The sequence below is a fragment of the Embleya sp. NPDC050154 genome (genome assembly GCF_044460165.1).
Classification (GTDB): domain Bacteria; phylum Actinomycetota; class Actinomycetes; order Streptomycetales; family Streptomycetaceae; genus Embleya.
Genome location: NZ_JBITJP010000003.1, coordinates 302,902 through 360,572, shown reverse-complemented (window position 1 = coordinate 360,572; position 57,671 = coordinate 302,902). Strand labels below are relative to the sequence as shown.

The 57,671-nt window shown below is 71.1% G+C and carries 44 protein-coding genes and 1 pseudogene (2 of these 45 only partly in view); 25 read left to right on the top strand and 20 right to left on the bottom strand.

Translation table 11 applies throughout. From position 1 onward, the window contains the following. From ACIBSV_RS08265 to ACIBSV_RS08245, 5 genes are all read left to right on the top strand, one after another. A protein-coding gene (locus ACIBSV_RS08265) for a thioester reductase domain-containing protein (protein WP_395860506.1) crosses the window boundary here: on the top strand, positions 1-651 show its 3' portion. 594 nt of this gene lie to the left of the window's left edge; the window shows 651 of its 1,245 coding nt (coding positions 595-1,245); the start codon falls outside the window, past its left edge; its stop codon occupies positions 649-651. 182 nt (positions 652-833) lie between these two features. Next, a complete protein-coding gene (locus ACIBSV_RS08260) occupies positions 834-1,829 on the top strand; it encodes a helix-turn-helix domain-containing protein (protein ID WP_395860504.1) in 996 nt (331 codons plus the stop codon). Then, complete coding sequence (locus ACIBSV_RS08255) at positions 1,826-3,880, top strand: aldehyde dehydrogenase family protein (protein ID WP_395860502.1); 2,055 nt, start codon at positions 1,826-1,828, stop codon at positions 3,878-3,880. Before ACIBSV_RS08260 ends, ACIBSV_RS08255 begins: the two co-directional genes overlap by 4 nt. Beyond that, positions 3,849-4,892 (top strand): zinc-dependent alcohol dehydrogenase family protein, encoded by a 1,044-nt coding sequence (locus tag ACIBSV_RS08250; RefSeq protein WP_395860500.1) that lies wholly within the window; start codon positions 3,849-3,851, stop codon positions 4,890-4,892. The genes ACIBSV_RS08255 and ACIBSV_RS08250 overlap by 32 nt, the downstream gene beginning before the upstream one ends. 82 nt (positions 4,893-4,974) lie before the next feature. Beyond that, entirely contained in the window at positions 4,975-6,024 is a 1,050-nt protein-coding gene (locus ACIBSV_RS08245) for a hypothetical protein (protein WP_395860499.1), read from the top strand. 177 nt (positions 6,025-6,201) lie between these two features. On the opposite strand, the gene ACIBSV_RS08240 is transcribed toward ACIBSV_RS08245, so the two are convergent. From ACIBSV_RS08240 to ACIBSV_RS08220, 5 genes are all read right to left on the bottom strand, one after another. Then, positions 6,202-7,365, bottom strand: coding sequence for a cytochrome P450 (locus tag ACIBSV_RS08240; protein ID WP_395860497.1), 1,164 nt, complete (start codon positions 7,363-7,365; stop codon positions 6,202-6,204). A gap of 170 nt (positions 7,366-7,535) precedes the next feature. Beyond that, positions 7,536-8,600 (bottom strand): WxL protein peptidoglycan domain-containing protein, encoded by a 1,065-nt coding sequence (locus ACIBSV_RS08235; protein ID WP_395860495.1) that lies wholly within the window; start codon positions 8,598-8,600, stop codon positions 7,536-7,538. Positions 8,601-8,787: 187 nt separating this feature from the next. Beyond that, positions 8,788-10,836, bottom strand: a complete 2,049-nt coding sequence (locus ACIBSV_RS08230; protein ID WP_395860494.1) for an alkaline phosphatase family protein — start codon at positions 10,834-10,836, stop codon at positions 8,788-8,790. Positions 10,837-11,180: 344 nt separating this feature from the next. Then, positions 11,181-11,621: a hypothetical protein gene (locus ACIBSV_RS08225; protein ID WP_395860492.1), complete on the bottom strand. Its 441-nt coding sequence runs from the start codon at positions 11,619-11,621 to the stop codon at positions 11,181-11,183. Between the two features lie 158 nt (positions 11,622-11,779). Further along, positions 11,780-12,718 (bottom strand): LysR family transcriptional regulator, encoded by a 939-nt coding sequence (locus tag ACIBSV_RS08220; RefSeq protein WP_395860491.1) that lies wholly within the window; start codon positions 12,716-12,718, stop codon positions 11,780-11,782. A 99-nt stretch (positions 12,719-12,817) separates the two neighbouring features. Here ACIBSV_RS08220 and ACIBSV_RS08215 point away from each other — a divergent pair, with 99 nt between their 5' ends. Beyond that, positions 12,818-14,146 carry an aspartate aminotransferase family protein gene (locus tag ACIBSV_RS08215; protein ID WP_395860489.1) on the top strand — a complete coding sequence of 443 codons (1,329 nt, stop codon included), beginning with the start codon at positions 12,818-12,820 and terminating at the stop codon, positions 14,144-14,146. An 84-nt stretch (positions 14,147-14,230) separates the two neighbouring features. Here the strand turns inward: ACIBSV_RS08215 and ACIBSV_RS08210 are convergent, their stop codons facing one another. Together ACIBSV_RS08210 and ACIBSV_RS08205 are read right to left on the bottom strand one after the other, a co-directional pair. Next, complete coding sequence (locus ACIBSV_RS08210) at positions 14,231-15,406, bottom strand: GDSL-type esterase/lipase family protein (protein ID WP_395860973.1); 1,176 nt, start codon at positions 15,404-15,406, stop codon at positions 14,231-14,233. A gap of 107 nt (positions 15,407-15,513) precedes the next feature. Then, positions 15,514-16,086, bottom strand: a complete 573-nt coding sequence (locus ACIBSV_RS08205) for a TetR/AcrR family transcriptional regulator (RefSeq protein ID WP_395860487.1) — start codon at positions 16,084-16,086, stop codon at positions 15,514-15,516. A 297-nt stretch (positions 16,087-16,383) separates the two neighbouring features. On the opposite strand from ACIBSV_RS08205, the gene ACIBSV_RS08200 reads away from it, so the two are divergent. Further along, positions 16,384-16,680 (top strand): hypothetical protein, encoded by a 297-nt coding sequence (locus tag ACIBSV_RS08200; protein WP_395860486.1) that lies wholly within the window; start codon positions 16,384-16,386, stop codon positions 16,678-16,680. A 292-nt stretch (positions 16,681-16,972) separates the two neighbouring features. Here ACIBSV_RS08200 and ACIBSV_RS08195 read toward each other — a convergent pair whose 3' ends face one another. Next, the gene (locus ACIBSV_RS08195; protein WP_395860484.1) at positions 16,973-18,172 is read right to left on the bottom strand and encodes a trypsin-like serine peptidase; all 1,200 of its coding nucleotides are present in this window, start codon (positions 18,170-18,172) and stop codon (positions 16,973-16,975) included. A gap of 185 nt (positions 18,173-18,357) precedes the next feature. On the opposite strand from ACIBSV_RS08195, the gene ACIBSV_RS08190 reads away from it, so the two are divergent. Continuing rightward, complete coding sequence (locus ACIBSV_RS08190) at positions 18,358-18,894, top strand: TetR/AcrR family transcriptional regulator (protein WP_395860482.1); 537 nt, start codon at positions 18,358-18,360, stop codon at positions 18,892-18,894. A gap of 210 nt (positions 18,895-19,104) precedes the next feature. Here the strand turns inward: ACIBSV_RS08190 and ACIBSV_RS08185 are convergent, their stop codons facing one another. From ACIBSV_RS08185 to ACIBSV_RS08160, 6 genes are all read right to left on the bottom strand, one after another. Then, positions 19,105-19,488 carry a hypothetical protein gene (locus ACIBSV_RS08185; protein ID WP_395860480.1) on the bottom strand — a complete coding sequence of 128 codons (384 nt, stop codon included), beginning with the start codon at positions 19,486-19,488 and terminating at the stop codon, positions 19,105-19,107. A gap of 85 nt (positions 19,489-19,573) precedes the next feature. After that, positions 19,574-21,160 (bottom strand): nickel/cobalt transporter, encoded by a 1,587-nt coding sequence (locus ACIBSV_RS08180; RefSeq protein ID WP_395860477.1) that lies wholly within the window; start codon positions 21,158-21,160, stop codon positions 19,574-19,576. Next, entirely contained in the window at positions 21,157-22,455 is a 1,299-nt protein-coding gene (locus tag ACIBSV_RS08175) for a tetratricopeptide repeat protein (protein ID WP_395860475.1), read from the bottom strand. Before ACIBSV_RS08175 ends, ACIBSV_RS08180 begins: the two co-directional genes overlap by 4 nt. Before the next feature lie 3 nt (positions 22,456-22,458). Continuing rightward, positions 22,459-23,910: a DUF4331 domain-containing protein gene (locus tag ACIBSV_RS08170; protein ID WP_395860473.1), complete on the bottom strand. Its 1,452-nt coding sequence runs from the start codon at positions 23,908-23,910 to the stop codon at positions 22,459-22,461. A gap of 290 nt (positions 23,911-24,200) precedes the next feature. Further along, positions 24,201-24,650, bottom strand: coding sequence for a MarR family winged helix-turn-helix transcriptional regulator (locus ACIBSV_RS08165; RefSeq protein ID WP_395860471.1), 450 nt, complete (start codon positions 24,648-24,650; stop codon positions 24,201-24,203). Positions 24,651-24,715: 65 nt separating this feature from the next. Further along, on the bottom strand, positions 24,716-25,972 hold the full coding sequence (locus ACIBSV_RS08160; protein WP_395860469.1) for an MFS transporter: 1,257 nt from the start codon (positions 25,970-25,972) through the stop codon (positions 24,716-24,718). A 301-nt stretch (positions 25,973-26,273) separates the two neighbouring features. On the opposite strand from ACIBSV_RS08160, the gene ACIBSV_RS08155 reads away from it, so the two are divergent. Together ACIBSV_RS08155 and ACIBSV_RS08150 are read left to right on the top strand one after the other, a co-directional pair. Next, positions 26,274-27,200, top strand: coding sequence for a LysR family transcriptional regulator (locus tag ACIBSV_RS08155; protein WP_395860467.1), 927 nt, complete (start codon positions 26,274-26,276; stop codon positions 27,198-27,200). Positions 27,201-27,289: 89 nt separating this feature from the next. Continuing rightward, positions 27,290-29,788, top strand: a complete 2,499-nt coding sequence (locus ACIBSV_RS08150) for a hypothetical protein (RefSeq protein WP_395860465.1) — start codon at positions 27,290-27,292, stop codon at positions 29,786-29,788. A gap of 49 nt (positions 29,789-29,837) precedes the next feature. Here the strand turns inward: ACIBSV_RS08150 and ACIBSV_RS08145 are convergent, their stop codons facing one another. Beyond that, complete coding sequence (locus tag ACIBSV_RS08145) at positions 29,838-30,419, bottom strand: TIGR03086 family metal-binding protein (protein WP_395860463.1); 582 nt, start codon at positions 30,417-30,419, stop codon at positions 29,838-29,840. A 258-nt stretch (positions 30,420-30,677) separates the two neighbouring features. Between ACIBSV_RS08145 and ACIBSV_RS08140 the strand changes: the two genes are divergently transcribed. From ACIBSV_RS08140 to ACIBSV_RS08120, 5 genes are all read left to right on the top strand, one after another. After that, positions 30,678-31,847, top strand: a complete 1,170-nt coding sequence (locus tag ACIBSV_RS08140) for an alkaline phosphatase PhoX (RefSeq protein ID WP_395860462.1) — start codon at positions 30,678-30,680, stop codon at positions 31,845-31,847. Positions 31,848-32,596: 749 nt separating this feature from the next. Next, complete coding sequence (locus ACIBSV_RS08135; protein ID WP_395860460.1) at positions 32,597-34,840, top strand: MMPL family transporter; 2,244 nt, start codon at positions 32,597-32,599, stop codon at positions 34,838-34,840. A gap of 309 nt (positions 34,841-35,149) precedes the next feature. Next, the gene (locus ACIBSV_RS08130; RefSeq protein ID WP_395860458.1) at positions 35,150-35,368 is read left to right on the top strand and encodes a hypothetical protein; all 219 of its coding nucleotides are present in this window, start codon (positions 35,150-35,152) and stop codon (positions 35,366-35,368) included. Between the two features lie 98 nt (positions 35,369-35,466). Further along, entirely contained in the window at positions 35,467-36,312 is an 846-nt protein-coding gene (locus ACIBSV_RS08125; protein ID WP_395860456.1) for a hypothetical protein, read from the top strand. A 623-nt stretch (positions 36,313-36,935) separates the two neighbouring features. Beyond that, positions 36,936-37,931 (top strand): phosphatidylglycerol lysyltransferase domain-containing protein, encoded by a 996-nt coding sequence (locus ACIBSV_RS08120; protein WP_395860454.1) that lies wholly within the window; start codon positions 36,936-36,938, stop codon positions 37,929-37,931. Between the two features lie 349 nt (positions 37,932-38,280). Here ACIBSV_RS08120 and ACIBSV_RS08115 read toward each other — a convergent pair whose 3' ends face one another. The 5 genes from ACIBSV_RS08115 to ACIBSV_RS08095 form a co-directional block, all read right to left on the bottom strand. Then, complete coding sequence (locus ACIBSV_RS08115; protein WP_395860452.1) at positions 38,281-39,300, bottom strand: LacI family DNA-binding transcriptional regulator; 1,020 nt, start codon at positions 39,298-39,300, stop codon at positions 38,281-38,283. A gap of 285 nt (positions 39,301-39,585) precedes the next feature. After that, complete coding sequence (locus ACIBSV_RS08110) at positions 39,586-41,220, bottom strand: glycoside hydrolase family 13 protein (protein WP_395860449.1); 1,635 nt, start codon at positions 41,218-41,220, stop codon at positions 39,586-39,588. 139 nt (positions 41,221-41,359) lie between these two features. Further along, positions 41,360-42,271, bottom strand: a complete 912-nt coding sequence (locus tag ACIBSV_RS08105; RefSeq protein ID WP_395860446.1) for a sugar ABC transporter permease — start codon at positions 42,269-42,271, stop codon at positions 41,360-41,362. Continuing rightward, a complete protein-coding gene (locus ACIBSV_RS08100; RefSeq protein WP_395860444.1) occupies positions 42,268-43,296 on the bottom strand; it encodes a carbohydrate ABC transporter permease in 1,029 nt (342 codons plus the stop codon). The genes ACIBSV_RS08105 and ACIBSV_RS08100 overlap by 4 nt, the downstream gene beginning before the upstream one ends. A gap of 284 nt (positions 43,297-43,580) precedes the next feature. Further along, on the bottom strand, positions 43,581-44,876 hold the full coding sequence (locus tag ACIBSV_RS08095; RefSeq protein ID WP_395860442.1) for an extracellular solute-binding protein: 1,296 nt from the start codon (positions 44,874-44,876) through the stop codon (positions 43,581-43,583). 575 nt (positions 44,877-45,451) lie between these two features. Between ACIBSV_RS08095 and ACIBSV_RS08090 the strand changes: the two genes are divergently transcribed. From ACIBSV_RS08090 to ACIBSV_RS08045, 10 genes and pseudogenes are all read left to right on the top strand, one after another. After that, on the top strand, positions 45,452-46,969 hold the full coding sequence (locus tag ACIBSV_RS08090) for a carboxylesterase/lipase family protein (RefSeq protein ID WP_395860440.1): 1,518 nt from the start codon (positions 45,452-45,454) through the stop codon (positions 46,967-46,969). A gap of 634 nt (positions 46,970-47,603) precedes the next feature. After that, entirely contained in the window at positions 47,604-48,674 is a 1,071-nt protein-coding gene (locus tag ACIBSV_RS08085; RefSeq protein ID WP_395860438.1) for a FecCD family ABC transporter permease, read from the top strand. Then, a complete protein-coding gene (locus ACIBSV_RS08080; protein ID WP_395860436.1) occupies positions 48,671-49,732 on the top strand; it encodes a FecCD family ABC transporter permease in 1,062 nt (353 codons plus the stop codon). Before ACIBSV_RS08085 ends, ACIBSV_RS08080 begins: the two co-directional genes overlap by 4 nt. A gap of 105 nt (positions 49,733-49,837) precedes the next feature. Next, positions 49,838-50,707, top strand: a complete 870-nt coding sequence (locus ACIBSV_RS08075; protein ID WP_395860434.1) for an ABC transporter ATP-binding protein — start codon at positions 49,838-49,840, stop codon at positions 50,705-50,707. Between the two features lie 106 nt (positions 50,708-50,813). Next, complete coding sequence (locus ACIBSV_RS08070; protein WP_395860432.1) at positions 50,814-51,884, top strand: iron-siderophore ABC transporter substrate-binding protein; 1,071 nt, start codon at positions 50,814-50,816, stop codon at positions 51,882-51,884. A gap of 46 nt (positions 51,885-51,930) precedes the next feature. Further along, entirely contained in the window at positions 51,931-53,808 is a 1,878-nt protein-coding gene (locus tag ACIBSV_RS08065; protein WP_395860430.1) for an ABC transporter ATP-binding protein, read from the top strand. A gap of 114 nt (positions 53,809-53,922) precedes the next feature. Beyond that, entirely contained in the window at positions 53,923-55,623 is a 1,701-nt protein-coding gene (locus ACIBSV_RS08060; protein ID WP_395860428.1) for an ABC transporter ATP-binding protein, read from the top strand. Between the two features lie 120 nt (positions 55,624-55,743). Beyond that, positions 55,744-56,067, top strand: a complete 324-nt coding sequence (locus tag ACIBSV_RS08055; RefSeq protein WP_395860426.1) for a YciI family protein — start codon at positions 55,744-55,746, stop codon at positions 56,065-56,067. 12 nt (positions 56,068-56,079) lie between these two features. Continuing rightward, positions 56,080-56,229: pseudogene (locus ACIBSV_RS08050) on the top strand (transcriptional regulator); the annotation flags it as partial. 60 nt (positions 56,230-56,289) lie between these two features. After that, a protein-coding gene (locus tag ACIBSV_RS08045; RefSeq protein ID WP_395860424.1) for an immunity 49 family protein crosses the window boundary here: on the top strand, positions 56,290-57,671 show its 5' portion. It continues 400 nt past the right edge of the window; 1,382 of the gene's 1,782 nt are visible here — the first part of the coding sequence; its start codon is at positions 56,290-56,292; the stop codon falls past the right edge of the window.

Below are 57,671 nucleotides of genomic sequence, written 5' to 3'. Positions count from 1 at the left end.
CCGCCGCCCGGGACGCCGGCAGTCGGTTATGTGACGAGCAAGTGGGTCGCGGAGCGGCTGGTGCTCCAGGCCGGCGAGCGGGGTGTGCCGGTCGCTCTCTACCGCCCCGGGCGGATCAGCGGCCACTCGATCACGGGCGCCTGCCAACTCGACGACGCCATCTGGAACCTGGTGCGCGCGGTCGTACTCCTGGGAGCGGCTCCCGACGTCACCGTTTCCCGGGTGTCCTTCACGCCCGTGGACCATGTGGCCCGCGCCATCGTGCACGGGCACGCCGCGGACCGGCCCGTGCCGCCCGTGCGTTACCTGCTGAATTCCTCCGGGATGCCGCTGCGCGAACTGTTCGGGCACGTGGCGAAGCGGTTTCCGATCGACACGGTGCCGCCCGACGTGTGGCTCACCCGCCTGTGGGACGCGCGGCACGGGTACGACGGCGCCCTCACCAGGGCGAGCCTGCTGCTGGCCTCCTACCGGGCCCTGCTCGGCGGAACCGCCCGCCCGCCCGTCGGTGACGCCGGGGTCGTCCCGGACGGTGCGGGCGACGCCGACATCGCGTGCCCGCCGATCGACGGCGGGCTGATCAACGCCCATCTCGACTACTTCGAGTCCGTGGGTTTCCTGCCGTCCGCCGCCACACAATCCCCTGCATAATGGGCAACCGAATTTTCGGAAACAGTCGGGACGCCGGTCCTTTCCGACGGCGCCGGCCCGGTCGATACTCGAATCCTATCGTCGGCATAAAGAAACACCGATGCCGGAGCGAACAACCCTCACACGGCCTTGACGCGCGCCTCCCTAGTCTTATCGAGACACGATCCACGGGGAGCTCGACCATGGTCCAACCGTTCGCGTTAACGATTCCTCCTGCCATTCTCATCGTCAGTGACACCCCGGAGTATTCCTCCGACGGAACGCAACTCTTTCCCGGTCTGCGCACCACGATCGGCACGGTCGCCGGCCGCCGACCGGAATGGCTTCGGGTCGGGCCGGCCGGCCGCGACGCCGTGCCCCGCGAACTGCTTCGCGCCTCGGCCGCACGCGCCCACGCGTTGGTGCTGCTGACCGCCGTGCGCAACAACTCCTGCTCCGGCGAGATCAAACTCGCCCTGGACCATCTCGACGGCGGCCCGGTACGGCGCAAACCGGTGGGCCTGGTCTCGGTGAGCGCCGCCCGCGACACCCACGCGGTGGATCATCTCCGGATCGTGCTGGCCGCGTTGGACGCGGTGGTCATCCCCAGCGCGCTGACCGTGCCGGGCTACCCGGCCGCCGCCTCGCCCGAGACGCGGGCCCAGACGCCGCACGGCACGCTGAGCGGTTTCGTCGAGGAACTCCTGTGGTTCACCGGCCGATTGCGCGCGGACGCGCCCAGCGCACCCACGCCTGTCGAGCGCCCCGGGGACGACCCGGTGGCCGACCAGGTCGACACCGCCGTGGCCTTCATCCGGGAGAGATTCGCCGACAACGAACTGACACTCGGACTCGCCGCCCGAGCCGCGCACATGAGCAAATACCACTTCTCGCGGACCTTCAAAAAGCGGACCGGTCACAGATTCATAGATTTCGTCACGGAGCTGCGTATGGAACTCGCACGTGCACTGCTGATGGAAAGCAGCCTGCCGGTGGCCGATATCTGCGTCAAGGTCGGTTATCGGGACCTCAGCCATTTCCAGCGCACTTTCAAGGCCACCTACTCGCTGTCGCCTTCCGTGTTCCGCTCGGCGGCACAGGCCGGATTCACGCCGAGCGGCACCGGAGCAGTCGAAACGACGGATATCGCGGCACGCCAACCCGTCCTGTGCGCGCCGGGTGAAGGGAGCCGACATTGACCGGCCCGGTGCCGCACTACCTGTGCGGCCGATGGCACACACCCGCCGACTCCGGGACCACGCGCCGACACGCGGTGCACGGACACGAGGTCTTCCGGGTCACCACGACCGCGATCGACGCCGCCCCGGCGTTCGGGTACGCCCGCTCGGTGGGCATCCCCGCGCTGCGCGGCACCGAATTCGCCGAGCGGGCCCGGCGGACCAACCGGCTGGCACGTCATCTCGCGGGCCACCGCGATGAGTTCGTCCGCCTCCTCGCCCACCTGGGCAGCTCGCCGACCGACGCCGCACAGGACATCGACAGCGGGCTGGCAACGATGCGGCACTGCGCCGCGGCGCTCACCCGCCGTCTGGCCGACGCCGGCGCGACGGCGGACGGCCGGCTCCTGGCGGGAGACGGAGTGGACCCGCCCTTCGGGGTACGGGGTTCGGCGACCCGGTCCGTGCTCGACCGGCCGCCCGGTGTCGCGGTGCAGATCAGCGGCTTCAGCCTGCCCGCGACCACCATGCTCGGCGCCTTCGCCCACGCCTTCCTCGCGGGCACGCCCGTCATCGTCCGGCCGTCGCACCGCACCGCCCAGGTGGCGGCGCACCTGGTGCGACGGATCACCGAGTGCGACGGAATCCCGGACGGAGCACTCCAGTTCGTGTCCGGACCCACCTGCCTGGCCGACCACCTCACCGCCCACGACCTGCTCTCCTTCACCGGGACCTCGGCCACCGCCCGACGACTGCGCGGTCGGATCGCGACGCTTGCCGCCGCACCGCACGAGGACTACGCCACGGACGCCCTGGACTGCGCGGTACTGGGTGCCGACGCCGCACCGGGCACGGCGGCCTTCGCGCTGTTCGTCGACCGACTGGTCGCCGCCATGACGGCGCACGCGGGTCAGACGCGGGCGGCGGTACGCCGCGCCTTCGTACCGGCGCAGCTTTTGGACGCGGTGGCGGACGCGGCCGCCGCTGCCCTGGACGAGATCCGACCGGGTGACCCCTACACCACCGGAGCGGGCATGGGGCCGCTGATCGACTCGCCCCATCGACACCGCGTCCTGGCGGGTGTCGCCCGACTGCGCGGGGTCACCCGCACGATCCGCGGGACGCCGGGCCGGATCGCCGCGATGGCCGACGAGCGGCGGTTCGGCGCGTTCATGCCGCCGGTGCTGCTGGCCGCCGCCGACCCGGGACGCCGCGAGGTGCACGAGGTGGAGGCGTTCGGCCCGGTCGCCACGCTCGTTCCGTACCGCTCGTCGGCCGACATCCGCGACGCGCTCGCCCTCGGCGGCCGTGACCTGCACGGCTGGGTGGTCACCGACGACCCCGCGAGGGCCCGAGACCTGGTCCGCGGGCTGATCCCCACGCACAGCCGCGTCGAGATCGTCGACCCGAGGGATCCGTGCGCCGGCCGAAGCGCTCCGGACGACACCGAACACCTTCGTCCGCTCCACCGCCACCTGAGCACCACGAACGTTCGGGCCTCGCCCGGGCATCTGGCGGCGGTCACCGATCGATGGGAACCGGGCGCCGCACGCGCGCACGGCCCGACACATCCCCTGCGCCGATACCTGAGCGACCTGCGCGCCGGCGACGCCGTGACGGTCGGCCCCCGCACGGTCACCCGGGCCGACATCGACCGCTTCGCCGAACTCACCGGCGATCACTACTACTTGCACACCGACGAGGCCACCGCGACCAGACACCCGCTCTATCGCGGGATCGTCGCCCACGGCTACCTGGTGCTGTCGCTCGCGGCAGGCATGTTCGTGCCGCCCGAACCCGGGCCCGTACTGGCAAACCGCGCGCTGGAGAACCTGCGCTTCCTGGCCCCGGTACGGCCGGACGACGCCCTGACCGTCACCCTGACCGCCCGGCGGATCACCGCACGCCCCGGTGCCCGTCACGGCGAAGTGCGCTGGCACGTCGAGGTCGTCAACCAGGACGCCCGGCCCGTCGCGGACTTCGACCTGATCACCCTGACCGCAGACCGGCCCGCCGACGCCGGGGACAAGGACGTGACGCATGCGCGCCACCACCATTCACGGCCCCTATGACATCCGCGTCGAGGACGTCCCCGACCCCCGCGTACAGCGGCCCGGCGACGCGGTGGTCCAAGTCCTGCGCGCCTGCGTGTGCGGCAGCGACCTGTGGGCCTACCGGGGCGAGTCCGCCCGTACGCCCGGACAGCGCATCGGGCACGAATTCCTGGGCACCGTGGTGGAAACCGGCTCCCACGTGCGCGCGGTGCGCCCCGGCGACCTGGTCATCGCCCCGTTCACCTGGTCCGACGGGGCCTGCGTCTTCTGCACGGAGCGCCTGCCCACCTCCTGCACCAACGGCGGAATGTGGGGCGCGGTCGGGTCCGACGGCGGCCAGGGCGAGGGCGTCCGGGTCCCGTACGCCGACGGCACCCTGGTCAAGGTCCCCACCGAGGCCGCCTCGGACGAGCGGCTGCTCGGCGCGCTGCTCGCACTGACGGACGTCATGGGCACCGGCTACCACGCGGCGGTGAGCGCCGGCGCACGGCCGGGTGCGACCGTCGCCGTGGTGGGCGACGGCGCGGTCGGGCTGTGCGCCGTCCTGGCCGCCCGCATGCTGGGCGCGGAGCACGTCATCGCGCTGGGCCGACACGCGGCCCGCCTGCGCCTCGCCCGCGAGTTCGGCGCCGCCACCACGATCACCGAACGCGGCGAGGCGGCCGTGACGGCGGTACGCGAGGCGACGGGCGGCCACGGCGTGCACGCCGCGATCGAGGCCGTGGGCAGCGAGGAGGCGATGCGTACCGCCATCGGCGTCACCCGCCCCGGCGGCGCCATCGGCTGGGTCGGCGCCCCGCACGGAAGCGACCGCGGACTGGACGTCGGCGCCCTGTTCATGAACAACCTCACCCTGCGCGGCGGCATTGCCCCCGTCCGGTCCTACCTCCCCGACCTGTTGCCGCGCGTGCTCGACGGCACCCTCGACCCCTCACCGGTGTTCGACAGCACGATCCCCCTCGCATCGATCGCCGACGGATACCGCGCCATGCACGACCGCAGCGCCCTGAAGGTCCTGATCATCCCCTGAAGATCCTGATCACCCCCTGAAGGCCCGGGATGCGTTGGCCTGTTCCCGTACCGCCGGTGCCCCACGCACCACCCACACGACCGTGAGCAAACGAAAGGCCGTGAGCCGCATGCAGATCATCCACCGGGACGACCTCGAGGCGATCACCTCCGTGGTCGTCGACGAATCCGTCCATGACATCGGACTGTTGAAGGACTTCCATCGTCATCCCGCCCTCAAGGAGTTCATCCCCGACCTCGCGCGGATCTCGATGAGTTGGGTACGGCTGCTCCCCGACCAGGCGCAGGCCGTGCACCGGCATCCCGTCAAGAGCATGGTCGTCGCGGCGGTCGGATCCGGGCGAACGCTCGGCGAAGTCCGGCAGGAGATCGGGCCGGGCGACATCGTGCTGCTCCCGCCGGGCGACGACCACGGCTTCGTGGGCACCGGACCGACCGGGTTCTGGGCCCTGTCGATCCAGTTCGAGGGCGCCGGACTGTACGAGAACACCGAGTCGCCGCGCGTGAGTTACCTCGCCGATCGGCACGAGGTGGCGGCCGTGCGCGCGGCGAACGAACGGTACATGGCCGGGTACCGGGACAGCGCCCTGATCCGCCTCGTCGCACATCCCGACGCCACCACCGGGGAATCGCGCCAACGCGCGCTGGACCACCTGCAACAGTGGTCCGACGGCTTCCAGCGGGTGATCGCCGCCCGCGTCGCGGGGGAGATCGACACGCCCTCGCGTCGGCTCGCCGAGGAACACCTGGCCGAGGAACTCGGCCACAACACGCTGCTGGGCGGCACGCGGGCCGGCCGCCCGGCCCGCCGTGATCCGGTCGTCGCCGCGGCATCCTCGTGGTTCGTGGACCGCATGACCTCCTCGAGCACCGTCGACCGCATCGTGCTGGCGCATCTGGTGCTGGAAGGCAGCGGTCTGGTGTTCCACAACGCCGGGTTGACCAGCTTCGCGGGCAGCCGCTACTTCGAACTCCACGACGGCGCCGACGTGGAACACCTGGAGGTGGGATATCGGGCGCTGGCCGACCGCGACGACTGGTCCGTGGAGCGGGTCGAAGAAACCCTGCGCGAGGGCTGGGAGATGGTCACCCTGTTCTCCGACCGGGTGGCCGAGCGGGCCCACAACGGTTGACCCACGGCGTCGGTGTCCGCCGACGGGTGGCCGGGTGTGCCGAACGGCCCGCGCGGAACGATGTGTTCGTCCGCGCGGGCCGTTCGTCCCGGGGTGGGGTCACCACGGGTCCTTCGGGTTCCAGATCAGTGGCGGCGTGTTCGTGAGGATGCGTCGGATGATCGCCATCATGGGTGTTCACCTCCTCCCGGATGCGGGTGATCCGGTCACGGAACGGGTGGTGCGGCTCAGGGTGAACGGCTGGGGAGCCGCCGCGTTGGTCACGACCGGACGGGTGTCCCCGTCGACGACGGTCAGTCGCGCGCCGCCGGCCAGGGCGGCCACCGCGTCGGTGGCCATGGTCTGGGCGATCGCCGCGCCGGCGCAGATGAACGGGCCCGCACTGAACGGCAGATAGGGGCCGCGCTCGTCCGGGTGTGCCCAGCGTTCGGGCCGGAACGCGTCGGGACGACTCCAGTGTCGTTCGTCGTGGTGCAGGAGATAGGGGCTGACCGACAGGATCGCGCCGGGGCGCAACTCGACACCGCCGAATTCGACGGGATCCGGCACCGGGCGGCCGACCATCCAGACGAACGGGCGATGCCGCGCGGCCTCGCGCACGATCCACTCGGGGGGCCACGGCCACGGCGCGCCCGGCGCGCTGTGCAGGGCGGCCAGCAGTACGGTCCAGGCCACGGTGTAGCCGACGTTCCCCACGATCGACCGGAACAGCAGCACGTAGAGTTCGGCCACGATCCGGTCGTCGGTGTTCTCGGGGCACGCGCCGACGACCGCGTCGAGCAGGTCTCGCGGCGCGTCGGGATCGCCGCCTGCCGCGCGGCGTTGCCCGATGTGCTCGATCAGTGCCGCGAACAGCCGCGGACGCAGCAACTCCACGCGTACGCGCTCGCGCATCAGGGGCGAGCGGATCAGCAGGCCGGCGCCCACGGATCGGGCCAGCAGGTGTCGCAACCCGGGGGCCGCGGAGGGGTGGAGCAACAGGTCGGCGGTGCACCGATAAACCAGCGCGGGACCGGTCTCGGGCCACCGCCCGGCCGCGGGCAGTTCGGCCACCGCCTCGGCCAGATTCTCCCGGTACTCCGGTAATCGTGGTCGCAGGACGTTCCGGACCGCGTGCCCGAGGGCGATCTGGGCCGGTCGTGAGGGGAGCAGGTCACCGTAGAAGGTGGACAGTCCCGCGTTGAACTCCGGGTCGCGCAACACCGCGAGCGCCAACTCCGGGTCGCCTACGCACCAACCGCCCCAGGGGAGCGGGAAGACCCCGGCCGAACGACGGCGGGAGAGGTCCTCGAGAAACCCCAGCGGATCCTGCCTGAACCGACGCGGAACTCTCCTGCCCATCGAGCGGTCCCCCTCGGGCACCTGTCGAGCGCGGACACGTCCCGCCCCACGGAACACGGACAGCGACCTCACGTCAGTATCGTGTGACCGCAACGCCCGGGCAAGGCATCGACACCGTCGATTCACCGCCCGCGAGTCGGCCGATGATCGCCGCGCGAACGGCCCGGGGGCTACGATCCGTTGCTCCCAGCCCCGATCGGCTGCGGGATCGGCTCCCTCGCGTGGGATGTGGTCTCCTCCCCGCCTCGGCGACGGCGTCGGCGGCGACGCACGACGAGCGACACGAGAACGGCGAGCAGCAGCGCGGATGCTCCCACCACGACCCATGGCACGGCCCGCACTTCGGTTCGCGCGTGGGCGATCGGGCCGGTCTCCGCCGGGCCGGCGGGTACCGGCATCGGGTGCACCGCGAGGTCGACATCGAGCAGGAACGCCTGCGTCACGCCGTCCAGGCGCACGGTTCGCGTCAAGGTGGCACCGGGCAGCAACTCCGGTAGCGGATCCAGCCGTTGGTGCCGCGTGGTCACGCCCCAGGGGCCGCGCACGGTCAGCTCGGGACGGGCGCCGAGACGGACGTTGCCGGTGTTGCGCACCGTGTACGTGACGGTCAGGCCGCCGCCGAAGGGGTCGGGCGAGCCGTGCACCCGCGCGCTCAGCCCGCCGGTGCCCAGCGCGGGCCGCAGCGGGCCGTCGACCCGCAGGTACACGCGGGTGCCCACACGTCGGTCGACCAGCACTCGACTGCCGGCCGCGTCCTGTCCGGGAGTGGTCACGGAGGCGACGACACCACCGGTGTGGTCGCCGGGGGACGCGTTGTCCGGGACGGAGAGTTCGAAGGGTACGTCGCTGCGCGAGCGCGGCGGCACGGTGATCCGCGTCTGCTTGAGGCGGATCCACGCGCCGACGTCGGCGGACGGGCGTCCGGCCGCGAGCAGGTCGAAGCCGCCGGCCGCGGTGGTGAAGGCGTCCTGGGCGTACAGATCCACGGTCAGGGGCGCGTCGCCGGCGTTCGTGACGGCGACGTAGTCGATTTGCCGGGCGCCGGGCGCGAGTGCGTAGCGGAAGAACGGGCGGACGTCCGGGCCCTGTTCGGTGGACGGCTGTACGGACCAGGTGGTGGGAGTGGGCGCGGGTTCGGCCGCGACGGTGGGCGTGGCGCACGACAACACGATGCAGGCGCCGGCGGCGACGAGCGCGGCGAGAACCCGGTGGAGGCGATGACGGGGGTGGGGCATGAAGGATTCCTTCGCGGCCCGGACCGGGCGGGGTCGGTGATGTCGGGTCCGGGTGGGCGCGGGGTACGGGGTGGCCCGTACCCCGCGCCGCCGGGGTGTCCGCTGTCGACACCGTCTCCCGCGCGGGCGCGGGGGACGGTGTCACGTCAGCGGATCATCGGAAGCGGAGCAGCGGAGCAGCGGGTGCTCAGATCGCGGTAACCGTGAGGGTCGCGCTGTAGGTGCCGGGTGCGGTCGTGGTGGCCAGGTTCAGGCTCAGGTCGGCGCCGAGCACGGCGGTGCCGCGACCGTGGCCGGCCACCGCCCGGCCCAGGGTGCGCGCGGTCTTGACGCCGCCGTCGGCCGCGGGCGCCACCGGCGGGCCGGCGGTCACCTGCTGACCGTCGCCGGCCCGGACGACCTTCGGGGTCCAGCCCAGGGCCGAGCCGTCGAAGCCCGCGCCGCCCGCGCCGCCCGCGGCGGCGAAGTCGGTGACCTGGCCGCTGACGTTCCAGCCCGGGTCGGCCGTACGCAGGTCGGTGACCTGCACGGTGTTCAGCGCACCGGAACTGGCCAACCGGTCGCCCGCGGCGGTCAGTTCGGGCGAGGGCAGGGTGACCGTGCCGCCGTCGACGGTCATGGTCAGCCCGCCGGTGTTCTTGACGGTGGTGGTGATCACCTGGTTGCCGGACAGCGGGTCGCCGCCGCCCGGGTTCGTGGCCCCGCTCGTGGTGAGGGAGACCTGATCGATGGCCCAGAAGCGGCTGTTGGTGCCGGTGTAGCGGAACCGGATCTGCGCGGTCTCGGCGCCGGCCGGGACGTCGAGCGTCAGACGCTCGACCTGGTTGGTGTTCGCGCGGTAGGACTTGATCGGCTTGGGCGCGCCGCCGTCCCAGGACACATACACGTCGCCGGTCTGCGGGCCGTCGACCTGGTAGTCGCTGACGTAACTCAGCTCCGCCTTGGCCTTGCCCTCGACCGGGTAGGCCGGGGAGACCAGGGTCGAGTCGAACTGCCCGGCGGCGTGCGCCTTGTCGTCCCACTCGTCGGAGTCGGCGACGGCGAACACGTTGCGGCTGCGCACGTTGCCCTCGCGGGCCTGGGCGTTGCCCTCGGCGCGGGTGAAGAACTCGTCGGTGGTGAAGGACCAGCCGCGCCATTCGGTCACGCCGCCGGTGGGCATCGCCGAGTTGTCGATCGACCAGCCCTGTGGCGTGGTGTGGGTGAAGCCCTTGACGCCGGCGGGGATGCCGGTCTCGTCGACGCGCTCGGACAGGGTCGGTCGCAGCGCGTCGAAGGCGTCCGCCTTGATCTCGTCGATCGGCTGCCCGTCCAGGCCCCACGCCGGGTCGATCCGCACACCCTCGTGCTTGAGCACGGTGGGCGCGATGTCGACGAGGCGCACGTCGTCGCGCACGGTGCCGGCGGGCATGCCCCCGCCGTTCGCGATGACGAAGGTCTGGCGCTCCTGCGGGGTGTCGCCGCCGTGGCCGCCGGAGTCGGTGTGGCCGTGGTCGGTGGTGACCATGATCAGCCAGTCCTCCTGGGCGTAGGTCGCCCGACCGCGCAGCGCGTCGAGGACCCTGCCGACCCGGGTGTCGGCCTCGCGTACGGCCTGTGCGTACTCGACGCTGCTGCCCCCGTTGTTGTGGCCGACCCCGTCGACCGCGTCCAGGTGCATGAACGCGACGTCGGGGTTGCCGGTGGACAGGTACTGCGCGGTGTCGGCGGTGGCGAGGTCGTCGTTCTCGTCGGTGGACACGCGCACGTCGACCTTCGGCGAGAAGATCTTCGACGAGATCGGCTCCCACGCGCCGACCACGAGGGTGGAGGCGGCCGGTTGGGCGGTCTCCAGGCGGGTCGCGAAGTCGGGGTACTTGTCGTACTGAGATCCGGCGAACGAGTTGTCGTGCACGCCGTGCTTGTCCGGCCAGACGCCGGTGGCGATGGTGGACCAGCCGGGTCCGGAGACGGTGGGTGCGAACGGCTGCGCGTACAGGTTGCTCGACGCGGTCACGCCGCCGGCCATCAGTGCCTTGAGGTTGGGCGCGTCGCCGCTTCGCAGCTTGTCGAAGCGCAGGCCGTCGATGCCGATGACCAGCGTCTTGGCCTTCTTGGTGCCGCCGGGCAGCGACGGCAGGGTTTCGGCCGCGGCCGGCGAGGCGGCGAGCGCGGCGCCGGCCAGGGCGAGTGGAACGGCGACCGCGGCGACTGCGGCGGCGGCGATCCCGCGTTTGGCTCGGGTGGATCCGTACACTTCGATAACTCCCTCGGTGGATGAACCGGAGTGGGGTCGGGCCGCGGCGGGGGCAATCCGCCGCAGGCCCGCCGGGCCGACCGCGTTCGCGCGGTCGGCCCGGCTGTCTCGTGTTGCCTACCGCGCACCTGCGTACTGCGGGTGGAGCGGGTGTCGCGTGCCGAGCTCCCCGACGTGCGGCCCGAGTTGCCTGTCGTTGCGGCCGCCGCGCGAGAGTGTGCGCAACCACCATGCAACGAGCCGGGGATCGGCCATCCACGAACGGCCGTCGATCGGCTGAACAACGAGAGAACTTCCGGTCCGAACCCGTTATCGTTCCGTGATATTCACGGCCGGGGGTGACGTCAGCAGGGGATGTCCAGATCGATGGTGACCGGGTTCGACGGCCACTGGTAGGACGCCACGGCGAAGCTGCCGTGGACGGTCGAACCGCAGCCGACGCTGCCGCTCACGCCGGAGACCTGGATCGTGGTGCTCTGGAAGATCGCGTTCTGGGTCACCGCACCGAGCGAGACGCCGGCGACGTTGCCGGACAGCTGCAGGATCAGCGGCTTCGGCTGCGGCAGCGGACTGCCCGGCGACGGAGGCCCCGCCAGGCCGACCTGGCCGAAGAGTCGCACGTTCTCGCCGGTGACCTCTGCGCAGACCTTGGTCGCGAGGCCGGACTGGAGGCCGTACGTGCAGGTCACGGAGGGCGGAACGGGATCGGCGGTCGCGATCGGCGCGGCGGCGAGGATGCTCGTGCCGGCTATGCCCAGCGCTGCGATGGCCTGGATGCACTTCATGGGAAACCTCCGTTGTCGTGACGCCCGACGTCGGGCGTAGCCTTATGAGGTGTGACATTGCACATCTCACATGGCACATCCTGGCACGAGAACGAGCGGCCCATCGACCATTGAGGGTGGATGTCGCCGTGATCTGCGTTACACACAGAGTCTGCGGGCTATGACTTTGAGTCACGGTCGGCCGAATCGTCACTCTCCCGTCCCGACACCGGCAGGCTCGGGTCGCGGCGCAGCGCGTCCAGGACGGCGCGCACCGCCGCACGAGGCGGTGAGCCGCGGCGGATCGCCGCCGTGATCGTGCGCGTCTGGGGATTCGCGAGTTCCCTGGTGGCGACGCGATAGCGGCGGTCGACCGCCAACCCGGGCAACAACGCGATCGACAGCCCGGCCTCGACGTGCTGCAACGTCATCATGTAGTTGCTGAACCGGCACACCACGCGCGGCTCGAACCTCGCCTGCCGACACAGGCGCAAGGCGAGGTTCGCCATGTACGACTGCGGGATGTCGAACGCCCACGGCTCGTCCGCGTAGGCCGCGAGGTCCACCGCCCCGCGGCCGGCCGCGGGATGCTCGGGCGGGACCACCAGCAGGACCGGGTCGGTGGCCAGCGGCACGAGGTCGAGATCCGGCCCCAGGGGCAGTTCGTCGAAGTCCGTGGTCGTGATGATGATGTCCGCGTCACCATTTCGCAGCGCGGGCATGCTCGCGTGCGGCTCCAACTCCAGCAGTTCGACATCCAGGTGCGGATGCTCGCGCGCCAGACGGGTCACCGCCGGCACCGCCATGGTGTGGATCGCGCTCTGGAACGCCCCCAACCGCACCAGCCCGGCGGGCTCCTCGCCGAACCCGCGCAACTCGGCCTCGACGCCGTCCATGTGATCGAGGATCGCCTGCGCCCGCCGCGCGAGGATCAGCCCGGCCGAGGTCAGCCGCACCCGCCGTCCGGTGCGTTCCAGCAGTTGGGTGCGCGTCTCCGCCTCCAGCACGGCGAGCTGCTGGGACACGCTGGACGGGCTCAGGTTGGTGGCCTGGGCGACCGCCCGGATGGTGCCCAGCGTGTCCAGCCGGCTCAGCAGGCGCAGTCTCCAAGGGTTCATCACGCCCTCATTGTCGGCATCCTTGTGCGGTTTTACCGAACAGCACGGCCGGAATCGTGAGATGGACGTGTCGCTCGAACGCGACCTACGGTCGTGGACATGGCTGCTTCGAGCACCACCCCGCCGTCCACCGAAACCTTCTGGGCCGACGCCCGGCGCCACCTCGTCCGCTACGGCGGCGAGTTCACCCGCGAGATCATCGACCACGCCGCCGGGAGCTTCGTCTTCACCGCGGACGGCCGGAAGATCCTGGACTTCACCTCCGGCCAGATGAGCGCGATCCTGGGCCATTCGCACCCGGAGATCGTCGCGACCGTCCGGCGCCAGGTGGCGACCCTGGACCACCTCTACAGCGGCATGCTCAGCCGCCCGGTGGTCGACCTCGCCCGCCGGCTGGCCGCCACGTTGCCCGCGCCGCTGGAGAAGGCGCTGCTGCTGACGACCGGCGCCGAGTCGAACGAAGCCGCGATCCGGATGGCCAAGCTCGTCACCGGCAGGTACGAGATCGTCTCGTTCGCCCGATCCTGGCACGGCATGACCCAGGCCGCCGCGTCCGCCACCTACAGCGCGGGCCGCAAGGGCTACGGCCCCGGCGCACCCGGGAACTTCGCCATCCCGGTTCCGAACGCGTACCGGCCCGACTTCACCACGGCCGACGGCGCACTGGACTGGCGCCGTCAGTTGCACGTGGCCTTCGACCTGATCGACGCGCAGTCGACCGGCAGCCTGGCCGCGTGCCTGGTCGAACCCATCCTCAGCTCGGGCGGCATCATCGAGCCGCCACCCGGGTACTTCGCGGCCCTGCGGGACAAGTGCCGGGAACGCGGCATGTTGTTGATCCTCGACGAGGCCCAGACCGGCCTGTGCCGCACCGGGTCCTGGTACGCGTTCGAGCGCGACGGCGTCGTCCCCGACATCCTCACGCTGTCCAAGACGCTCGGCGCGGGACTGCCGCTCGCCGCCGTGGTCACCAGTGCCGAGATCGAGCAGGAGGCGTACGACCGCGGGTTCCTGTTCTTCACCACGCATGTCGCCGACCCGCTGCCGGCGGCGGTCGGCAACACCGTGCTGGACGTGCTGATCGCCGACCGGCTCGACGAGCGCGCGCGAACGCTCGGCGCGTTCCTGCGGCAGGGCCTGACGGACATCGCCGCGCGCCATCCGGTCGTCGGTGACATCCGCGGCCGGGGCCTGCTGGCCGGGCTCGAACTCGTCGTCGACCGCGAGACGAAACAAAGTTCGGACGCGTTGGGCGCGCGGGTCACCCGGCGCTGCCTGGAACTGGGCCTGCACATGAACATCGTGCAGCTCCCGGGCATGGGCGGGGTCTTCCGGATCGCGCCTGCGCTGACGGCGACCGAGGACGAACTCGCGCTCGGCCTGACGATCCTGGACGAGGCGATCGGCGACGCCTGCGCCACGCGCTGAGCACACCGACTCCGCGCGCCCACCGACGAACCGCGGCGTGCCGTTCGACGCCGGTCGAACGAGGGTTGCGCAAAGGGGAGTTCGTCAGCCGGCCGGGCCGGCGAACGCACCGAGGGCGAGGCGGGCGAAGCGTTCGCCGATGCGCAGGTGGGTGGCCGAGTCCGGGTGCAGGTCGTCGGGCAGCGGCAGTTCGGCGTGGTCCGCCTCGCCGTAGAGCTCGAGGCCGTCCAGGTAGTGCAGGTTCGGGTCGGCGGCCGCGCGCTGCCGAACGATCCGGGCCAACTCGTCCCGGATCACGGTGAGGGTCAGCTTCCCGGCGGCGGTCTGCGCGGGATCGCCGGTGGCGACGAAGCGCAGACGCCCCTCACTCATCGCGCCGAAGTCCGCGGCGCTGGGTCCCGGGGTGTTCTCGTGGATGGGGCAATGGATCGGCGAGACCACCAGCAGTGGGGTGGTGGGATGCCCTTCACGGATCGTGTCGAGGAAACCGTGGATGGCCGGACCGAAGGCACGCAACCGCATCGCGTCGGTGTTGACGATGTTGATGCCGACCTTGACGCTGATCAGGTCCGCCTCGGTGTCGCGCATGGCGCGGGCGGTGAACGGGTCGAGCAGGGCGCTGCCGCCGAAGCCCAGATTGATCAACTCCACCTTGCCCAGAGCCGCCGCTCGGGCGGGCCAGGTCCCGGTCGGGGTCCGGGCGTTGGAGCCGTGACTGATCGAACTGCCGTGGTGCAGCCAGACCTTGCGGTCGCCGGCCGGTGGCAGGTGTACGGGGGCGTTGGTACGCAGGGCCACCAGCAGGGTGGTCTCGTCGTGCGGCAGCCAGATCTCGACGTCCTTCTCGTCGCCCGGCAGCCCGGTGAAGCGCAGTGTCCGCACCGGGCCGGTTCGGGTCTGTGTGGTTCCGGAGACCGGGTCGATGGTGAGTGTGTCGCCGTCGGTCGTGCCGGCCCGACCCGCGAGCCGCCCGTCGACCAGCAGCTCGTACACCCCGTCCGGGCGCGGCGGCGCTCCGACGTAGACCCGTTTGCCGGCCACGACGTCCAGTTCGACGGCGGTGGCCCGGGTGCGCAGGGCCAGTCGTACGCCGGAGGGCTGCGACTGCGCCATGGCGAGCTGGTCGTCGGGGATCTGCTCCCGGGCGCGTGCGGGCAGCCGGTGGGGCAGGACGCCGCGTTCGGTGTGCTCCACGTCGAGTGCGCCGCGCAGGAGTTCGGCGGTGATGGGGGTGGTGGTCCAGTCGTCCTCGGTGTGGATGCGTTCGGTGCTCATCTGCTCGGTGCTCGTTTCCTCGGTGCCCATTTCCGCGGTCTCTCCGATCAGGGCGTCGCCCGGCGGTGGGGTCGGTGGATGAGGCGGGTCGCTCAGGAGTCGGCGGGCCAGGTGCGCAGCAGCACGTCGAGCGCGTTGAGGATCTCGGTCCAGCTCTCCTGCGAGTCGGGGGCGCTGTGACCGAAGCCGCCCGCGCTCTCCAGCCCGACGTAACCGCTGAAGACGCTGCCCAACAGCCGCACCGCGTGGGTCTGCCGGGGTTCGGCCAGGTCGTATCCGCGCAGGATCGCCCGCATCATCTGCGCGTGCCGGACGCCGGCACCGGCGGCCGCGGTCTCCGGGTCGAGCCGGAACCGGGCGGCCTCGAAGCGGCCCGGGTGCGCGAGGGCGTAGTCGCGGTAGACGTTCGCGAACGCGATCAGTGCGTCCTTGCCGGCCCGTCCGGCCACCGCGGTGGAGACGAGGTCGGCGAGTTCCTCCAGGGCGAGCAGGGCGATCCTGGTCTTGAGGTCATGGGCGTTCCTGACGTGCGAGTACAGGCTCGCGGTCTTGACGCCGAACCGACGGGCGAGCTCGGCGGGGGTCGCCTGCTCGAAGCCGATCTCGTCGGCCAGCTCCGCCCCCGCCCGGACCAGACGCTCCGTGGTCAGCCCCACTCGTGTCATGCCCACTCTCCGAGTCCTCCGCCAATCCTGCCTTAGAGGATTATGCGCATGCCTAATTGCATTAGGCAATCTGGCGTGTGTCTTGGTTCGCCGGTTCGCGACACATCCAGGGGAGCGATCACGGACGTCGGCGGTTCGTCGGCCTCGGAGACCTCGCGGTCCGGACCGGGACGGATGGGCGGTCGCCGGCCCCGGCCGGCGGCGGTCGGCCATTCGGCGTAGCTCGACGCGCGGATGGGTCGACCGTGCTGGTCGACTGATCCGGCACCCCGACAACATCCAGCAGCGGAGGCCGACATGGCGATCGTCGTGATTCTCGAAATGCCCGGTATGACCCAAGCGATGTACGAGGCGAGTGCGGACAAGGTGACCGGCGGTCGCGGCCCGGTCGAGAAGCCCGCGGACTGGCCGGTGCCGGGCCTGATCTCGCACACCTCCGCCGCCACCCCCGAAGGCTGGTTCGTCGCCGACGTGTGGGAGTCCGAGGAAGCGTTCGAGCGGTTCAGCGAGATCATCATCCCGATCCTGCGCGACCTCGGCGTTCCGGACGTGCAGCCGCGGATCTACCCGGTATTCACCGTGGTGACCCCGTAGACCGTCTGCCGAACGGTCCTTCCGGGCTTGTCGAGATCACCGGGCTGCCGGGGGCAACGGTGACAAGGTTCGATTCTCCCGGATCTCCCGGCCTCGCGGGAGGTTGCGACCATCACCGGGCCGCGGGCGCACACCACGCACGAGCCGGCCGGGTCCGGCGGCGAGGTGCCGGGGCGGGGGTGGTGTCGAGTGGGGGCCGGTGCGCCCTCGCCTGCGGGCGGGGGCGCACCGGTGTGCTTTCGGGCCGGTTCGGTCAGGCCGTCGGCTCATGGGCGGGTGCGGAACCGGGGGGTCAGGGGGTGGTGTTCCGGACCGTGTTGTACATCGCCTGGGTGAGGTCGCCGAAGCCGTTGGACATCAGGTAGGGGCCGTAGGCCCAGTTGGGGGTGCCGCCGTGGACGATGGCCCAGGCTGCCTCCCACCAGGGCGAACTGCCCGTGGCGTTGGTGAAGCGGGAGGTGACCGCGATCTGGGTGCCGGTGCCGGTGGCGGGGTCGAAGTTCATCAGCCAGGGGCCGCCGCTGGAGCCGGGGGACATCGCCGAGGCCATGTCGTGGGCCAGGTTGATCGTCGAGTCGTCGATGGTCGTGCCGCGGGCGTACATCAGGGACCGGCCGTCGAAACCGCGTCGCAGTGAGGGGGCGACGCCGAAGTCGGCGGACGTGGTGCCGTCGCTGTTCCTGGTCCAGTACCAGTTGCGGGTGTTGTCGGTCGGATAGCCGAACTGGTGGAGCGAGAGCGGGTTGGCGGCCACGCCGAAGGCGATGTTCTGGCCGCCGGTGATCTGTTGGATCGGCGTGGGGTCGCCCGGGCGTTCGACGGTCGCCATCGCGACGTCACCGCCGGACCGGAAGGTGCTGTCGGCGTCCCAGGTGGGGGTGATCCAGGCACGGGTGACGCCCCAGACGCCGTAGGGCGCGACGTCGTTGCCGGGCATGGGCGCGTTGCTCTCGTCGGTGCCGGTGAAGCGGGGTACGTTCGCGCCGTTGAAGGCGGGGATGAACACCGCGTTGGTGATCACGTCGTCGCCCAGTCCCGCACGGAGGTTGGCCGTCACCTTGAAGCAGTGGCCCGCGGTGACGATGGTACTGCGGTTGGCACTGGTGATCACGTTCGCGGAACACGCCGAGGGCACGAGTGCGCCGTCGAAGGAATTGCGATACACCATCAGGAGCTTGCCGGTGGTCCGGGAAATCTTGCCCTGGCCGGTCCACGGTCTGCTCAGGTCGTCCCAGCCGCCCGGCGGCGGGAACGCTTCGGCGCCGTCCGAGTTGAGGCCGTACTTGGCGATCCGCGCCAGATTCCAGTAGCCGACCTCGGCCTGGAGCATCGCCGCGTGGTTGACGGGGTCGGCGGCGACCAGGCGCGGCAGTTCGACCGGGGCGCCGGCGTCGGCGTGCGCCGCGGGCGTCGCGGTCAGCACCGCGGCGGTGAGGGCGAGCACGCCCACCACCGTGGCGATCTTGCCTCGTAACGTGCGTCGTACGTGCATGGAGTGGTCCATGTCCTCTCGAAAGGGCAAGGCCACAAGGGCCGTTGCCTCGGGGGAGCGGGGGTCGGAGCGGAAGCCCGTCGCGATCGAACCTGTTCATGACCGGTCGGTCGGTCATAAGGTGTTCATCCGGGGCGCAACTGTCAAGACCACCAAGTGGTTTGACTCTCCAACAGAGGTGATCGATGGCACGACCGGCGGGACCGGGCCGTGAGGCGTTGTTGCGGGCGGGACTCGAAGTCGCGGACGCACGCGGGTTGTCCAGGATGTCGGTGAACGCCGTGGTGGAGACGGCGGGCATGGCGAAGGGCAGCTTCTACCAACATTTCAAGGATCGCCGCGGCTACCTCGTGGCACTGCACCGCAGGTACCACGGCGGCCTGGAGGAGCGCGTCCTGGCCGAGGTGGAGGGCCTCGCGCCGGGCCGCGAACGCCTGGTGGCCGGCGTGCACGGCTACCTGGACGCCGGCCTGGCGACCACCGGTACCCGTGCACTGCTGGTCCAGGCCCGTACGGACCCCGATCTCTTCGAGGAGACCCGCGAACGCAACGCCCGCACCAGGGCCCTGGTCCTGCCCGAACTCGTGGCCCTGGGCTGGGATCCACCGGAGCCGATGGCGCACCTGCTCGTCGCGATGGTCTTCGACATCACCCTCGAGGAACTCGTCGCCGGCCGCCGCGACGACCTGCGGGAGGCGCTGCTGCGGCTGCTCGTGCGCTGATCCGCACGGTCGAGCCGCGCGGCTCACGCGCTCGGGCCGGGTCGTTCGCGCCGTCCGCGAGGGCGCCTCGGCGCCGCGTGCACGTCGAGCGACGGTGCCATCCGGCCCGCCGGACCGGACGTGAACGTCGCAGCCCGCGGCACCCGGGCCGATCGGCCCGGGTGCCGCGGTTGGGCCCGGGCGACGGGCCGGGCCGACTCGGACCGACCGTCACGGCGACGGTGTCGGGTCCTCGTCCGGCACGCCTCCGCCGCCGAGTTCGCCGGACAGATAAGCCGCGTCCGCGCCCATGTCGACGTACAACCGCGCCCACGCGAGGTCGGTCGCCGTCGCGGGTTTGCCGTCGCAGTAAGGCTTGCGCCCGTTCGCCGTGTAGTGCTCCAGCACGTTCAGGACCTTCGCGGTGTCGCCCTCCTCCTGCGACGTGTACTCCGGTCCGGGTCGCGACCGCTGGTGCTCCTGGCACGTCGCCGTCGTGGGCGCGGCCTCGAACGAGGCACGCTCGGGATTCTTGTCCTTGCCCGACCCCGTGCACCCGGCGGCGCAGGCCCACAGCGCGGCCACCGCGAGCGCCGTGCCCGTCGTCGCCCGCATCCTCGTCCTCATCGGGGTCCTCACCCTCGTCGTCATCGGGACCGACTCCCTTCCTCATGTGTGCGTCGACATACGGCGATGGGCCTCAGCCCACCGCGCGAACGGTGAACACCACGCCGACCGCGATCACGGACACGGCGGTGGCGAGCGGGAGATATCGCGACCACCACGAACCCCGCAGGTGCCGGGACGTGGGTCGCAGGCGGACCAGGACCAGGCCGGCGGCGGTCAACACGGCGGCCATGCCCAGTCCGTAGGCCAGCACGAGCAGGACGCCGAACACGGTGCGCCCGAGCGCGACGGCGCCCAACAGGACGACCAGCGCGGACGGGCTGGGCACCAGGCCGCCGACGACACCCATGCCGATCAGGACACCGCGCCCGGGGCGCGTACCGCGAACGGTCGGATCGGCTGGGGCGTGGGCGTGGGCGTGGGTGTGGGTGTGGGCGTCGGCGACGGTCGTTTGGTCGCGGGAATGCGAATGCGCGTGGGCGTGGGCGTGCGCACGTGTGTGGGAGTGGGAATGCGCGTGGGAGTGCCCACGGGCGTGTCCGTGTCCGCGGTACGCGTGCACGACCGCGCGATCGCCCCCGGCCCGACCCGCCCGCAGCGCGAATACCGCCGCGCGCAGCAGCCACACCCCGATGCCCGCCACGAGCAGCCCGCTCGCAGCCCCGAGCCACATCAACACTCGCTCGCCGGTCAGCGACGTCGACACGCTCAACAACGTCCCGACCACCAGCACCCCGGCCGTGTGTGTCAAGGTCACCGCGGCCCCCACCGTCACCGCGTCGCGCACTCCCTGACGACGCCCGTCCGCACCACGCGTGGCCAGGTACATCGCCATGATCGTCTTGCCGTGCCCGGGCAGGGCCGCGTGCGAGCCGCCCAGTACGAGTGCCAGCAGGACCGCGGCAACGCCCGCCCCCACGGTCAGGTGGTCCGCGCCCAGCACCGCGTCGAAGCGACGTTGCACACCCGCGTACGCCCCTTCGATCAGGTTCGGCGTCGATCGCCGCACGCCCGGCACGGGTGCATCCGTGCCGGGACGCACCCGCAGGTCCGCGCCGCGCACATCCGGCGGGGAGGAGAGCAAGTCCACCGGGTAGGAACGCAGTCCGCCACTCGTGCTGGTCCGGGGCACCGGGGAGGTGCCCAGCGCGACACCCTCGCCGGAGGCGGTGACCTCGTGCCACCCGGCCCGGCCCGGATGGTTGTCGTTCCGCACGGAGACCCTGGCGGGGCGGGACAGATCGGCCACTGCGCCCAACCGACACTCCGTGCGCGTGGTCGACAGGCCCGCGGCGCCCGGCACCAGCTCGGCGCCCGCCCGCAGCACCGTCCAGGCCGCAGCCGGCCGCCCGTCGATCCACAGCCGCAACCCGTCGGCCAGACGCGGACATTCGGCGTCCGCGTGGGCCTGCAACTCGGCGGCCGAGACGTGTCCGTCGTGGTCGAGGTCGCGCCGTCCCGCCTCCTGGAGCGTGGGAATCTCCGCCTCGTCCACGAGCGCGAGGTCCTCCACCCGATCGGGACGCAGCGTCAACAGGTGGGCCTGATTGACGCTGATGTTCCCCAACGGGTGCGCCGACGCCCCGGGCGCTACCCCGACGAGCACACCCATGGCGACCAACAGGGCCGCACACCCGGCAACCGCCCACCGCGCCCTCATCGCCCGCCTCCCGAGGTCCCGGAGGCCGCCGAGGTCCCCGTACGACCGGCGCCGGCCGTACCGCCGGCGTTCCCCGCGTCCGCCGCCTTCCCCGCATCCATCGACGCGGCAGCGCGGATCGCCGCCGCGTGGGCCAGTACGTCCGGATCACGCCACCCACCCGCCGTGGCCTCCGTCGCGTAGGGCAGCGCCGCGTCGGCGCGCCCCGCCCGATACAGCGCCCAGGCCAGCGCGTCCGCCGTGTGCACCGAACCTCGGCGGGCCCGCTCCGCCTCGGCGCGCCCGACCGCCTCGGCCGGATCGCCGTGGTCGGCCTCGAACACCGCCCGGGCCACGTCGTCCGTCGCGCCCTGCGCCTCCTGCACCGCGAACTGGGCCGCCACGAGCCGGAACTGCTCGCGGGCGAGCTCCGCCCTTCCGGCCCGCTCGGCCAACTCGCCGTAGCGGATCAGGTATTGGGCGATCGGCGCGGACGCGATCACCCGGTCGTACTCGGCGAGCGCCTCGTCCACGCGTCCCACGTCGGCCAACGCCGCGGCCCGCCCCGCACGCAAGGCCGGATCGCCCGGCGCCGTCCGCAGCCCCGCCTCGTAGGAGCCGAGTGCCCCGGCGGGATCCCCGTAACGGCGCGCCAGTTCGCCCTGCCACAACCGGCAGTACGCGACCTCGTCCCGAGTGAACGCGCCGTCGAGCGCCCGATCGAGCGCGGTGCGCGCGCCCTCCACGTCGCCACGCAGTTCCAGGTCGTAGGAGGCGCGGGTGAACGCGGCCACCGACGGGCGCAGGTCGAGCATGTGCTGGATCGCCTCGGTGGCGCCCTCGGTGTCGCCGAGTTGGGTGGCGGCGTCGGCCAGCGCCCCGTACGCGGGCGCGTGGTACGGATCGGCCTCGATCGCCCGGACCGCCGACTCCTTCCCGGCGGCGAAGTCGTGGCGGGCGTTCGCCAGCGCCGCGGACGCCACCAGCGCGGTCACCCGCGTCGGCGTCCCGGGCCCGGACAACGCCAGCGCCCGATCCAACGCCTGGCCCGCCCGGACGTACAACGACGCGTCGCCGGTGACCCGGGCCCGCTCCACGTACGCCCCACCCAGCGCGGCCAACGCCGCTGCGTCGTCCGGCACTTCACGCAACCGCGCCTGCGCGGCGGCGATCGGGTCGGCCGGTGACGCCGCCCGCGCCCCGACCGGGGAAGCCTGGCTTCCCCGGTCGGTGTCCAGTGAGCGCACGGCGACGGGAGCCGCGATCAGTACGATCCCCGCCACCGCACCCGCGCCCCACACTCGCAGCGTCGGCACGATTCACCCGCTCGGCGCGTCGACGGCACGGTTCACCGGCCAGTACTCCGGCAGCGCGACATAGGGGAACGTCGCCGCGAACGGCCGGTTCCCGGCGTCCACCATGTCCCCGCGCGCGAGCGCCGGCACCGGCCGGCCGGTGACCACGGCCCCCTCCAGCGCCTGGAGTTCGATGTCCACGACGTCGTCGGTCAGCCGACGCCCATTGGGGAACCCGGCCAAGTCGCCACCGAGCACCCCGAGTCGGTTCGGCTTCGCGGTGGGCGGGATCGACATGTTCAGCCGCATCTCCTCCGCCGGCACGAACGTCTTCGGATCCACGTCCTTGTTCAGCAGTTGCGAGTTCAGGTCGACCTGGATGGGACCGTTGGTCGCCTTCGCGATGCCGGTCAGGAAGATCTCCACCAGGTCCGCGCGCGGGCCCTGCGGGGCCTTGATCCCGTAGATCTTCTCGATCAGCCCGGGCACCTCGGGCCGGTTCACCCGGTCGACGAGCTCGGGTACGGTCCGGTCCTGGTCCGGGGTCAGCGCGTTGAACCGGTTCTTCAGCCCGGCGGGCATCACGACCTCGTTCACCAGCGGATTGCCCAACCGCGACACCTGTACGTACCGGCCCCAGTCACGGTCCTTGCCGTCGGCCACCACCACGTTCATGCCGCGCCGCGACGTCGTGCTCCACACCCCCACGACCGGGTTGCGCCCGGGGTCGTTGCGCAACGCCAGTGCCGTCTTGGGGACTTGGAGTACCAATGTGTTCACGTTGTACCCGGCAACCGTGTCCTGCCCGACCTCCTTGAGGTTGCCGCCGTACAGCAGGTCGAAAACCCGCAGGTCCAGGAAGAACGGGTCCTCGGTCTGTCCCGCGAACACCCGCCCACCGCCCGGAAGATCGTGCAGCGCGGCGTCGCGCAGGCCCCTGTAGTCCGGCATCGACGCGGCACCCACCCGCGAGGGCGCCACGCGTCCCTGGTCCAGCAGCGTCCGCGCGTTCGTGCCGCGGATCTCCTGGAGTGTGTACCGCTGCCGGAACAGCAGGTTCTCGTCGTCCAGCGAGGTGACCGGCCCGTTGTTGTACAGGAAGGTGTCGTTGCCGCGCCGGTCCTCGTCGCGGAACGTCCAGCGGTAGGTGACGTCCGGCTTGCCGTCGCCGTCCGAGTCGATGTTGATCTCGTAACGCGCGTCGGTGGCGAACGGATGGAAGTTGGGGCCGCCGTTGGGCTCCTGGAACGGGACGACGTTGGCCACCAGCGTCACGGTGTCCGGACGGTCGGGGCTCACGAACGCGTACACGTCGGTGTTGTCCAGTTGCGGACCGGCCGCGATCAGCGGTGCCTCGCGATGGCTGGACGCCGTGGCCGGAGCGGCGTCGGTGAGCGCGACGCTGCCCGCCGCGAGCAGCGCGCCGACCGCGACCAGCGCCGCGGCGGACCGATGGCGGTGTATGTGGTGGTTCATGGCGGGGTTCCCCCTCGGCATCGCACGGCATGGCCTGCCGTGGCACCTCTGATTCGGTGTCGCCCGACCCGCGGTTTGCCCACGATTGCCGCGGAGGTGTAACAGCCTTGTCCCCGGCCGAGGTTCGCGCCGGGTTCCACCGACGACCCGGTGGCATGCGTATCGACGAGAGGCGTTCGGGCGCACACGCGGACGGGCCCGCGCACGTACGCCGTGCGCGGGCCCGTCCGGTGCGGGTCAGCGGTTTTTCGTCATGGAGGTCTCCGCATCCGCATTCGTCGTCCGTTTCGTCATGTCCCGATCCGCTCGTGCACGTTGGCGATCATGCGGCGCAGTACTTGCACGGTCAGGGCGTAGTCCTCGTCCGGGATGCCGGCGTGGATTCGCTCCCGGACCCGGGGCGCGATCGCCGCGAGACGGGCTCGGCCCGTGCGGCCGGCGGCGGTGAGGGTGAGTCGGCCGTCGTGGCCGGGTGTGATCCAGCCGCGATCGAGCAGGTCGTCGACGATCGTGGCGTAGGTGGACACATCGCCGACCTGGGGTGTCATGTACTCGCGCAGCGCCTCGGTCAGGGCTTCGCGGGTCAGACCGCCCTCGTCGGCGGCGAGCCGGTTCAGCGTCATCCAGTGCCGTTGGCTCAGGCCGAGCTTCGCGTGTTCGGCGTTGATGAAGGCGATGACCGCGGTGTGTGCCGCGCCGGTCCAGTACCCGGCGGGCTGATTGGCGAGTGTCTCGTCCATGGCGGCTCCGTTTCGGTATGTGCCGGTCGACGGCGTGCCCGGCCCGGCGACGGCGCGGGGGCCGCTCACCGAGGGGCCGTGACGTCTCGACCCCGGTGGGTGCCCCCGCCGGCGCGCCACATCGCCAGGGTCGTGGGGAGCGCGAGGACGGCGCCGGTGGTCAGCACGGCGGTCAGCGCGACATTGTTGGCGACGATGCCGCCGAACAGGGCGCCGAGCGCGATGGCCAGGTTGAACACGGACGTGTTCAGCGCGGTGGCCGCCTCGGTCGACTCCGGTGCCGACTTGAGGATCCAGGTCTGTACGCCGACCGGCACACCGCCGAAGGCCAGTCCCCAGACGATCATCAGGGCCGTGCCGCCGATCGGGGTGCGGCCGACGAGAGGGAAGATCGCCAGGACGGCGGTCAGTACGACGCTGATGGTGACGATGGTCACCCGGACGTCGCGGGCCGAGGCGGCACCCGCGAGGAAGTTGCCGGCGATGCCCGCGGCACCGAAGCCCAGCAGCAGCGGGCCGACCATGCCCTCGTCGATTCCCGACACGTCCTGTAGTACGGGGCTGACGAAGGTGAACGCGGCAAAGTGGCCGCTCACCAGCAGGAACGTGGCCAGGACGCCCGCCCGCACCACCGGATTGCGGAACTCCCGTGCCAGTGTCCTTAGTTGCACGGCCTGGCCGGCCGGCAACGGGGGCAACAGGACGAACAGGGCCACGAGGACGATCACCCCGAGCCCGGCGACGGCGACGAACGCGATCCGCCAGTCGCCGAGCCCGCCGATCAGCGTTCCGGCCGGTACACCGAGCACGTTGGCAGCCGTGGCGCCGCCGAAGACGATGGCGACCGCTCGGGGAACGGACCGCTCCGGGACCAGGCGCACGGCGAGCCCGGCCGCGAGGGCCCAGAACCCGCCGATGCTGATCCCGACGAGAAAGCGTGCGGCGAGCAGGATCGCGAAGTTGGGGGCGAGCGCGGACAGGACGTTGGCGGCCACCATCAGGACGATCAGACCGAGCAGCACGATCCGCCGGTCCAGGTGGCGGATCGCCACCGGCAGCAGCGGCGCCGTGGCGGAGGCGACCAGGCCGGGGACCGTCACCATCAGCCCGGCGGTGCCCTCCGAGACGTGCAGCGACGAGCCGATGAAGGGAAGCAGCCCCACGGGCAGGGATTCGACGGTGACCAGGGCGAAGGTGCCGACCGCCATCGCCGCGACGGCGAGCCACCTGCGCAAGGGCACACGCTCGTTGTCCCGAGGGGCGGGGGTGGGTGTCTCGGGCCTGTCGACGGCGATGTCGACGCCGACATCGACGGCGGTCATCGGGTCACCCCGATCGACCGGTGCGCGGGGGTCGGGAAAACGTCCCGGGGGACGGTGCCGCCGGTGGTTTGCGGGTTCATGCGTTGTCTTCCTGATGATCGTGCGGACATCGGGTGGTTGTGCGGGCACGCAGGACATGGCTCCGCGCAAAAGGGAGGGGGATCGGCGTGACCCGGCAACGTCCTCCCGGGCGGGCCCGGAGCCGGAAGGCGTGCATGTCCACCCTGCTGGGCACCGTCGGCGTCGACAAGGTGAGATAGTGGGTCGATCATTTAGCCGGATTCAACGATGGGGCGCGTCGATGCTCGAGCGGGTGGAGTTGGAGGCCTTCCTGACGCTGGCCGAGGAACTGCACTTCGGCCGCACCGCCGAACGCCTGCACCTGAGCACCGGCCGGATCAGCCAGACGATCCAGAGGCTGGAACGCCGGATCGGGACCCCGCTGTTCGAACGCACCAGCCGGAACGTCCGGCTGACCGCGGCAGGTCGGCAACTCCACGACGACCTGTTGCCGGTGTACCGGGAACTGGAGGCCGGGCTGCAGAAGGCGATCGACGCCGCGAAGGGCGTCGAGCACGTGCTGCGGGTCGGGTTCCTGGGGCCCGCGGTGGGACAACTCACGCTCCACGCCGCCCGGTTGTACGCCGAGCGGCTGCCCGGCTGCCGGGTGCAACCCAGGGAGTTGCAGATCTTCGACGCGCTCCCTCGGCTGCGCGACGGTGACGTGGACCTGGTGATCGTGACCCTGCCGCATCAGGAGCCGGGCATGGTCAACGGTCCGGTCCTGTTCTCCGAGCACCGCATGTTAGCCGTGCCCTCGACCCATGCCCTGGCCGGTCGCGACACGGTCTCCATGGAGGATCTCGCCGCCGTCAAGCTGTTGCGGGCGGGGCGAACCGCGCCCGACTACTGGCGCGCGGAACGCACACCCCCGCGGACCCCGTCGGGCGTACCGATCGAAGCCGGCCCTCGCTTCGAAACCCTCCAGGAGGCCTTGGCCCTGATCGGCGCCGGCGAAGGCGCCTTCGTGGTCGGCGCCCAGGTCACCCGCTACTACGCCCGCGCCGACGTCGCCTACATCCCGTTCCGCGACGCCCCACCGCTGGAATGGATCCCCACCTGGCTCGGCGTCACCCCGACGAGCAACATCCATGCCTTCAGCCAGGCCGCCAGGGACGCCGCCGGCCTGCTCCACCTCGCCGCCGTCACCACCGACCTCGGCACCTGACTCCGATCCGGAAGCAACGGAGGCGGCCGCGTGCTCCGGCGGGGGCCTGCTCGCGGCGGGGGCGAGGTGGATCGCGTAGCGTCCCGGCCATGTCGGTGGAGCGAGACTGGTGGTACGAGGGGGAGGCGACGCACGCCGGCGTGGCGGCGGCCTTTCGCGCCGTTCGGCCCGGTGGTGCCGAGGCGTTGAAGGACCGACTGCGGGCGGAGTGCACGCGGTTGTTGGGCAAGGCGCACCGAGCGCCGCCCGCGCTCGTGGAGGTGGTGCTCGCATCGGGCGACGTGGAACTGCAACTTGCTTTGGCGGAGGCGGAGTTCGCAGGGACGGCGGCGCTGTGCGCGCTCGCCCGGCTGGGTCGGCCCGAGTTGGGCCGCGCGGTGTGCACATTCCGGCGCAACGACTGGGATGGGGCCGAGGTGATGGCGGCGGTAATGGCCGCGGCCGACCCGACCGATCCGGGTTGGCGCGCGCCGGACGGACTCGTCCCTTGGCTCGTCGAGGGGGACCACGTCTTCCGGCACGAACTCCTGTACACCCCGTTCGGCGAGGTCCTCGCGGCCACGCTGGTGCGGATCGGCTCGCGAATGCCACCCGATCTGCTGCTCGACCGCGTGCGCGGGCTGCGCGAGCTGGTCGGTCCGGCCGAGTTCGCGGACTTCGTGCGCCGCGCGCGGGAGGAAGAGGACGAGCTGGGGCACCCCGGACTGCTCGCCCGGATCGACGAGGAGCCGGCCGGCCCACCGGGCCCCACGGGCCTGTGGCTACTGGCGACCGGGCGGGCCCGTACCGAGCGCGGCTCGACGGTGATCGACTGGGACCTGGTCCGAGCCGAACAGGTACGCAACCCGTGGCCGGCGCCTGTCCTCACCCGACTGGTGATGGAACCCGACTGCCCCGAAGACCTCGTGCGCGAGGCGTACCGGCACGATCGCGCGGCCACCGCCCGGCTCGCCCACCGGCTGCCGGACGACCTGTCGGTGGATCCCGAACTCGAGCACGACCCCAAGTGGTGGCCGGAGTTCATCCGCCGTCGACAACGATGCGGTTGGCTGTCCGTCGAGCGCGTCCTCGCCGAGATCGCGCCCGCGGTCGACGCCCTGCGGTGCCTGGACGCGGACGAGCCCGGGAATCGGAGGGCGATCGCCGAACTGGTCGCGCCGCTGGGAGCGGACCGCGCGGCGTGGGCGGCCGTATACACCCGACTGGGCGCGTACGGGGGATCGTCGGCCGCGCTCGTGACCGATGTCCTGGCGGCACGCACCGTGAGCGGGGCGGGGCCGGACGACATCGCGCGGGGCGACGTCGTACCGGTCGGCGTCACCCCGGATCATCTCGCACGGGACGCGACCCATGCCGGGTCGCCCGGGTCGCCCGGGTCGCCCGCGTCGGCCGACGCGGCGCGGGCGGGTTTCCTGACGCTCTTTCGGGCCGTGCCGCAGCACGTTCGCGACGCCCTCGTGCCCGACCTCGACCTGCCCACGTTGCGCGACGTCCTCGCGTCACCGTCGACGAACGCCGCCACCCGCGCCCGGATCACCGCCGTACACGGGAGGCGGGTGTACCTCGCGCGAGCCATGTGTGCCGAGCAAGTGCCGGAATCCGTCGAGGAGTTGCTGGACCTCGACGACCCCGACGTCAACGCCGTGCTGTTTCGGGACGCGCCGCTGACGGACGCCCAGCGCGTACGCGTCCTGGCCGGTGTGGACCGCCACGGCGAGCGCGGCGCGGTGCCGACGACCGACGACCTGTTGGAAACCCTGAGCCGGCTGAGCCTGATCGAGCTCAAAAGGCGCCTGATGACCGGCCTGTTCTCCGGGGACCCCCGAGTCGTCCGGCTGATCCTGCGCCGCACCCGGGTGCACACCGCGGCCGCGGCGAGCCGGATGCTGGTCGCGATCTGGGAACGCGGCGGTGCGGACGCGGTGCGTGCGCTGCTGGACGACGTCACCCCGCCGGCGCGGCAGGGGAGAACCGCGGCTCCTCCCTTCGACGCCGAGGTGGCCCGGTACGTGCGCGGGGCGCTCGCCGAACCCGACGGTCTCGATCGCATGCGTCGGTACGCCGCGACCGCCGGGGATCCGGCGCACGTGGTCGCGGAGATTCGCCGGGGCAGCGATGCGATCAGGTACCTGACCGACGAGGGCATACCGATCCCTTGGCCGGAACTGGTCGCGGCGCGCGCGGTCCGACCGCTGACCCTCGGCCCCGTCGACGCTCTGGTCCAGCGGCCGGACTGTCCCCGCGAAATCCTGCTCGACGGCCTGCGATTCCGGCCGAACGCCTACACCGGAAGGGCGTCCTGGGTCCGGGACTCCATCGAGCGCGGCACCCTCACCGTGCGCGACATCAGCGCCCACTGCGCACCCGCCGGAATGGCGCTGATGCTCACGATGGGCGTGCCGATCACCAAGGATCCGCAGGAGCACGAACGATGGATCGTCCGGGACCTGCGCGCGGCCGGCGCGATCGACCGACTGGGCGACTCGGTGCAGACCTGGACGATCGCCATCCGCATGCTGCCCGAGTTCCCCGGCACGCTCCTCGAACTGCTCGACACGGTCGCAGCGATCGTCGCGGTAGGGCAATGACGTGACCCGTCGGGGCGCGGCGGCGCGGCGGGTGCGACGCCGGTCGTGGTCACGCCCTCGCGGGTTTCGGGCTCCAGCGGGGGTCGCGGCCGGTGCGCGAGAGCAGGTCGTCGAACGGCGAGGCGTTCTCGGCGGTCGGGACGGGCTCGGCGAAGACCTTCATCTCGCGTGCGGTCACGGCCATCGTGTCGACGAGTTCGTGCAACGCGGGGATCACCCGCGGGGGTGGTGTGTACTCCCGGCCGGTGGCGCGGGCGAGATCCCACGCGTGCACGGTCAGATCGAGGAGCGCCATGCACCCCACGATCCGCGCGGGCATGCCCATGCCACCCGACATACCCTCCTCGGCACCGGGTGCCGCCCACGCCGCGACGAGCCGGGTCGTCTCGACCTCGAAGCCGGCCCGCCAATCGCCGACCAGGAAGTCGGGAGTCGTGGAGAAGTCCACCGATTCCTTGGCGGCCAGGGCCTGGAAGTTCACGACCACCTGGTAGAGGTGATTCAGCAGGTCGCGCACCTGGTAGTCGGCGCAGGGCGTGGGCAGGCGCAACTCCTCGTCGGTGATCGCGCCGATCACCGCGACCGCCTCGCGGGAGGCGTGCCGGAGAAGCTCACTGATCGTTTCGGTCATGTGTGAACCCTAGACACGGGCCTGCCGGCACGGATTGAACAAACGCGACACGCGGCGGCGTCGCCGCGGCCGGCCGACGGCGTCGGCCGGTACGCCCTCCCGGCGAGCGTCCCGCGCCGACGCGGCGGCCCGGACGCCCGATCGTCACCGGGAGTTCACTCGCGCGCGTATCCCGTGACGGTGCTTCGGCCGTAACGTACCCACTGGTAACGCCAGTCGCATGCGGCGGTTCCGGCCGTCGCCGGAAGGGAGTACGACATGGATCGGCGTACATTCCTGCGGGGCACCACCGTCGGAACGGGCGGGCTGGTGCTCGGTGGCTCGCTGTGGGCGTCCGCCGCACACGCGGGCCCCGCGCAGCCGGGCACCGGACCCTACGGCGCGCTCTCGCTGCCGGACGCCAACGGCGTACGGCTGCCGGCCGGGTTCACCTCGCGCGTGGTGGCCAAGAGCGGACGGTTGGTCACGGGAACCACCCACCTGTGGCACGGAGCGCCGGACGGCGGCGCCTGCTTCCGGGACGGAACCGGGTGGATCTACGTCTCCAACTCCGAACTCCCGCTGGTGGGCGGGGTCTCGGCGCTGCGCTTCGCCGCGGACGGGAACATCGTCGGCGCCTATTCCATCCTCGGCGGCTCGAACGTGAACTGCGCGGGAGGGGCCACACCGTGGGGAACGTGGCTCTCGTGTGAGGAGATCGCGTTCGGGAGGGTGTGGGAGACCGACCCGTACGGCCGCACCGGAGCGGTCAAGCGCGACGCCATGGGGCGCTTCAAGCACGAGGCCGCCGCCGCAGACCCGGACCGACGCGTGATCTACCTGACCGAGGACGAATCCGACGGCTGCTTCTACCGATTCACCCCCGACACATGGGGCGACCTCTCGCGCGGACGCCTGGAGGTGCTGTGCGCCCCGGCCGCGCCGGTGGCCGGTCCGGTGACCTGGCGGACCGTACCCCGACCCGGCGACTGGCTTGCCGGAACGCGCAACCAGGTCGCCGAGGCGCGCCGCTTCAAGGGCGGCGAGGGCGTGCACTATCGGGACGGGCGGGTGTGGTTCACCACCAAGGGCGACAACCGGGTGTGGGTGTACGACGCGGCGACGAGCGTGCTGGACATCGCGTACGACGACGACCTGGTGCCTGCCGGGTCCGCGCCGCTGACCGGGGTGGACAACATCACCGGGCGGCCCAACGGCGACCTGTTCGTCGCCGAGGACGGCGGCGACCTGCAGATCTGCCTGATCACCCCGGACGACACGGTCGCGCCGTTCCTCCAGGTGACCGGCCACGACGGCTCCGAGATCACCGGCCCGGCGTTCTCCCCCGACGGGCGGCGGCTGTACTTCTCCTCGCAGCGCGGCACCTCCAACTCCCCGGCGGCCGGAGTGACGTTCGAGGTGACGGGGCCCTTCCGCGACGCGGGTTGACGCCGGTGGTGCGGGGCTCCTCGGCCCCGAAGCGGGGATGGGCGGGCGGGCGAGCCCGGAGAGGCCGCCGCCGCCCGTCCCCGCTGCCGTCACCGGTGTTGCGGACCCGAGGGCGGACGACGTTCGCGAGGTCGGGGATGGTGAACCCATTCAGCGACGCCGGCCGGCGGTGCGGGTGGGCACAGGGTGGAGATCGGGCGCAGTGCAGGGGCGGTAGTAGCGCTTCGTTTCTACGTCCCTCGTAGTACGCGACGTCAAGCCCTGCGGGGGAGTCGTGACGGCGATCCGGCCGCAATACTTTCTAGAGTCAGACCCATACACCAAACTTTCGCGGACCCCGGGTCGGTGGAGCATTCACCGCCCAGTCAGGAGACTCGCCGCATGCAGCATCCGCACCGTCGGCCCGGCACCCACGACGACCGTCCGGTGGACCGCCGACGTCCGTCGACTGCCCGGTCGTTCGGCGGACGCTGTCCGGCCTGACCCGGATCCGCCCCGTTCCACGCCCGACCCGATCGCTTCACCGACACGTGGCACCTCCTCCGGTGGGTGTGCCGCGCCCGGACTCCCGCCCGACGTGGTGAGTCCTCCCTTGCCTTGACCCCTCGTACCGCAGTTCCCGGCACGTCCGTATGCCTTGCCTCGGCGCGCCGACACTTCCGCGTTCCGCCCGACCGGCGATGCCTGCCGCCCCGGGCCGGGCCCGCGGGCCGTTGTCGACCCCTCGACCGACCCGGAGATCCGTTTCCATGGCTACCTTCCTGTATCGACTCGGGCGCTTGACGTTCCGCCGGAGGCGACTCGCGCTGCTGATCTGGGTGGCGATCCTCGTCGCCGTCGGCGTGGGCGCCGCATCCGCCTCCAAGCCCGCCGCCAAGCCGTTCTCGATCCCCGGGATCGAGGCACAGAAGGCCCTCGACCTGCTCGAGGAGCGCAGTCCGGACTCCGGAGGTGGCGGGGCCACCGCACGCATCGTCTTCCGAGCCCCCGACGGGCAGCGGATCGATGCCCCGCAGAACAAGGCCGGCGTCGAGAAGACGATGGGCGCACTGCGCGGCACCCAGGAGATCGCCGACGCCTCCGACCCGTTCTCGGCCGCGACGCTGAGCGCCGACGGGCGGACCGCGTACGCGACGGTGGACTACCTGGTCGGGGCCGACCTGCTCAAGGACTCGTCCCGCGACATCCTCAAGGGCGCCGTGAAGCAGGGCCAGAGCGCGGGGCTGACCGTCGAGGTGGGCGGCGACGCGCTGGTCGCCGAGTCGAGCGTCGGCAACGGCGAGATCATCGGTGTGGGGGTCGCGGCCGTCGTGCTCGCGATCACCTTCGGCGCGATGATCGCCGCCGGGCTGCCGCTGCTCACCGCGATCCTCGGGGTCGGCATCGGCATAGCCGGGATCACCGCGGTGGCCGGCATCTTCGACCTCTCCGAGAGCACGTCCACGCTGGCGATGATGATCGGTCTCGCGGTCGGTATCGACTACGCGCTGTTCATCGTCTCCCGATACCGCACCGAGCTGAGGCTGGGGCGTGAACCGGAGGAGGCCGCCGGGCGGGCCGTGGGCACCGCGGGTTCGGCGGTCGTCTTCGCCGGGCTCACCGTCGTCATCGCGCTGTCCGGCCTGGCCGTGGTGAACATTCCGGTGCTCACCGAGATGGGTCTGGCCGCGGCCTTCACCGTCGTGATCGCCGTGCTCGTGGCGCTGACCTTCGTGCCGGCGCTGCTGGGCTTCGCCGGCAAGCGCATCTTCGGCCGCAAGGACCGCAAGCGCGCGGCCAAGCACGAGGCCGGTCTCGGTCACGGTAACGAGAAGCCGAACATGGGCTCGCGTTGGGCCCGCTTCGTTCTGCGCCACCCGGTGGCCGTACTGCTGTTCTCCGTGGTCGGGCTCGGCGCCGTCGCGCTGCCCGCGGCGAGCATGAACCTCGGTCTGCCGGACGACAGCGCGCAGCCGACCAGCACCACGCAGCGCCAGGCGTACGACATGCTCGCCGAGAGCTTCGGCCCCGGGTTCAACGGTCCGCTGATGCTGGTCGTGGACACCGCCAAGAGCAAGGACAGCCCGGCCGCCGCCGAGGCGGTCCGCCGTCAGGTGGAGACCCTCAAGGGCAAGGGCGTCGCGTCCGTCGGTGCCGTCGCCTTCAACGACGCCGGCAACCTGGCCACCATCCAGGTCACGCCGACGACCAAGCCGAGCGACCCGAAGACCGAGACGCTCGTTCACGACATCCGCTCCACCGTCAAGACGGCCGACTCGGCGAGCGGGTCGAAGACGCTGGTCAGCGGTACCCCCGCGCTGAACATCGACTTCTCGCAGAAGCTCAACGACGCGCTGCTCCCGTACCTGATCCTTGTGGTCGGGCTCGCCTTCCTGCTGCTGATCGCGGTGTTCCGGTCGATCCTGGTGCCGCTCAAGGCGGCCCTCGGATTCCTGTTGTCGGTCGCCGCGGCGCTCGGCTCGGTGGTCATGGTCTTCCAGTACGGCTGGCTGAACGAACTGTTCGGTGTCGAACAGACCGGCCCGATCATGAGCATGATGCCGATCTTCCTGATCGGCGTGGTGTTCGGCCTGGCGATGGACTACGAGGTCTTCCTCGTCACCGGAATGCGTGAGGCGTTCGTGCACGGCGAGAGCCCGCGCGAGTCGATCGTCAGCGGCTTCAAGCACGGCGCACGCGTGGTCACCGCCGCGGCGATCATCATGATCGCGGTCTTCGCCGGCTTCATCGGGGCCACCGACTCGATGATCAAGATGATCGGTTTCGGCCTCGCCGCGGCCGTGTTCCTGGACGCCTTCGTGGTACGCATGGCGGTCGTCCCGGCCGTGCTCGCCCTGCTGGGCAAGTCCGCGTGGTGGCTGCCGAAGTGGCTCGACCGCATCCTGCCGAACGTCGACGTGGAGGGCGAGAGCCTGCGGAAGCACATCGACGCCCGGGCCGCGGGCAACGCCGGGGAGGAAGTACCGGGCCCCGACCTGGTCAAGGTCCACTGACGGGCCCTCGAGGTGACCGACTGACGGGAACCCCGAGGTGACCGACACCCGCCGTGCCGCCGATGGGCAGCGCGGCGGGTGTCCGTGGTTCGAGGGAGTTATTGCTTATAACGAACGGCAAGTCATTTAAGGAGGCTTGGCGGTGTGATCCCTCGGATCCGATGCGGCGGGGCGGTGGCGCCCGTCGTTTCCCACCTTTTAAGCCACCGGACTCTGTACCGGCGAGGCGACGCGGGGTTCACTCGGAGTATGGCCCGGTCGGCACGTCCCGACGCCCGGTGCCCGCACCGAACGGACAGGAGAAGCCTCATGGTTCGACCCCTGATCCTCACCCGCAGGGCCCCCGCGCCCGCCCCTGCCCCCGCCGACGGCGAGCACCGCCGGCCTCTGCCCGAGCACCGCTTCGATCCCGACCTCGGCCTCAACGTCGTCGCCGACGGAACACCGCTGATCCACACGGCCGACCCCGCCGCGATGGCGAACTACACCGGCACCCAGGAAGCCGGTCGCTGGAAGAAGGACGACTGACGACGCGCGCGTGATCGGCGTGCGCCCGACCGAAGTCGCCTCCGTGGCGACGGCTCGGCGGCCACGCCGACCACGCGCGCACCCGCGAGGATGTGACGATGGACCCGTTGCTCGCCGCCGCCCTGCGCCACCTGGGCATCGAGGACCCCCCACGCCCGCTCACCCAGGACCACACCACCGCCTGGCGTGCCGGGCAATGGAAGATCAAGACGGCGACCGAACCCGCCGACGCCGCACCGCTGTTGCACGAGGCCCGCGCCGTCGCACTCCTCCACGCCCGAGGTCTGCATCCCGTCGACGCCACCAGCGGACGCCTCGCCCAAGGCGTGTGGACCGCGATCCCCTGGCGTCCGGGCACCACCCTGTGGGACTGGGGCCTGGCCGCCCGCGAAATCCCGTCACCCGAGCACGCGCGGCGGCTCCGCGGCATCGGCCGCCACGCGTTCGCCGCGCTGCACCGACTCCACGCCGCGGGATGGCGCCACGGCGACATACAACCGGCCAACATCCTCGTCACCCCCGACGGCGCGATCGAGTTCATCGACCACGACCTCACCCACCACCGCGACCTCCCCCTGCCGGGCCCCTACCGAGGCGGCATGGACCAATCCACCGCCCCCGAGATCGCCCGCGAACTCCTCGGCACCGAACCCGACGTCGACATCACCCTCACCACCGAGGCCGAGATCTACAGCCTCGGCGCGTCCCTGCGCTGGGCCTGGACCGGCCACGCCCCCGCCACCACCCGCCTGCTCGGCCCCGACGTCACCCCCCGGGACATCCTCGAGGACATCGCCACAGGGCGACACCGCCCACCCCTGTCTCCCGAACTGCCCTGGGCCGACCCCGAACTGGAGAAGCTGATCGCGGCGACGACGACCCCGGATCCGAGCCGACGAAGCACAGGTGGCTTTTCCACCGAAGACCCCATCCCCGGGCGGTGAAGCCGTCTCCCCGGCACTGACGGCCTGACCGGCCACGCTTGCCCGCCCGCGCTCCCACCTGCATGCCTGTCCGTCGACCCGTCGACCCGTCGACCCGCCCTACCGACTCCGAACGGGCTCCGTCGGAGTCGGTAGGGCGGGTCGGTCTCGGGTCCGTGGGTGGGGTTGTCGTGCCGATTCGGCCCGTCGCGGGCCGAGGGGCGGCTCTCCGGTCGGGCCCGGGGTGGTGGGCGGGACGGATCGAGTGAAACTCGTGGGTGATTTCGCGGGAAGGCGTGTCGGCACGTCCGGACGGCTCGTTTGTCCTTGCGACATGATCGCCCCGAGTGCAGGGAAGCCATGACCTTCGGCAGAGAAGAGCCGTCTTTCGTCGCGGCACGAGACAACGACACGAGTTCGCGGATCCGTTTCGGCGCGGAACGGCGATACCCGAGGTGGGTCGTACCCACGACGTTCTTCGGCTTCTGCGCCGTCGAGTGCGCGGGGGGCCGGCCTGCGCCGACGGTCGCATGGGGGCGACGATGAAGGCTGCCGTCCCGGCGTCGGGTGAGCGGGACCCGGGGTCGAGTGAAGGGGCGGCGGCCGAGGTCGCCGCGGTTCCGTCGCAGGGTGCGCAGAGGCCGGTGGCGAGCGGGCGGAACGCGATCGAGGTGCTGCGCGCCCACGCCGACCATCCGAGTGCCTTCCTGGCGGTCAATTCCCGGACCCGGCACTACTACGGGAGCGGCGTTCCCGGGCTCGTCGCCTTTCGGCCGGGGTACCCGCATCACATCCAGTTCGCCGGACCTTTCGCGGCGCCCGCGGACCGAGGACGCCTGCTGGACGAGTATCTGCATATGCTCGGCCACGGCCCGGGCCGGCCGAAGTCACTGACCGCGGTTCAGCTTCGCTCCCACGACATCGCCGTCTACGCCGACCGCGGATTCGTGATCAACCAGCTCGGTGTCTCCTACGGCATCGACCTGTCCCGCTTCACGCTGCGCGGTAAGGCCCTGGCCAAGGTCCGCCAGAACGTCTCCCGGGCCCGGCGGGAGGGGGTCACCGTCACGGAGGTGGAATCCGAAGCCCTGCCCGATCGACGCACCCTGGACGACATCGACCGGGAGTGGTTGCGCGACAAGGGCCGCTACGTGCGGCAATTGGCGTTCATGGTCGGCGAACACGGCGGGATCGGCCGGACGCTGCGTCGTACGTTCGTGGCGCGCCACCGCGGGACGACCGTCGCCTACATCACGTACGCGCCGGCCTGGGGGAGTCGACCGGGGTGGTTGTGCGATCTGTCCCGCCGTCGTCCGCAAGCCCCGGTCGGCACACACGAGTTGATCAACCTCACGGCGTTGAGTCGTTTCACCGAGGAGGGGGCGGGCTGGCTGCATCTCGGGCTCGCACCGTTCGTCGGGCTGGCGGACGAGCACGAACCGCCCTGTGCCTCCGGTCTTCTCGGATGGGCGATCCGGCAGGGGGCGAGACCCGGGCGCGAGCTCTACCCGGCGAGGACGCAGGCGGCCTTCAAACTCAAGTGGGCACCGCACGTGTGTGAACCCGAGTACCTGGCTTTCCAGGATCGTGTTCGTGTGGCGGCGGTGTGGCGTCTGCTGCGGGCAACCCGGGTGTTGTGATCGGTTGTCCGTGACGTCTCGGTGGGTTCGCGGCGGCGTGGGCCCACCGGCGCCGCCCTCGCGCGATCGGAACGAGGTGCCGTGTGCCGGCCCCGGCCCGGATCGGCGCGAATTCGCTGTTCCACATCCTGGTCACGGCCGAGTTCAAGGTCGACCACGAGTACCAAGTCACCGTGCACGGCCTGGAATCGGAGATCGGCACGGGCGTGGACCCGGAACACGACACTCTTCGCTTCCCACCGCGGGCACCCGTGATCGAGGGTTGGCGCGGACGTCGGCGGGTTCGGGGGGACCACGCCCTCCAGGGGCGATGTCGCACCGGCCGGATCGATCGGGCCGACCCGACGGGTCAGCGCTGGATTCTCGGCCCCGAGCCCGTCGACCCGCGCACGATGAGTTCGGGGCGGAAGACGAACTCCGACCGAGGCGCCGGGATGCCGGCCAACTCGTCGAAGAGCGCGCGGACCGCCGCCAGTCCGATGGCCTGCACCGGCTGGCGGATGGTGGTCAGCGGCGGGTCGGTGTACGCGATGAACGGCGAGTCGTCGAAGCCGATCACCGAGACGTCGTGCGGGACCGAGAGGCCGCGCTCGCGAATCGTGGTGATCGCGCCCAGGGCCATCACGTCGCTCCCGCAGACCAGGGCGGTGGCGTTCCGGTCGAGCAGCGTCCGGGCGCCGGCGGCACCACCCTCGAAGGAGAAGATGGTGTTCTCCAGAAGCGCGTCGTCCTCGTCGGTGCCCAGGAGCTCGGCCATCGTCCGCAGGAAGCCCTCGGCCTTGCGGATGACCGGCACGAATCGGCGCGGCCCGGACAGCAGGCCTATTCGCTCGTGCCCGAGCTCGACGAGATGGCTGACCGCGAGCCGCATCGCGAGCCGGTCGTCGGTGGAGAGAAAAGGCGCGTCCACGCCCTCCGCGTAGCCGTTGATCATCACCATCGGCACGTTCTCGGCCGACAACTTCGTGTAGCGCTCGATACCCGCCGTGGTGTCGGCGTGCATGCCGGAGACGAAGATGATCCCGGAGACCCCGCGCTCGATGAGCAGGTGCGTGAACTCGTCCTCGGTCGCCCCGCCGGGGGTCTGCGTGCACAGCACCGGGGTGAACTCGCGCTGGGTCAGCGCGCTTTCGATGACCTGCGCGAACGCGGGAAAGATCGGGTTGTCGAGCTCTGGCGTGATCAGCCCCACGAGGCCGGCGCTGCGCCGGCGCAACCGGGTCGGCCGCTCGTAGCCCAGCAGGTCCAAGGCGGCCAGGACGACTCGCCGGGTGGCCGCGGACACGCCGGGCTTGCCGTTGAGGACGCGACTGACCGTGGCCTCGCTCACACCTGCCTGAGCAGCGATGTCGGAAAGCCTGGGGGTCATGGGAGATGACTCTAGTTGACCGGACGAAGGGAAAGTCATGTCGGGGAAATCCTCCTGCTGCGACACAGGTGACGGGTCGTCAGCACGCTGCGGGGCGAAGGGTGGGACGCCGCCCGCGAAGGCGGAGCGGATCGTTACCGGCGGCGGACCGGGTGTAACGCGGCCCGCCCCGGACGATCATCGCGACGAACGGAAAAGGTACGGCCGGGCGCCGTCGGGCCGGCCCGCCGAGGTCACCGTCGGCGGCGCCGTGCCCGCACACGGCGCCGCCGAGCGGTGCACGGCTCACTCGGCCGTCCGCTCCCACCACACCGCGGTGTCGGCCGGCAGCAGCACGCCGCCCGCTTCGGCCGCGACCAGGGGCGCACCGGCGAGCAGTTGCCGGCCGTACGCGGGGATCGTCACCGGCGCGTCGCCGAAGTTGACCACGCACACGAACTCGGCGCCGCGCTCGAAGGCGAGGCAGCCGTCCGGCGCGTCGATCCAGCGCAGTGTTCCGCCGCCCAGCCCCGGCAGGGCGCGGCGCAGGCGCAGGGCCTCGCGGTACAACTCCAGCATCGAGTCGGGTCGGCCGCGCTGGGCCTGCACGCTCAGCCCCTGCCAGTCGGCCGGTACCGGCAGCCAGCTTTCGCGCGACCCGGGCGGACCGAAGCCGAAGGGCGCCTCGGCGCCGTCCCACGGGATCGGCACCCGGCAGCCGTCGCGACCGCGGTCGGTGTGGCCGGACCGTTCCCACTGCGGGTCCTGGAGGACCTCGTCGGGCAGGTCGGTGACCTCGGGAAGGCCGAGTTCCTCGCCCTGGTAGAGGTAGGCGGAGCCGGGCAGCGCGAGGGTGAGCAGCACCGCGGCGCGGGCCCGGGCCTGCCCGAGCGGCCCGCCGCCGTACCGGGTGACGTGCCGTTGCACGTCGTGATTGGAGAGCACCCAGGTGGCGGGCGCGCCGACGTCCGCGACGGCGGCGAGCGAGTCGTCGACCACCGCGCGGAAGGCCGGCGCCGACCAATCGGTGCCCAGGTAGTGGAAGTTGAAGGCCTGGTGCAACTCGTCCGGGCGCAGGTACAGCGCGAGCCGCGCGGCATCGGGCACCCATGCCTCGGCGACCGCGACCCGATCGCCGGGGTAGGTGTCGAGCAGGGCCCGCCAGTCGCGGTAGATCTCGTGTACCTCGTCGCGGTCGAAGTACGGCAGGGCCTGCGTGCCGAGCAGGGAGATCTGCCGGTCGTGCCCGATGTCGGCGAGGGTGGGTTCCTTGAACATGCCGTGTGCGACGTCGATCCGGAAACCGTCCACGCCGAGGTTGAGCCAGAAGGCGAGGATGTCCAGGAACTCGGCGCGGACCTCGGGGTGGTGCCAGTTGAGGTCGGGCTGTTCGGGGGCGAACAGGTGCAGGTACCAGGAGCCGTCGGGCAGCCGGGTCCAGGCCGGGCCGCCGAAGACGGACTCCCAGTCGTTGGGCGGGAGTTCGCCGTCCGCGCCCCGACCGTCGCGGAACATGTAGCGCTCGCGCGCGGCGTCGCCCGGTGCGGCGGCGAGGGCCTCGCGGAACCAGGCGTGTCGGTCCGAGGTGTGGTTGGGCACGATGTCGACGATCACCCGCAGACCCAGTGCGTGCGCCTCGCGTACCAGGGCGTCGATGTCGCCGAGCGTGCCCAGGGTCGGGTCGACCGCCCGGTAGTCGGCGACATCGTAACCGCCGTCGGCCATCGGCGACGCGTAGAAGGGAGTGATCCACAGTGCGTCCACGCCCAGGTCGCGCAGGTAGGGCAGCCGGGTGCGGATGCCCAGCAGGTCGCCCACGCCGTCGCCGTTGCCGTCGGCGAAGCTGCGCACGTACACCTGGTAGATGACCGCGTCCCGCCACCAGGGCTCGGGGTTGTCCCGGGTCCGCGATGGCTCGGGGAGAGTCAGGGGGAGGTTCATGGCTGTCCTGTCGTCCTGTCGTACGGTCGGCTCACGGTGCGTTGCGGTGCGGTGTGTCGCGGTGCGACGCGGTGCGATGCGGTGAGGTGCGAAGGGATGGTGTCCGGGCGCGGCCGGTTCCGAGTGCCCGGTGTCGGGGTCAGGATTTGGTCCCGCCCGCGGTGAGGCCGGAGACCAGGTGTCGCTGGACGAAGAAGAAGACCAGCGCCGCGGGAATGGTGATGAGCACCGAGGCCGCGGTCATCAGGCCCCACTCGCTCTTGAACTGGCCCACCCAGGTGCTCAGGCCGACCGCGAGGGTGTAGTGCTTGCGGTCGTTCATGAAGGTCGTCGCGTAGGCGACCTCGCCCCACGCGGTGAGGAAGCTGTAGAACGCGGTCACCGCGAGGCCGGGCCGGGCCAGCGGCATGATCAGCCGCCAGAACGTGCCGAACGGGGTCAGTCCGTCGACCCGTCCAGCCTCGTCGATCTCGCGCGGGATCGTGTCGAAGTAGCTCTTGAGCATCCAGGCGCAGAACGGCACGGCCACCGTGCAGTAGGCGAGGATCAGGCTGCCGTAGGTGTTGATCAGGTGCAGCTTCGCCATGATCGTGTACATCGGCACGATGAGCACGGCCACCGGGAACATCTGCACGACCAGGAAGGCCCACATCAGCGGTTTGTGGCCGGGGAATCGCATCCGGGACAGGGCGTAGCCGGCGCTCGCGGCGATGAACACGCCGAGCAGCGTGGTGCCGAGCGCGACGACGATCGAGTTGCCGAACCAGCGCACGAACGAGCCGTCGGAGAGCACGTCTCGGTAGTTGTCCAGGGACAACCCGGCGAAGCTGCCCGGCTTTTGCCAGTCGTCGCCCGGCTTGAGCGAGGTCAGCGCAACCCACAGGACCGGGAAGATCCCGATCGCGCTCGCGATCAGGAGGGCGGTGTGCAGCGCGATGGAGGCGAGTCGGCCGCGTTCGCCGCGGGCCCGCCTGCGCGGCCGTGCGGTGGGTCGCCGGCCGGGGATGGTGGGCTCGGCCCGGGCGGTTCGGGGTGTGCTGGTCGTGGTCATGCCGCCTGCCCCTTGCGGTCGAGGGTGCGACGGTAGGCGGTCGCGAACAGGATGAGCATCGACAGGATGATCGCCCCGTAGGTCGCGGCCCCGGCGTAGTCGCGGATGTTGGCGAACCCGAGCTTGTAGGCGAACGTCACCAGGATCTCCGTGGAGCCGAACGGCCCGCCCTCGGTGACCAGGTAGATGACGGCGAACTGGTTGAACGTCCAGATCACGCCGAGCAGGATGATCGTCGCGCTGATCGGGCGCAGGCCGGGCAGGGTGACGTAGCGGAAGCGCTGCCAGGGCGTGGCCCCGTCCATCTCGGCGGCCTCGTACTGCTCCTGGGGGATCGACTGGAGTCCGCCCAGGATCGCCACCATGTTGAACGGCACGCCGATCCAGACGTTGACCATGATCACGGCGATCTTGGCCGTGGTCGGCTGCCCGAGCCAGTCGACGGGGTCCATGCCCGCGCCGCCGAGGATCGAGTTGATCACGCCGTTGTCCTTGTTGAGCATCAGCCGCCACGCGAACGCGGAGACGAACGCGGGCACCGCCCACGGGACGACGAGCATGATCCGGTACATCCCGCTGAACCGGACCTTGCGGTTGAGCAGCACCGCGAGGCCCAGGCCGAGCGTGTAGTGCAGGACGACGCAGGAGACCGTCCAGATCATCGTCCATTGCAGCTTCGGGTAGAAGTTGCCGTCGCTGCCGGAGAGCACGTTGCGGTAGTTCTTCAGGCCCACCCACTCGTAGGTGGCGGGGATGTGGTTGACCCCGATCGTGCGGCCCATGTTGGCCTCGTTGATGTCGGTCAACGAGTAGTAGAGCCCGCGGACGAGCGGGTATCCCACCAGCACACCCAGGACCAGGACGACCGGGAGCACCATGGCCCAGGCGTACCAGTGCGAGTCGTACGACCTGCGCAACCGGCGCAGGATCCGACGGAAGCGGCCCGCGGCGGGTTTGCGCGGTGTCTTGCCTTCGGGGACGGAGGGCGACCCGGGGGACTCCGGTGCCTCGATGGTGGTGGTCATGATGGTCCTGCCTCGTAGCCTGCGACCGCACCGTCCGTGTTCCTGACGCAGCGTCAGCCACGGTGCGGTGCCTGGGGGTTGGGGCGGGTGGGCGCGGGGATCGAGCACGCGCCCACCCGTTCGACGTGCGCGGACCGCCGGACGTACGCGGAGGTCGGACGCGCCGGTCGGGACGTCGGGGGTCGGACTCGCCGGTCGGACGCGGGGTCGGATGCGCCGGTCGGATGCGGCGGTCCGGGCGTCTCCTCGGCCCGGGTGCGGGTGTGAGGAGACGCCCGTCGTCGCTACTTGAAGTCGGGCAGGATGCCCCGGGCCGCCTTGGCGACGTCGTCGAGACCGGCCTTGGTCGAGACCTGACCGCTGTAGATCTTCTCCATCGTCGTGTCCATCGGGTCGAACAGGTCGCTCGCGCGGGCCAGGGGCGGTCCCGGCACGGCGGTGTCGAGCGCGGCGCGGAAGGCGGTGATGGTGGGATCGGAGGAGACCGTGCCCATCGAGTACGCCTCGGTCCGGGTGGGCAAAACGTGGTTCTTCTCCGCCGTGAACGCCTGGTTCTCCGGCCGGGTGAGGAACTCGACGAACAGGTAGGACGCGTCGAGGTTCTTCGAGCCCGCGTAGACGACCAGGTTGTGGCCGCCGGTGGGGGAGCCCGCCTTGCCCGTGCTGCCTGCGGGGACCGGGGCGATGCCCAGGTTGGCCTTGTCCGCGAACGCCGGACCCTTGAGGTCGTCGCCGATCGACCAGGGGCCGTTGATCATCATGGCCAGCTTGCCCTCCTTGAACATGGCCTGCATGTTCGAGTAGGCATCCTTGGTCACGTCGGTGACCGCCGCGCCGGAGTCGATCAGGTCCTTGCCGATGCCGATGGCCTTCTGCGCCTTGTCGTCGTTGACGGTGATCTTCTTCGCCTGCACGTCGACCAGCCCACCGCCCTCGCCGTAGATGAGCGGCAGCGCGTAGAAGCCCTGCGGCTTCATGAACACGCCCGCGTTCCCGGTCTTGGCCTTGACCGCGAGCCCCGCGGCCTTGACCTCGTCCCACGTGGCCGGCGGCTTGGTGATGCCGGCCTTCGCGAGCAGTTCCTTGTTGTAGAGCAGCGCGAGGGTGTCCGTCACGAGCGGGACGCCGTAGGTCTTCTGCTTGTACTGGGTGCTTGCGAACGAGCTGGGCAGGAAGCCCTCCCGGCGGTTCAGCGCGGGCGTGCCTTCGAGCGGCTGGAGGTACCCCAGTTCGGCGAAGGCCGGGTTCCAGCCGACGTCGGAGCGCAGCACGTCCGGTGCGCCGGTGCCGCCCTGGGCCGCGGTCTTGAACTTGTCGCGGGCGTCGTCGAACGGGACGTTCTCGTACTTGATCTTGATCTTGGGGTACGCCGCCTCGAACTTGGCTATCAGTTCCTTGTAGGCGGGCGCCTCGCTGGTGGAGTCGGAGGTGTCCCACCAGGTCACCGTGCCGGACACCGCCGCGGGGTCCTTGGCCGCCGCGGGCTGTCCGCCCTTGGCGCCGCCGTCGTCACCGCCACATGCGGTGAGCGTGAGCGTGAGCGCCGCGGCTGCGGCCGCCGCGGAAATGCTCCGTCGCATCTGCACTCCTCGGGAATGGGTCCGGCCACCGGGGCATCGGACCGTCCGTTGGCCGGGGCGGCCACCGGACTGCGGGAAGGAACGTAGCAACGGGAGGTCCTCCAGTGGAAGAGCTTGCAAGATATTTCCGCAACGGTTTGCGGATTGCCATCGGGTGAACGCGCCGAGTGCGGGGAAGGTCGTGTGGGCGGCTCGATGTCTGGGGTGATGCTTGGCGGAGGCGGGGTGTCGCGGGGTGGAGACGGCTCCCGGCGCTTCCGTTTTGTCCCCGGTCGAGCCCGATCTCGGGGGAAGGGCCTTGGGGTTGCCGCATATTGACGTGGCGTCAGGGCGGGCCTAGGTTCACATCGGCTTGCAAGAACTTTCAGCAAGAGCGCGTGCGCGACTTGCGGGGGTGTCGCCGGTCGGCGGGTCTTCGGCCGGTGCGGGGCGTCGTTTTTCTCCGGGCGTTGTTCCCGAGGGCGGCGGTTCGTCGTGTGTCGAAAGGTGATCCGGTGGATGTCGGGAAGACCGGCAATGGTGTGAATGCCGGATATGAGGCCAATGCCGATATGGGAGTCGGTGCGGGTGCCGGAGTGGAAGGTGAGGGCGCGACCGCGGTCGGGCATGTGTTCGCGACGCGGTACGGCGCGGTGCGCGGGCATCGACGCGTTCCGGACATGGTCGCGATCCTCGGCATTCCGTACGCCGCCCCACCCTTCGGCGTCGACCGGTTCCGCGAACCCCGCGCGCCGGCGACGTGGACCGGGATCCGCGACGGCGCGCGCTTCGGGCCGATCGCCCCGCAATCGGCACGCCTTCCGGGCACACCCGGGTGGTCGCCGGGGGACGAGGACGTGCTCACCGTCAATGTCTGGACCCCTGCCCTCGCCGGCGAACGGCTGCCCGTCCTGGTCTGGATCCACGGCGGCGCCCATACCTTCGGTTCCTCCGCGCAGCCCGACTTCGACGGTGTGGTTCTGGCCCGGGCCGGACTGGTCGTGGTCACCGCCAACCACCGGCTGGGCTTCGAGGGTTTCGGGCACGTACCGGGCGGCGCGAGCGCCGGCCTGCCCGACAACCGGGGCCTGCTCGACCAGGTCGCCGCGCTGCGCTGGGTCCGGGACAACATCGCGGGCTTCGGCGGTGACCCCGACAACGTCACGGTGGCGGGCCAGTCCTCCGGTGCCACCGCCGCGGCCTGCCTGATGGTGATGGATCGCGCACGGGGCCTGTTCCGCCGCGTCATCGCACACAGTCCCGCGGCTCCGATCCACTCGCGTGAGCTCGCCGCCGCGACGACGGCCGAAGTCGCGGCGGCGGCCGGCTGTCGGGTCACCGCCGAGGCGCTGACGGCGGCTACGCCCGGCGCGCTGGTGGCCGCTTGCGATCGGGTCGTCGACGACTACCGGCGCAATCCACACTCCGGCCGCCGGCACTACGACCCGGTCATCCACGCACCGGTGGTCGACGGCGACGTGCTGCCCGCCGACCCCCTCACCGGCCTGGCCGACGGCCGGGCGCGGGGAGTGGACCTGCTGGTCTGCCACACCGCGGAGGAGTATTGGCTCCTCGACGCCGTGGGCAGCAGTGCGAAGGTCACCACCGAACGGCAACTGGCTGTCTTCGCAGCCGACTTCGGCCTGTCCGAGGACCTGGTGACGGCGTACCGCGCGGCGATGCCGCAGGCGCCGGTCCTGGACGTCTATCTCGCGATTCTCGGCGAGGTGATGTTCGGCGAGTACAGCCGGCGCCTGGCCGAACGGCACGCCCGCGCGGGTGGCCGGGCCTTCCTGTCCCGCTTCACCCGCCGTCCGAGCGCCCCGGGTGCGGTGCCGCGCGCCTGGCACTGCGCGGACGTGCCCTTCGCGTTCGGCAACCTCGATCTCGACGAGGTGCGATTCCTCATCGGCGGCCCACCCGACGACGCGGACCGCGGACTCTCGCAACGCATGGTGCGTGCCTGGGCCGTCTTCGCCGCCGGCGGCGACCCCGGCTGGCCGCATCTGGACGACACGAGCCGGCACACCCACATCTGGGATACGCGGGACCGGCCCCACGCACCCGTCCACGCACCCTGGACCGACGTGGACTTCGGCCCGTTGCACCCGTGATCACGCGCTCGACCCCAACGGCCCGCCGTCCCGGGCGCGGGCGCCCGGGCCGCGTATGTCCGCCCGTCCGCCCGTCCGCCGTTCGTTCGGCGGACGTCGGGCGGGGAGGAGCGCGCGTCGGATGTGATGGGTGGCGGCGCGAGGGTTCGGCGCGCCGGGCGTTCGGTCGGCGGGGACGGCCCGTACCGGTGGGGTAGTTGATCGGAGTCGACCGATCGGCGTCGGAAGCGGCGATGGTTTCGGTATTGGTGGGATGCGCCACATTCGACGACGGTGAGCCCCGGGTTCTCCGGACTTGACGGGCGTCGATGATCAAGTGTCCGTATTGCCCTATCGACAGTTTCATGCGTTTAACTTAGGCTCACCTAAGTCCCGGCGTGCCGCTCTGTCGACGTGCCCACCTTTCATGTCTTTTGCACGCCTGACAGGCGACTGCCCCGCACGATGGGAGTGGTATGTCGCAGGGTCTTCCTGATGACGCACCGTTGGTCCTCGACCTCGCCGGCTTCCGCTTCGGATCGTTCGACCAGGCCGCGCCGGTCGTACTCCGCGGGCACCGCGTGCGCGTCGACGGGCGGGGCGCGGTCGGGGAGTTCGCCTCGCGTCGGTCGTGTGTCCCCGATGGATCGAAGGGATGACGCGCGTCGATTCGGGCCTGGCCGCCGTCGAGCACGTCGTGCCCACCGGCGCGGAGGTCCGACGCCGGCGGGTGGTGGGTCTGGTCGCGCTCGTGGTGGTCCTCGTGGTCGCTGCGCTGGTGTCGCTGGTTGTCGGCGCGCGGGCGTTGAGTCCGGCCGAGGTGTGGCACGGGTTGTTCGCGGCGCCGGACGCGGACCAGCGGCAGAACGAGGTCAGGCTCATCGTGCAGACCGTGCGGGTGCCCCGGACGGTGCTCGCGATCGTGGCGGGCCTCGCGCTGGGGGTGGGCGGGGCGCTGATCCAGGGCTACACCCGCAATCCGATCGCCGACACGGGCTTGCTGGGGGTGAACGCCGGCGCCTCCTTCGCGGTGGTCTCCGTCGTCTCCGTGTTCGGGTTCGCCGACCCGACGCAGTATGTCTGGTTCGCCTTCCTCGGTGCGGGGGTTGCCGGTGTCGTCGTGTTCGGGTTGGCGAGTATCGGCCGGGGCGCCGGCAACCCGTTGACGTTGGCACTGGCCGGGCAGGGCATCACGGTATTCCTCGCGGCGATGACCACCGCGGTCGCGTTGTCGGACAAGGCGTCGCTGAACGCGCTGCGGTTCTGGAACTCGGGCTCGGTGGCCGGTGTCGGATTCGACGTCATCCGGCCGGTGACCGTTTTCGTCGGGGTCGGGTTGGTGTTGGCCCTGGCCACGCTTCCCACCATCAACCTGCTCAACCTCGGTGACGACGTGGCGCGGGGGCTGGGCGTGAACATCACGCGAAGCCGGATCATCGGCATCGTCGCCATCACCCTGCTGGCGGGCGCGGCGACCGCGGCGTGCGGTCCGATCGCGTTCCTGGGTCTCATGGTGGCCCACGTGGCCCGGTATCTGACCGGGCCGGACTACCGCTGGTCGGTGCCGTACGCGGGTCTGCTCGGTGCCGTCGTGCTCCTGGTCTGCGATGTCGTGGGGCGGGTCGTGGCGCGACCGGGCGAGTTGGACGCGGGTGTCGTCGTCGCCCTCCTGGGCGCCCCGTTCTTCGCGGCCTTGGTGTGGCGCGGAAAGTTCAAGAGGACATGAGCGCGACAGACGTCGAACGATCGCCGATACCGGGTGTACGGCTGGGGCACGTGTCGTTCGTGTGGCGACCCCGAATGGTGCTCGTCACACTGCTGTTGGCGGCGGCGACCTTCCTGGTGTTCTGCCTGTCCATCGGCATCGGGGACTTCCCCATCGGGCTGCCGCAGGTGGTCGCCACCATCTTCGGCCGGGGTGAGCAGGTCGACGAGTTCGTGATCATGGACCTGCGGATGCCGCGTGCCATGGCCGGTCTCGTGGTGGGGATCGCGCTGGGGGTGTCCGGGGCGATCACCCAGTCGATCGCCCGCAATCCGTTGGCCAGCCCGGACGTTCTGGGCGTCACCGGGGGCGCCAGTGCGGTCGCGGTGTTCCTGGTGACGGTGTCGGGCGGGGCATCCGCGGCGATCGCGGGCACCGTGGGGCTGTCCGCGGCGGCGCTCGCGGGTGGTCTCGGCGCGGGTCTGCTGGTGTACGTCCTGTCGTGGCGGCGCGGGATCGACGGCCTCCGTCTCATCCTGATCGGCATCTCGGTGAGCGCCGTGACTCAGGCCGTCACGACCTGGCTGCTGGTCTCGGCCGACATCAGGGATGTGGCCCGGGCCCAGGCGTGGTTGGTCGGCTCGCTGGAGGATCGGTCGTGGGACGAGGTCCGGATCGCGCTGTGGTGCACGCTCGTCCTGATGATCGTCGTGGCGGTCGTCGCGTTCCAGTTCAAGCCGCTGCACTTCGGCGACGACGTCGCCGCGGGCCTGGGCGTGCGGTACGGGGCGGTGCGCGCGGTCCTGCTGTTGTGCGCGGTACTGCTGGCCGGTGTGGCGGTGAGCGCGGCGGGTCCCGTCCCGTTCGTCGCGCTGGTGGCGCCACAGGTGGCGATGCGGCTGGTGCGATGTCCGACACCGCCGATGGTCGCCTCCGCGCTGGTGGGGGCGTTGTTGCTGATCGGCTCGGACCTGGTCGCGCGTACGGCGTTGCCGATCACCCTCCCGGTCGGTGTGGTCACCGCCGCGATCGGCGGACCGTTCCTCGTGTATCTGCTGGTACGGGCGAATCTCAGGTAGCCGACGCGGCCGGTGCGGGCAGCCGCGAACCATGACGAGCCGAGACGGCGGACACAGCGCATTTCGTGGATGCAAGGTCGAGCAAATCCGAGACAAGGGGACGTAGTGGCCGCTCAGTTCATGACCGAGACCGAAGACGAGTCCGAGGTCGGGCACGTGTCACGGCTGGCGGCCGAGGGCGTCACGGTGGGGTACGGCGGCCGGGTCGTCATCGACGGCCTCGACGTGGTGATACCGCCACGACTGGTCACCACGATCATCGGGCCCAACGGCTGTGGGAAGTCGACCCTGTTGCGGACCCTGTCGCGGCTGCTCAAGCCGACCAAGGGCATGGTGCTGCTGGACGGCGACGACATCGGCAGGCTCAAGACCAAGGAAGTGGCCAAGAAGCTCGGGCTGTTGCCGCAGGCCCCGGTCGCGCCGGAGGGGCTCACGGTGGCCGACCTGGTCGCCACGGGCCGCCATCCGCACCAGAGTTGGCTGCGCCAGTGGTCGTCGGACGACGCCGCCGTGGTGGAGCGCGCGCTGGCCATGACCGGGGTGGCCGACCTGGCGGACCGCCCGGTCGACGCGCTGTCCGGCGGTCAGCGTCAGCGGGTCTGGATCTCGATGACCCTGGTCCAGGGCACCGACCTGCTGTTGTTGGACGAACCGACCACCTACCTGGACCTGGCGCACGCCATCGACGTACTCGACCTGGTGGACGACCTGCACGAGGCGGGGCGCACCGTGGTCATGGTCCTGCACGATCTCAACCTGGCCACGCGCTACAGCGACAACCTCATCGTGATGAAGGCGGGGTCGATCCTGGCGCAGGGGCACCCGCGGGACGTGATCACCGCCGACTTGCTGCACGAGGCGTTCGGACTGCGTGCGCGAGTGATCGACGACCCGGTGGGCGACCGACCGTTGATCGTGCCGATCGGCCGTACGCACGTCGTACTCGGCCAGGGGTCCGACGAAGATCAAAAATAGGAAGACCAACGACAATTTAGGCTAGCCTTGCCTAAGTTGTACCTGTATGGTTTGCCTGCCCTTTAACAAGAGGGGCGGCGAACGGCACGAAAGCAAGGGATTTCGGATGCTCCACCATCGAACGACGCGTATGGGGTCCCGGCGACGGTTGGCGGCGATATTGTCCGCCGCGGCGCTCGGAGTCGGCCTTCTCACGGGTTGCGGGTCCGACTCGGACGACAAGGACAAGAAGGCGGACACGTCGAGCGGCAACGCCCCGGTCGCCGCCGCCGACGGCGTCTTCCCGGTCACGGTGGAGCACGCGTTCGGATCCACGAAGGTAGCGAAGGCCCCCAAGCGGGTCGTCTCCGTGGGCTACACCGACGACCAGGCCATCCTGGCGCTCGGCATCAAGCCGGTCGGCATGGTCGACCAGTACCCCAACCCGCCGGGCAAGACCCCCGACGTCAACACCCAGTGGGCCTGGACCAAGGACAAGTGGGGCGACACCCGCCCCGAGGTCGTGATGAACAACGGGGACTCCGCCCCCAATTACGAGAAGATCGCCGCGCTGCGGCCGGACCTGATCATCGCGGTCTACTCCGAGATCGACCAGGCCGCCTACGACAAGCTCGCCAAGATCGCCCCGACGGTGGGCCGCACCAAGGCCGAGAAAGAGCCGTTCAGCGCGCCGTGGCAGGACAACGCGATCCACATCGCCAAGGCGCTCGGCAAGTCCGACGAGGGCACCAAGATGGTGCAGGGCATCCAGGACAAGCTGGACGCGGCCCGCAAGGCGCACCCGGAGTTCGCCAACCAGACCGCCGTCGCGGTGTCCTGGTACAAGGACTCGGTCGCGCCGTTCACCACCACCGACGTGCGCGGACGACTGCTGACGGGCATCGGCTTCAAGGGCGCGACGGAGATCGACAAGATCGCGGACGGCAAGTTCTTCACGGTGCTCTCCCCCGAGCGCATGGATCTGCTCAACGTCGACCGCATCTTCGTCATCAACGACCAGGTGGACCAGGACGCGCTGAAGAAGTTCCAGCTCTTCACCAACCTGCCCGCGGCCAAGAACGGGAAGGTGTCGTACCTGCTGGACGGCGAGGGCCCGGCGGTCGGCGCGGCCATGTCCCAGGGCACGTTGCTGTCCCTGCCGTACGCCATCGACGAACTCGTCAAGGCGGCCGGCTAGTCATGTCGATCGGCATAATCCGTCCCCGGTCCACCTCGGGCCGGGGATGAGTACCACCGACACGCGTCCGGCGCCGGCGACCCTGCGCACGGCGACCGGACGCCGGGCCACCCGATGGGTCGCGGCGCACTGCCGCGAAGTGCCGTGGCTGACCGCCGGAACCGTGCTCACCACGGTGGCCGGGGCGGCGCTCCAAGTGCTTCCCGTGCTCCTGCTCGGTCGGGTGGTCGACGGCGTGATCGAGGGCGAGTCACGCTCGATCCTGGTCACCATCGGGCTGTTGCTGGTAGCCGCCGCGATCCTTGGCGCGGCGGCCGGCGCCGCGTCGACGTACCTGATCGGACGACTGGGCGCGGACCTGCTCGCGCGGCTGCGCGAAGGCGCGGTCCGGGCGGTGCTGGGCATGCCGAGCGCACGCGTCGAGCAGGTCGGCCGAGGCGACGTACTCTCCCGGGTCGGCGACGACGTGGCCGTGCTGTCCAAGGGCATCCGAGCGGCCGTCCCCACGGTGTTCTCGGCCGGAGTGCTGGTCGTCATCGCCACGGCCGGTATGTTCGGACTGGACTGGCGACTGGGACTGGCGGGCGCCGGCGCGTTGCCCGCGTACGCGCTGGCCCTGCGCTGGTATCTGCCCCGGTCCGCCCCGCTCTACCGGAAGCAGCGGGTGGCGCAGGCCGACCGTGCGCAGGCGTTGATCAGCGGGTTGGACGGGATCGACACGGTACGGGCGTACCGCCTCGAGGACACCTTCCGGGAGAAGGTCACCCGCGAGTCGTGGCGGGTGCGCGAACTCGGCATCGAGGTGTTCCGGTTCTTCGGCCGGTTCGTCGGCCGGGAGAACCGCGCCGAGTTCATCGGGCTGGTTCTGATCATCGTGGTCGGGTACGCCCTGTTGGAGGCAGATGCCGCCACCCTGGGCGAGGTGTCGGCGGCCCCACTGATGTTCCACCGGTTGTTCACTCCGCTGGGCTCCATCATGTTCACCTTCGACGAGGCGCAGAAGTCGGGCGCGAGCCTGACCCGGCTGGTCGGGGTGCTGGAGGAGGCGGGCGAGGATCGACTGGTGGGCGACGCGGGTGTCGCGACCGTGGGCGTCGGGTCCGCGCAGGGCGCGCCCTCGGGCGTCGCGGCTGCCGGCATCGGATCCGCGGAAGTCGCGTCCACGGGCCGCGCGTTCGTGGACGGCGCGCCGTACTCGGTGACGGTGCGAGGGCTGACGTTTCGCTATCCCGACACCGAGGAGCCCGTTCTGCGGGACGTCGACCTGACGATCCCGGGCGGTGGTTCGCTCGCGCTGGTGGGGGCGACGGGTGCGGGCAAGTCGACGCTGGCCGCGCTGATCGCGGGCATCGGCACGCCGCAGGCCGGGTCGGTGTGCGTGGGGTCGACCGACCTCGCCGATCTGGACGAGGCCGGGGCGCGGGCCCTGGTGAGCATCCTGACCCAGGAGACGCACGTCTTCTCCGGCTCCCTCGCCGACGATCTGCGGCTGGCAGCGCCGGCGGCGACGGACGCCGAACTGACGCACGCGTTGCGTACGGTCGGCGCCGACGGCTGGCTCGACGCGCTGCCCGACGGGCTGAACACCGCGGTCGGCGAGGGCGGCGAACGCCTGGACGTCACCAAGGTCGCCCAGATCGCGCTGGCCCGGCTGGTACTGGGCCGGTCGCCGGTGGTGGTGCTCGACGAGTCGACCGCGGAGGCGGGCAGCGCGGGCGCGGCCGAACTGGAGCGGGCCGTGCGAGCCGCGTGCGCGGGCCGGACCACGTTGTTCGTGGCGCACCGGCTGACCCAGGCGATGGCGGCGGACCGGATCGCCGTGTTGGACGCGGGACGCGTCGTGGAGGAGGGAACGCACGAGGAGTTGGTGGCGCTGGGCGGGCGGTACGCCCGGCTGTGGCGGGCCTGGCGAGAAGGTGGTTGACGGGCGGCTCCGTCCATCCCGCGAACTCCGCCGACCCCGCGAACCCTGTGAACCCCGAGAGCTCCGCGAGTCCCGCGAACTCCGCCGACCGGAAAGCGAATGCCCGTCACCTCGATGAACACTCCCGACACGCAGCGGCCCCGCTCGGGGTCCGCCATCCTGCGCACCGCGATCCGTCGCAACGCCGGCGCCATGACCTGGGGCACCGTCCTCATGGGCATGTACCAGGCGGGAGAGACCGCCTTCCCCATCGCGATCGGCCTGATCGTCGAGCACACGTTGCGCGACCGAAGCCTGGGCTCACTCGCCCTGGCGATCGCCGCGCTGGCCGTGATCATCACGACCGTGTCGTTGTCGTGGCGGTTCGGGATGCGCATCCTGCAGAAGGCCAACACGACCGAGGCGCACCACTGGCGGGTGGAGGTCGCGGCTTGCGGTCTCCAGCCGGTGGCCAGGGACGTCGACCTCAAGTCCGGCGAGGTGCTCACCATCGCCACCGAGGACGCCGACCAGACCGCCGACATCATCGAAGTGGTGCCGCTGCTGATCAGCTCCCTGGTCGCGGTACTGGTCGCGGCGATCGCGCTGGGCCTGGCCGACATCCGGCTCGGCCTGCTGGTGATCGTGGGGACCGTCGCGATCCTGTCCATTCTGAGTGTGATGTCCAAGCGCATCGGCGCCAGTACGCGCGAACAGCAGGCCCGGGTGGCCCGGGCGGGCGCGAAGGTCGCCGACCTGATCACCGGCCTGCGCCCGCTGCACGGCTTCGGCGGCAACCACGCGGCGTTCCTGTCCTACCGCAAAGTCAGCGCGGAGGCGCGGCGGCAGGCGATCACCGTGGCCAGGGTGAACGGCGCGTACGCGGGTACCGCCCAGGCCCTCAACGCGATCCTCGCCGTAGCGGTGACCGTCACGGCGGGTCTGTTGGCGTTCGACGGGGCGATCACGATCGGCCAACTCGTCATGGCCGTGGGGCTGGCGCAGTTCATCATGGAACCGCTCAAGCTCTTCTCGGACATGCCGAAGTACGTGATGATCGCGCGCGCGTCGGCCGAGCGGATGGCGCTGGTGCTGGCCGCGCCGCCGGCGACCATCCCGGGCTCGGAGCGCCCGGCGTCGGGCGGAGACCTCGAAATCGACTGCGTGCGATACGGGTCGCTGCACAAGGTGAAGTTCCGGGTAGGCCCCGGCGAGTTCGTGGCGCTCGCCGCCTACCAGCCGCGCGCGGCGGCCGAACTCGCGTCGATTCTGGCCGTACAGGTCCCGCCCGACGCCTACGAGGGAGTCGTACGGGTCGGCGGGCGGGAGATCGCGGACCTGTCGATCGAGGCGGTCCGAGAACACATGCTGGTGAACCCGTACGACGGGGAGATCTTCGCGGGCACGCTCCGTACGAACATCGACCCGTCGGGCGGCAGTCGGATGATCCCCGAGGCCGTCGAGGCGTCCATGCTGACCGACGTCGTCGCCCTGCACCGCGAAGGACTCGAGTACGGCGTCCGCGACCGCGGCGCGAACCTGTCCGGAGGGCAGCGGCAACGGCTGTCCCTGGCCCGCGCCCTCGCCGCCGACACCGACGTCCTCGTCCTGCACAATCCGACGACGGCCGTCGACGCGGTCACCGAACAGCTCATTGCGCGCAACATCGCGAAGCTGCGCCGAGGCCGCACGACCATCGTGATCACCGGCAGTCCGGCCCTCCTGGACGTCGCGGACCGTGTCCTGGTCCTGGACGACGGCGTCATCACGGCCGAGGACACCCATCGGAACCTGCTCGCCACGGACGCGGACTACTGCTCGGCCGTGGCTCGATGACGTGGGGGCGACGACTCGTCGCGTGGCGGACGATCGATGGTGCGGGCGCCGATCGATCTGTGGGTGTCGATCGATCGTGTGGGTGTCGATCGGCGGGTGTCCTGCGGGAGGATGACCCACATGCAATTCCTCTTGATCGCCCACGACGGAACCGACGAGCACGCCGCGACCCGTCGGCTCGCGGCCAGGCCACGGCACATCGAACTGGGTGACACGATGGTCGCCGCGGGGCGGATGTTGTTCGGTACGGCGATCCTCGACGCCGATGGACGGATGATCGGATCGATGTTGGTCCTGGACTTCCCCACGCGCGCGGAGCTCGACGCCTGGTTGGCGGTCGAGCCGTACATGACCGGCGATGTCTGGCGGGACGTCGACATTCGCCCGTGTGCGGTGGGGCCGTCCTTCGGCGGCGCGGCGGGGTCTCGGCCGGGGCCGCGCTGAGCGCACCCGAAGCGCGTGGAACGACTCGACTGGCTGCCCGCCGTGCTCGCGTCGCTGGACCGGCCGCTCCTCATCGAGCGACCGGATGAACTCCGCGACCTCGTCGTGGCACTGGCCGACCGGCTCACGGACTCGGCTCGGCGGACTCCACCGCAGGCGTGAGGGACGCCGGCGGCCGATACCGTGTCGGGCCGGCCCGGCCCGCCTGCGTAGAGTCTTCGGGTGACTCCCCACGACATACCTGATCCGCACCTGTCCATGCTGACCGTGCCGCAGGCCGTGTATCTGCGCGAGCTGACGGCCGACTTCTTCTTCACCCGGCATGGGGTGCGCCCGGCCGTCGAGGGCGATGTCGTCGAGCACGCGGGCCGTCTCAGCCCGCTGAAGAACCTGGCGCAGCGGTGTCGCGCGGTGGGCGAGGAGCAGTGGCCCGCGCTGGTGGAGCAACACTTCGGCAACCTGGAGACCGCGTCCCGGGGTGAGGAGAGCACGCAGGAGTTGCTGCGAGCGGCTTATCCGCGGCTGCTGCCCGACGACTTCTTTCCCGCGGACGCCGCGTCGGGCTTTCGCTACGTGCAGCCGGTGGCCGAGGGGCTCATCCTGGCCTTCGCACTGGACGCGCCCGCTTCCGTGCGGATCCTGACCGACCGGGACGTGGCGGGCGCCGGGCACCGGGAGTTGTGGACGGCGGGCGTGGCGAACCTGCGGCGCGACCCCGTGGAACACGTGGAGGTGCGCGGGCCGCAGGGTGCGCTGCTGCACTCCGTCAGCGGTGGCTCCCACTTCGTCGCGAGCAGGGCGCTGGTACTGCCCGACCTGGTCCGATCCGTCACCGGACGAGAACTGCCGGCCGCCGGGGCGCTCGTCGCCGTGCCCACGAGGCACCTGTTGGCGTTCCACGCGATTGTCGACGGGACCGTGGTGGACGCGGTCAACGATCTCGGTGCGTATGCCCTCGGCGCCTACGAGGACGGACCGGGCTCACTGTCCCCGAGGTTGTACTGGTGGCACCAGGGGCAGTTGGTCTCGCTCACGGTCTTCGACCACGACCGGCGCACCTTCTCCGTGGTGCCGCCGCAGGAACTGATGGAGCTGATGAGAAACCTGCGCGACCGGGACGGCGGCGGAGGCTCGGCGCCCGAGGTCGCCGGCGGCAGGACCGACGTCGAGCAACCCGAGCCCGCCACCGTCGAGCAACTCGCGCTTACCGTGGCCGAGTTCACCGCACGGCTGGAGCAGGACGCGAGCGGCTTCGCAGACGGCTTCGGGGCGGCCGTGGACCTTGCCCACGCCCGCTGTGCGGACGACGCCGCGTCGGCGAAGCTGGAGACGTGGGAAGCCTGGGTCACCGCCATGCAGGTCGGCAGCGCGTTGTTCGCCACCGCCCTCGCCCGGGAGGGGACCGTGCCGTGCCGGATCGGCGACCGCGTGCTCGCTCTCCCCGGCACCGCCACCGCCACCGGCATCGCGCCGTACGCTCATGCCCGTGCCTGGCTCGATGCCTTCTGGCTCGCGGTCGTCTGCCGCGAACAGGAGCGGATCACCACCCTGTGCCGGGTGCCGGTGGAAAATCTGCGCAGTGCCGATCCGGTCGACGACTACGT

Bases quoted from the DNA above. Each gene is read 5' to 3' on its own strand.
- ACIBSV_RS08260 (WP_395860504.1), top strand. From the start codon at position 834: ATGGTCCAACCGTTCGCGTTAACGATTCCTCCTGCCATTCTCATCGTC.
- ACIBSV_RS08250 (WP_395860500.1), top strand. From the start codon at position 3,849: ATGCGCGCCACCACCATTCACGGCCCCTATGACATCCGCGTCGAGGAC.
- ACIBSV_RS08240 (WP_395860497.1), bottom strand. From the start codon at position 7,365: ATGGGCAGGAGAGTTCCGCGTCGGTTCAGGCAGGATCCGCTGGGGTTT.
- ACIBSV_RS08235 (WP_395860495.1), bottom strand. From the start codon at position 8,600: ATGCCCCACCCCCGTCATCGCCTCCACCGGGTTCTCGCCGCGCTCGTC.
- ACIBSV_RS08225 (WP_395860492.1), bottom strand. From the start codon at position 11,621: ATGAAGTGCATCCAGGCCATCGCAGCGCTGGGCATAGCCGGCACGAGC.
- ACIBSV_RS08220 (WP_395860491.1), bottom strand. From the start codon at position 12,718: ATGAACCCTTGGAGACTGCGCCTGCTGAGCCGGCTGGACACGCTGGGC.
- ACIBSV_RS08215 (WP_395860489.1), top strand. From the start codon at position 12,818: ATGGCTGCTTCGAGCACCACCCCGCCGTCCACCGAAACCTTCTGGGCC.
- ACIBSV_RS08205 (WP_395860487.1), bottom strand. From the start codon at position 16,086: ATGACACGAGTGGGGCTGACCACGGAGCGTCTGGTCCGGGCGGGGGCG.
- ACIBSV_RS08200 (WP_395860486.1), top strand. From the start codon at position 16,384: ATGGCGATCGTCGTGATTCTCGAAATGCCCGGTATGACCCAAGCGATG.
- ACIBSV_RS08195 (WP_395860484.1), bottom strand. From the start codon at position 18,172: ATGCACGTACGACGCACGTTACGAGGCAAGATCGCCACGGTGGTGGGC.
- ACIBSV_RS08190 (WP_395860482.1), top strand. From the start codon at position 18,358: ATGGCACGACCGGCGGGACCGGGCCGTGAGGCGTTGTTGCGGGCGGGA.
- ACIBSV_RS08185 (WP_395860480.1), bottom strand. From the start codon at position 19,488: ATGCGGGCGACGACGGGCACGGCGCTCGCGGTGGCCGCGCTGTGGGCC.
- ACIBSV_RS08180 (WP_395860477.1), bottom strand. From the start codon at position 21,160: ATGAGGGCGCGGTGGGCGGTTGCCGGGTGTGCGGCCCTGTTGGTCGCC.
- ACIBSV_RS08170 (WP_395860473.1), bottom strand. From the start codon at position 23,910: ATGAACCACCACATACACCGCCATCGGTCCGCCGCGGCGCTGGTCGCG.
- ACIBSV_RS08165 (WP_395860471.1), bottom strand. From the start codon at position 24,650: ATGGACGAGACACTCGCCAATCAGCCCGCCGGGTACTGGACCGGCGCG.
- ACIBSV_RS08160 (WP_395860469.1), bottom strand. From the start codon at position 25,972: ATGACCGCCGTCGATGTCGGCGTCGACATCGCCGTCGACAGGCCCGAG.
- ACIBSV_RS08155 (WP_395860467.1), top strand. From the start codon at position 26,274: ATGCTCGAGCGGGTGGAGTTGGAGGCCTTCCTGACGCTGGCCGAGGAA.
- ACIBSV_RS08150 (WP_395860465.1), top strand. From the start codon at position 27,290: ATGTCGGTGGAGCGAGACTGGTGGTACGAGGGGGAGGCGACGCACGCC.
- ACIBSV_RS08145 (WP_395860463.1), bottom strand. From the start codon at position 30,419: ATGACCGAAACGATCAGTGAGCTTCTCCGGCACGCCTCCCGCGAGGCG.
- ACIBSV_RS08140 (WP_395860462.1), top strand. From the start codon at position 30,678: ATGGATCGGCGTACATTCCTGCGGGGCACCACCGTCGGAACGGGCGGG.
- ACIBSV_RS08135 (WP_395860460.1), top strand. From the start codon at position 32,597: ATGGCTACCTTCCTGTATCGACTCGGGCGCTTGACGTTCCGCCGGAGG.
- ACIBSV_RS08130 (WP_395860458.1), top strand. From the start codon at position 35,150: ATGGTTCGACCCCTGATCCTCACCCGCAGGGCCCCCGCGCCCGCCCCT.
- ACIBSV_RS08125 (WP_395860456.1), top strand. From the start codon at position 35,467: ATGGACCCGTTGCTCGCCGCCGCCCTGCGCCACCTGGGCATCGAGGAC.
- ACIBSV_RS08115 (WP_395860452.1), bottom strand. From the start codon at position 39,300: ATGACCCCCAGGCTTTCCGACATCGCTGCTCAGGCAGGTGTGAGCGAG.
- ACIBSV_RS08110 (WP_395860449.1), bottom strand. From the start codon at position 41,220: ATGAACCTCCCCCTGACTCTCCCCGAGCCATCGCGGACCCGGGACAAC.
- ACIBSV_RS08105 (WP_395860446.1), bottom strand. From the start codon at position 42,271: ATGACCACGACCAGCACACCCCGAACCGCCCGGGCCGAGCCCACCATC.
- ACIBSV_RS08100 (WP_395860444.1), bottom strand. From the start codon at position 43,296: ATGACCACCACCATCGAGGCACCGGAGTCCCCCGGGTCGCCCTCCGTC.
- ACIBSV_RS08095 (WP_395860442.1), bottom strand. From the start codon at position 44,876: ATGCGACGGAGCATTTCCGCGGCGGCCGCAGCCGCGGCGCTCACGCTC.
- ACIBSV_RS08085 (WP_395860438.1), top strand. From the start codon at position 47,604: ATGACGCGCGTCGATTCGGGCCTGGCCGCCGTCGAGCACGTCGTGCCC.
- ACIBSV_RS08080 (WP_395860436.1), top strand. From the start codon at position 48,671: ATGAGCGCGACAGACGTCGAACGATCGCCGATACCGGGTGTACGGCTG.
- ACIBSV_RS08070 (WP_395860432.1), top strand. From the start codon at position 50,814: ATGCTCCACCATCGAACGACGCGTATGGGGTCCCGGCGACGGTTGGCG.
- ACIBSV_RS08065 (WP_395860430.1), top strand. From the start codon at position 51,931: ATGAGTACCACCGACACGCGTCCGGCGCCGGCGACCCTGCGCACGGCG.
- ACIBSV_RS08060 (WP_395860428.1), top strand. From the start codon at position 53,923: ATGAACACTCCCGACACGCAGCGGCCCCGCTCGGGGTCCGCCATCCTG.
- ACIBSV_RS08055 (WP_395860426.1), top strand. From the start codon at position 55,744: ATGCAATTCCTCTTGATCGCCCACGACGGAACCGACGAGCACGCCGCG.